Consider the following 40,843-nt stretch of genomic DNA (forward strand, 5'->3'; position numbering starts at 1 on the left):
TCGAACCGTCAGACAGTCCGAAACCTAGGCCAGGCAACGGCGTGCCCCAATCACCAACCCGACCCCAACCCACACATCGGGGCGAAGAGCCGAACGCACGTGGTTGGATCTCTTTTCGCGTGCATTCGGCCTTGATCGACGCGGATGCCCTTGATCGATGGCCTTGAGCTACGCGATCCCGCATCGCGGGTCGTGGCTGATGGCCGCGCTCGGGCGGTGCGCCGTCAGGCGCGGCCCGCCGATCGGTCTGCCCTCCTGCGCGCTGCGGCCACTCGGGCTGTGAACGGTTATTGCTGCTCTGGCAGCAATAACCGTTCACAGCCCTCGCCGGAACGGCGGCTGGCCGCGTCCTTGATCTCCGTCCTTGTCCTTCGGCCAGGCCGCGTCGCGCTGGCAGCGGCGAGGGCGAAGCCCGCGCCGCCGCGCGCTGCGCAATCTTGATGACTTATGGCGCCTAGGGCGAGCCATAAGTTCGTCAAGATCCGCGAGGTCCAGACCTCGCGAAGGGACACGGGCGCTGTAAAGCGTCCGCGCACGGTAGAGGCGGCGCTCCCCGCGGCGACGTTCGCCGATCAAGGCGATGTCGATCGATCAAGGGCGAATGCACGCGGAAAAGAGATCAAAGCACGTGCGTTTGCCCTTGATCGGCGAAAGAAGGGCCGGGCGGCGCGCCCGCGGGCGGCGGTGGGGGTGGGGTGCTCGCGGAGGGGCGGGCGCCTAGCAGGGTTACCGCCGCGGCGCCTAGCGCCGTTGCTGCCTGGAGGGACTCGGAGGGGGAACTGCCGGACAGCCAGGCGCTCAGGAGGCCGGCGGCGAAGGCGTCGCCGGCGCCGGTCGCGTCGATTACTTGTACGGGGTGGCCGGGGGCGGTCACCACGTTCGGGTCGGCCCAGACGGCGCCGCCTGCGCCGCGCTTGACCACCGCCACCCGCGCCACCTTGGCGAGGGCCTTGGCCTGGGCGGTCGGGTCGCCGGGGCCGGCCAGCACGGTGGCCTCGTCGGCGTTGGCCAGGAGCAGGTCGACACCCCGTACCCAATCGAGGAAAGCCGAGGCGCGCCGCAACGGGGCCGCGGACGCCGCGTCGACGCTCGCGGTGATACCGCGTTCGTGCGCGGCGGCCAGCGCGCGCAACCCCGCGCCGCGCGTTTCCGGGTCCAGCAACGTGTATCCGGACACGTGCACATGCCGAGCCGTTGGCGCGCCGGCCAGCGCGGCGTCGACGTCGGCGGGGGAGAGGAGCAGGTTCGCGCCGCGGTCGGTGATCATCGTGCGTTCGCCGTCGCGGGTCAGCACGATGACGGTACCGGTGGCGGCGTGCTCGTGTCCGCGTACCAGGCAATGGACTCCCGCGGAGGCCAGCTCGGCGACGCGAGCCCGGCCCGCCTCGTCGTCGCCCGCAGCCGCGACCAGGGTGACCGGCGTGCCCTGCGAGGCCAGCCACGCGGCGGTGTTGGCGGCCTGGCCGCCGCCGGTGAAGCGCACGGCGGCCCGCGTGTCCGAACCGGTGGCCAGCGGCCCGTCGAGCACCGCGACCACGTCGGTGACAAGGTCGCCGACGACGATGATCATCTGGTGGCGGCCACGGCGATGCGGGCGGCGAGTTCGGCGTTGCGGAGGATGATCCGCACGTTCACGGCGAGGCTCTCGCCGTGCGTGGCGGAGTGGAAGTGCGACAGCAGGAACGGGGTCACCGCCTTGCCCGTCACCCCCTCCCGCTCCAGCAGGGCGAGGCCGTCGGCGAGCGTGCGGTCGTGTAGGGCGGGGTCGAGCTGCTGGTCGGGCGGGAGCGGGTTGGCGACCACGGTGCCGCCGGTGTGCACCCCGTGCGCGAGACCGGCGGCGATGACGGCGGCGACCTCCTCGGGCGAATCGACCGACCAGTCCAGGTCGAAGCCCGAGTCCGTGATGAAGAACCCGGGGAACCGCCGCGTGCCGTAGCCGAGCACGGTCACGCCGAGTGACTCCAGGCGTTCGAGGGTCGCGCCGACGTCGAGGATCGACTTCACACCCGCGCAGACCACCACGATCGGCGTGCGCGCGAGGGTCACCAGGTCGGCTGATTCGTCGAACGTTTGCGACGCGTCGCGGTGCACCCCGCCCAGCCCGCCGGTCGCGAAGATCGGGATCCCGGCGGCCACGGCGACGGCGCTGGTCGCGGCCACGGTCGTGGCCCCGTCAGCGCCCGCGGCGGCGGCGACGGCGATATCGCGTACCGAGAGTTTCGCCACACCTTCGGCGCTCGCCAGGTGGGACAGCTCCGCGTCGTCGAGCCCTACGGTCAGCCGCCCGCCCACCATGCCGATCGTGGCCGGCACCGCACCGGCGGCCCGGACGGTCGCCTCGATTTCCCGCGCCACCCGCAGGTTGTCGGGCTTCGGGAGCCCATGGGAGACGATCGTGCTCTCAAGTGCGACGATTGGGCGGCGGTCGCGGCGGGCCTCGGCCACTTCGGCCCCGTATGCGATGTCGAAGTCTCTCACGATCTTTACGGTATGCCGCTGGAATGGACCCGTTGGCCGTGAGGTGGGAAACTAGAGGGCTGGAGGTGTTACTCGACGTGAGCACGCAGGTTCTCGAGCGTCCGGAGCTCAAGGATGCCGACACTGGTCCTGAGATGTTCCACTACGTTCGCAAGGAAAAGATCGCCGAGAGTGCGGTCATGGGCACGTTCGTGGTGGCCCTGTGCGGCGAGACCTTCCCGGTGACTAAAGCGGCCAAACCGGGCTCGCCGGTCTGCCCGCAGTGCAAGGAGATCTACGAGTCGATGTCGGAGTAGCGCCGGCATCATCTGACGGCACGCGGCGGTGGCTCGGTCGCCGCCGCCCGCCTTTCGCGATCCTCTGTCGGTCGCTCCGGTTATGCTGAAGGCCGCCTTCGCGTCCCGTCGCGGGGGCGCTTTCGTGTGCGAGGGGGTCGGGGTTGCGGCTGGCGTTGGACGACTTTCCACCGCTGCGGGCGTGGCAGCGCAAGGCGATGGTCGAATATCTGCGGCGCCGCACCGAAGACTTCATGGCGGTCGCTACGCCCGGTGCCGGAAAGACCACGTTCGCGTTGCGGCTCGCGGCTGAGCTGCTCGTCGACGGCACCGTCGAGGCGGTCACCGTGGTCGCGCCGACCGAGCACCTCAAGACCCAGTGGGCGACCGCGGCGGCTCGCGTGGGCATCCAGCTCGACTCGGCGTTCCGCAACGCCGACATTCACTCCTCATCGGACTTTCACGGCGCGGTCGTGACGTACGCCCAGGTGGGCATGGCGCCGCACGTGCACCGGCGGCGCACGATGACCCGGCGCACGATGGTGATCCTCGACGAGATCCACCACGCGGGTGACTCCCGGTCGTGGGGCGACGGTGTCCGAGCCGCCTTCGAGCCCGCCGTACGCCGCCTGATGCTTACGGGCACGCCGTTCCGGTCCGACGACAACCCGATCCCGTTCGTGACGTACGAGCGGGGCGATGGCGGCCTCCAGCGGTCCCGCTCCGACTCGGTCTACGGGTATTCCGACGCGCTCCGTGACGGCGTCGTGCGGCCGGTGATCTTCCTGGCGTACTCGGGTGAGACCCGGTGGCGCACCAGTGCCGGCGACGAGCTGGCCGCCCGGCTGGGTGAGCCGATGACCCAGGACCTCGTCGCGCAGGCATGGCGCACCGCACTCGACCCGGCCGGCGACTGGATGCCACAGGTACTGCGAGCGGCCGACGCGCGACTGCAGGTGCTCCGGGCCGGTGGCATGTCCGACGCGGGTGGCCTTGTCATCGCGAGCGACCAGCAGGCCGCCCGGTCGTACGCCAAACTGATCGAGCGCGTCACCGGTGAAAAGGCGGTGGTCGTCCTCTCCGACGATGCCGGCGCGTCGGCACGCATCGCCACGTTCGCCGCCTCCACCGATCGGTGGATGGTCGCGGTGCGCATGGTGTCCGAGGGCGTCGACATCCCTCGGCTGGCGGTCGGCGTGTACGCCACGAGCGCCTCCACCCCGCTGTACTTCGCTCAGGCGATCGGGCGGTTCGTACGGGCCCGGCGGCCCGGCGAGACCGCGACGGTGTTCCTGCCGAGCGTGCCGCACCTGCTGGGCTTGGCCAGCGAGATGGAAGCCGAGCGCGACCACATCCTCGGCAAGGCCAAGCGCGATGAGGAAGACCTGCTGGTCGAGCGGGCCCAGCGCACCGAAGACGCCAGCGGCGAGTTGGAGAAGCGGTTCGAGGCGCTGTCCGCGACCGCTGAGCTCGATCAGGTGATCTTCGACGGGGCGTCGTTCGGCACGGGCGCACAGGCAGGCACGCCCGAAGAGGAGGAATACCTGGGCCTGCCCGGCCTGCTGACGGCAGACCAGGTGTCGCTGCTGCTCAACAAGCGCCAGGCCGAGCAGTTGGCCGCCCAGCGGCGCAGCCGTGCCGACGCGCCCGCTCAGACAGTTCCCGCGCAGCCAGCAGGGCCGCGCACGGCGGGAGAGAAGCGGATCGCGTTGAGGCGGCAGCTGAACGCCCTCGTCAACGCCCACCACCATCGCAGCGGCCTGCCCCACGGAAAGATCCACGCCGAGCTGCGCAGGCTGTGCGGCGGACCGCCGAGCGCCCAGGCCACGATCGAGCAGCTCGAAGAGCGCATCGCCACGGTCCAAACCCTCTAGGCCCTAGGGGGTTTGGGGTAGAGAAACCGGCCGGAGGCACACCTCCTCCGGCCGGCTATCGAGTCTCTGCGGCTCTGCTCAGTTGGGGTTGGCCATCAGATCGGCGCCTCGCCAGGTGAACTCCGGGTCGGACACGAACTGTACGGTGATCTTGACAAGATCCTCGGCGTACTTGTTCGCGTGGTGTCCACAGAACACCAGCTCGCTCCCACCCGCGAGGGTGATGCGTAGCTTGCCCGCAGCGCTGCAGCGGTCGCACCGTTCATCGGCGGCTGGGGGCGCCGCCGTCTCGGGCGGCGGCATGAGAGTCGGGGTCATCGCCTTCCTCCTCTGGTCGTCACCGATGAACAAGTTCTTCGGTCGTTGCTCACCTATCGTGCAACACCTTTGCGGGGTGCCGCCTTCCCAATGTGCCCTTGGGGGACCGAGGTCACACGTGGGTACGGACAGTGTGCCGTGCGACAAGGGTGCCACGTCAACGATCAAAGTGGGCATCGAGAAGATGACCACATCCCTATATACGTGTGGTGATCAAACCGACACGTACTGTTGACGAAACGCCCTCAATCGAGGTAATCCCGCAAGACCTGGGACCGGGACGGGTGTCGCAATTTTGACATCGTCTTCGACTCGATCTGGCGAATGCGCTCGCGGGTGACCCCGTACACCTGGCCGATCTCGTCGAGGGTCCGCGGCTGCCCGTCGGTCAGGCCGAACCGGAGCCGCACCACGCCCGCCTCGCGCTCCGACAGCGTCTGGAGCACCTGCTGGAGCTGGTCCTGCAGCAGCGAGAAGCTGACGGCGTCGACGGCCACGACCGCCTCGGAGTCTTCGATGAAGTCGCCGAGCTGGCTGTCGCCCTCGTCGCCGATGGTCTGGTCGAGCGAGATGGGCTCCCGGGCGTACTGCTGGATCTCCAGCACCTTCTCCGGTGTGATGTCCATCTCCTTCGCCAGCTCCTCCGGGGTGGGCTCGCGACCCAGGTCCTGGAGCAGCTCGCGCTGGATGCGACCGAGCTTGTTGATCACTTCGACCATGTGGACGGGAATGCGGATGGTGCGTGCCTGGTCGGCCATGGCTCGGGTGATGGCCTGGCGGATCCACCAGGTGGCGTACGTGGAGAACTTGTAGCCCTTGGTGTAGTCGAACTTCTCGACCGCGCGGATGAGGCCGAGGTTGCCTTCCTGGATCAGGTCGAGGAAGGCCATGCCGCGTCCGGTGTATCGCTTGGCGAGCGACACCACGAGCCGGAGGTTGGCCTCCAGCAGGTGGTTCTTGGCGCGTTCGCCGTCGCGGGAGATCCAGCTCAGGTCGCGCCACATCTGCGTGGGGAGCTTCTCCTCGCCCTCCTCGGCGGCGCGCAGCCGCTCCGAGGCGTACAGGCCGGCCTCGATCCGCTTGGCGAGCTCGACCTCCTGCTCGGCGTTCAGCAGGGGGACCTTGCCGATCTGCTTGAGGTAAGCGCGCACCGAGTCGGCGGACGCGGTCAGCTCGGCGTCGCGCCGAGCCTGCTTGAGCGCCTCGGACTCCTCGTCGTCCCACTCGAAGTCGTTGCTGTCGGCGGTGGCGTCGGCCTGTGCCGCCTCGACCAGCTCGGTGGCCTCCTCGACCACCACGTCTTCGATCTCGGCGGCCAGCGCCTCGGGGTCGATCTCCTCGCCGCCCTCGACGCCCTCTGGCGTGCCGTCGGCCTTGGTGGCGCCCTTGGGTGCGGCCTTGGTGCTCTTCGCCGGGCCGGGCTTCGGGGCGGCCTTCGAGGGGGCCGCCTTCGGCGCGGCGGTGGCTGGCGCCTTGCCGGTGGCCTTCGCGGGCTTGGCCGGGTCGGCGGTCTCGCCACCCGAAGCCGGCGGAGCGGACGTGGCCGCGGGGGCGGCCTTCTTCAGCGGAGTCACGGTGGCCTCCTCGGGCGACGCCTGGCTGGGCGCCGCGGCCTGCTTAGCCGCCGTCTTGGTCGCCTTGGCGGTGGTCGCCTTGGAAGCGGGGGTGGCCGAGCGGGCGGCGGAGACCCGGCGGCGAGTACTGGCCGAACCGTCCACCACCACCGTGATGCCGGCTTCGGCGAGAGCGCGAAGAATCTTCTTGGCCTGGGCCGGGGTCACCTCGGCGGACTCAACAGTGCGCGCGACCTCAGCAGACGTCAGCTGACCGCCACCACGCTCGGCGTGGGCGATCAGGGTGTCGGTGATCGAGCGAACGTCGGCGCCGTTGTGGCGAGGCTCTGTCACGAATGACCTTCCGGAGGCGATGAGCGAGCGCGGCCGTACCGGTCAGCACAGCACAAAGCGATGCGTGGCCGGTGGTTTTGGGGGCCCTCGCGCCGCGTACCGGCCGGCGGTGGCGGTCCGTGTCACGTGGGCAGGCGTGAATTGTAACGCTGTCAGCGGCGATCATCCTGCCGCGCACGCCGAACAGGACCTCTGCCGGGGCCTTTCATGGGGCACAGCTGACCGATGCCGGAGGGCTTTGACAGGATGATACGGGGTTTGAGGGGGTACGGATGCACGACGCGGCGCCAACGCCGGAAGAGTTGCTTGAGATCGCAATCAAGATTGTCCGGGACGCGGCGGACACCGCCAGCCGGATGCGAGCCGAGGGAATTTCGGGGGTCACCACCAAGAGCACCGACACCGACGTGGTGACCGCGGCCGACCGGGCCGTCGAGCGCCAGGTGGTCGGCGCGCTTCGCGAGGTACGCCCCGGCGACACCGTGCTGGGCGAGGAGTACGGGGCGAGCGCCGTGGCGGGGCCCGGTGCCGTGCGGTGGATCCTCGACCCGATCGACGGCACCGTGAACTACCTGTACGGGCTGCCCCAGTACGCGGTCTCGCTGGCGGCCGAGGTCGGCGGCGAGGTGGTCGCGGGCGTCGTGCGCAACCCGGCGACGGGCGCCGAGTGGACCGCCACGCGCGGCGGCGGCGCCTACCGCGATGGCCAACTTCTGCACGGCTCCAGCCAGACCGAGCTCGGCCAGGCGCTGGTGGGCACCGGGTTCGGGTACGACGCGGCGCGGCGGGCGCACCAGGCGGCCGTGCTCGCCGGGCTGCTGCCGCAGGTGCGAGACATCCGCCGCTTCGGGGCGGCCGCGCTCGACCTGTGCGCGGTCGCCGAGGGCCGGCTCGACGCGTACTACGAGAAGGGCCTCAACCCGTGGGACCATGCCGCGGGCGGCCTGGTGGCCACCGAGGCGGGGCTTCTGGTCGGGGGCCTGTCCGGTGCACCCCCGGGGCTCGCGATGGTGGTAGCGGCGCCACCAGCGCTCTTCAAGCCGCTGCACGACCGCCTGGTCGAGCTCGACGCCGCCGGTGGCCCGTAAGCCGGCCAGCGGCCCGTAGGTCAGGCGGCGTCCGCGGCGCAGGACTGCGGCGGCAGTAGCGGGCTGCCCAGCTCGACGAGCGCCTGGTTCTTCTCGGTGGTGGTCGCGAGCTGCTTGAACTGGTCGCCGATCACCACGTCGATCACGTCGCCTTCGCGCTTCGGGTCGTACTCGGGGTCGGCCTCACGCAGGAAGTAGGCCTGCAGTACCTGAGCCGAGCCGACCCCCTTCGGCCCGTACCGGAGCACGGCCACCCCCGCGACGCCCTTCTTCGCCGGGTCGTTGCCCTTCTTCTTGACCTGGAACTTCCGGTTCGCGAAGTCGGCGCCCACGGAGTTGGCGAGGTTCGGCGTGTCGGTCGCGTTGTAGACGTTGATCTTGATGTCTTTTTCCTGACGCAACGCGAGATCGGCGCGCGCCCACCCGTCCGGGCACTTGGCGACCGGCGCCTCGCCGCGCTGGGTGTCGCGCGTCATGGCGACCACCACGAAGACCAACGCGCACACCACCAGAAGCCCGACGACGACAAGCGCCCGCACACGCGCAAAGGTCATTGGTCGTGCTCCCCGTCCAGGTGGCAGTGGTATGGCGATGAGGTTAGCGTCTGACGCCACACCGCGCGGAAAGGAGCGCAGACTACCGGCGCGTTGACGTTGTTCCCGTCACCCGGACCCCTATCTTCGTGTCGCCTGAGTCACATTGGGAACAACTTCGCGCGCGGGGGCGTACAAGCCTCCCACAGGGGCGGTATACATGCCTCGCCCCGAGGACGGTAAGGTACCGCGCTCGCAGGGGGAGTTTCCTTCCGGCGGGTGCCGCCCGGGCCGGCATGGTGATGTGCCAGATCGGACCAGGCGGGTTACCCGGCGGCCAGCCGGGAACCGAAACACTGTCGTCCGGCGTTACAACCGGGAAGCGACACATCGAAACAGGAGAGTGACATCCGATGGCCACCGACTACGACGCCCCGCGTCGCGACGAGGTAGACCTCGGCGAGGACAGCCTGGAGGAGCTCAAGGCACGGCGCGTCGACTCTCAGTCGGGCGCTGTGGACGTGGACGAGGCAGAGGTTGCCGAGAGTTTTGAACTCCCCGGGGCCGACCTCGCCGACGAGGAGCTGACCGTCAAGGTCCTTCCGATGCAGCAGGACGAGTTCCGCTGCGCCCGGTGCTTCCTCGTCCACCACCGCAGCCAGCTTGCCTTCGAGCGCAACGGCGAGCTGATCTGCCGCGAGTGCGCCTGACGGCGGACTGACCCAAGGGCGACCTCACCGACGAGGTCGCCCGCCGAGCCGACCCGTGGGGAGGTGAGGACGGCATGAGTGACCCCGAATTGAGTGCCACCGTCGCCGCCCTGGCCGACGAGGAGGTGCCGGGCGGCGAGCGCAAGCAGCTGCTGCGCCGCCTGGCCGGCCAGGTGCGGCGGGACGGGCTTGGCGGCCTGTTCCGGCCCAAGGCGATCGCTCGCCGGCTGGTCGACGTGGTCACCGAGATCGCGCCGCACATACCGGTACGCGATCTCGCGACGCTGCGACGGCACTATCCGGGGTTGGAAGGCGAGGCGCTCGCCGATCGGCTCGTGCGCAACGCGTCACGGGCCACCGGCGGCGTGGGCGCGGCCGGCGGCGGCATCGCGGCGGTCGAGTGGGCGGCGACGCCGACCCTGCTCTCGGCTCCCGTGCTGCTCGCCGCGGAAACGGTCGCGGTCGTCGCGATCGAGGTCAAGCTGATCGCGGAGCTGCACGAGGTGTACGGGGAGCCGGTGCCGGGCGCCCGCATGGAGAGAGCGATCAGCCTGCTGCAGGCGTGGGCGGGCCAGCGGGGCGTCAACCCCATGGTGCCGGGCGTCGGCGTGGCCGCCGTGCTCAGTACGGCCGCCCGCAAGGAGCTGCGCGACATGCTGCTGCGCCGCTTCGGGCGGCATCTCACCACGCTGGGGCCGCTGCTCACGGGCGCGGCGGTGGCGAGCTACCTCAACCGCCGGGCGACACAGGGACTCGGCAAGCGGGTCCGAGACGACCTGCGCCGCGCGCTCCCTCCGGCAAGCTCTGCTTGATGCCCTCGCCTCGCTCGGGGCGCGCTCGCTAGGAGCGGGCCGCTCTTCCGGCAAGCTGGGAGCGGGCCGCCAGGAGCGCCTTGGCCAGATCGTCGGGGTGCCGGGAGCTGACCACCCAGTACGGCGTGGGGTCGGCCGGGTCATCGAGTACCACCTGGACCGCGCCGCCGATCCATGGCCGCTGCACGACGAACGCCAGCGGGTCGGCGCCCACCCCCAGCACCTCGCGGCGCCCCTCGGCGTCGAGCGGGATCGCGTCGGCGACGAAGCGCACCGGCAGCCGGGCGTCGTCGACCAGCAACTCGTCATCGGCCACCCGGACCCGGATGCGGCCGAGCCACCACAGCCCGGCGGCGGCCAGCGGCAGCAACACGACGAACGGCAGCCAGGCCCGTACGCCACTGGACCCCAGCCAGATCTCGGCCGCGAGCAGGGCGGCACCGCCGAGGCCGGGCAGCCAGAGCCACCACGGTACGGTCAGTCGCTCGACATATCCCGTGGTGGGTGTAGATCCCATGGTGGTGAGGGTAGTCCGCGGACCGGATACGGCAGGATGGTGGGACCACCCCCGCATCCCGTGACACGAAGAGAGTGGAACCGTGACCGACGCTGTGTCCGTAGCCGTGCGCCGGCTGGACCCGGACCTGCCGATGCCCGCGTACGCCCACCCGGGCGACGCCGGCGCCGACCTCGTGGCGGCCGAAGATGTGGAGCTCGCGCCGGGCACCCGTGCCCTTGTGCGGACGGGCGTCGCCATCGGGCTGCCCGAGGGGTACGTCGGCCTGGTCCACCCGCGGTCGGGGCTCGCCGCCCGGCTGGGCGTAACGGTGCTGAACGCGCCCGGTACGGTCGATGCCGGCTACCGGGGAGAGATCCTCGTCAACCTGATCAACCACGATCCCGCCGCGACCGCGAAGATCGCCCGGGGCGACCGCATCGCGCAGCTCGTGGTGCAGCGAGTGGCACACGCAAACTTCCACGCCGTCGACGAGCTGTCCGACTCCGCACGGGGCACGGGCGGGCACGGGTCGACCGGCGGGCATTCGGGACTGGAGGAACGACAGTGAGGTTCTCGCGACGCCGGGAGGGCGGACGGCACGCCCGCTCCGACGACGAGTTCTTCGAGGTGGAGGAGGGCTCGGCGGCGCCACCGGCGTACGGCCCGTACGACGTTTCGGAGGCTCCGGAGGGGGTGCGCCGGCTCGACCTGGGCAGCCTCCAGATCCCGGCGATCGACGGGGTCGAGGTGCGGGTACAGGCCAACCCTGACGGCGTGGTGCAGCAGGTGGTACTGGTGCACGGCGACAACGCGTTGCAGCTCGGCGTGTTCGCGGCGCCCCGCTCGGAGGGCATCTGGGACGAGGTACGCGACGAGATCCGCAAGTCCCTCTTCGACGACGGGGTCGCCGCGGAGGAGACCGACGGCGAGTACGGAGTGGAGCTGCGCGCCCGCGTGCGCACCCCGGACGGCCTGACCGACCTGCGGTTCATCGGCGTCGACGGTCCGCGGTGGATGGTGCGCGGCGTGTTCCAGGGCCCGGCCGCTATCGACCCGAGCCGGGCGGGCTCGCTGATCGACTGCCTCCGTGGACTGGTGGTCGACCGGGGGCACGAGGCGAAGCCGGTACGCGAAGCGCTGCCGCTGCGCCTGCCGCGCGAGGTGACCGACGAGGCCAAGGCGGCGGGCGCCACCGTCTCGGAGGAGCCGCCGGCGGCTCCGGGTGTGAACGGCGAGCGTCCGGGCGGTCAGGCGCCGCCGCGCCGCAAGCCATCCCCACGCCCCCGCCGCCACTGACCCCTGTATCTCCTGCCGCCGGCATCACACCCGGCGGCGGGGGATGGCGCGTGATCGACAGGCCGACGTACGCTGAAGTTCGGGGGCTTGTCGAGGAGGGGACGCCGAGGTCATGGCGACCGACCAAAGGCCATCGTCGATGCGCAGGTTCTTCCAGCGCCTCACGGCGAGCGAAGCCGAGCTCGACGCAGAGCAGTTACAGCGGGAAAGTGTCGTTTCGGGTTGTACCCTTGCCGGACAATGCCGGCGAGGACAACTCGTCTCCGTGTCCGGCCGGCTGCGCACCGTGGTTTACACTCCACGCACCAACCTGCCGACTCTGGAGGCAGATCTGTACGACGGCAGCGACGTGATCACGTTGGTGTGGCTCGGGCGGCGGCACATCGCCGGCATCGAGCCCGGCCGGCAGCTGGTGGCGCGCGGTCGAGTGGCTGTCCGAGATGACCGAAAAGTCATCTACAACCCGTACTACGAGCTGGAAGCGTCTCGGTGAGCATGACGGAAACCCCACCTGAGGAAGACGAACGGCTCCCCAGTTTTGCCGAGCAGATGGCCGACCAGCTCGGCGGCTGGCGAGGGCTCGTCGAGTCGAGCATCCCCGTCGTCGTGTTCGTACTGGTCAACGTCGTCGCCGCCCTCAACCCCGCGCTGATCGCCTCGGTGGGCATCGCGGTCGCCATCGCGGTCATGCGGCTGGTCCAGCGCCGCCCGATCCGCCACGCCGTCAACGGCCTGGTCGGCGTCGGCATCGGTGCCGCCATCGCGTGGAACACCGGCGAGGAGAAAGACTTCTACCTGCCCGGCATCCTGTACGGGATCGCCTACGGGCTGGCGTTGCTCGGCTCGGTGGCGATCCGCCAGCCGCTGGTGGGCTGGATCTGGTCGGTGATCGTGGCCGGCGGCAAGTCCGAGTGGCGCGGCGACCCGCGGATGATCCGGATGTTCGGCTGGCTCACTATCCTGTGGGGCGTCGTGTGGCTGGCCAAGGTCGGCGTACAGGCGGCGCTCTATGTCGCTGACATGGACACCGCGCTCGGCGTGGCCCGGCTCGCACTCGGCTACCCGCCGTACCTGCTGCTGCTCGCCATCACGGTCTGGACCGTCCGGCGGACCACGCGCACGGCGGACGCCGAGGTCGCCCCGGCCTAAAGCCGCCGCCGCAACCTTGGTGATCAGGGCGTCCCTCAAGTCGTTAGAACGACTTGAGGGACGCCCTGATCACGAAGTGGGCTAGGACGGGTCGCCGAGGATCACCGCGCGCACCGCGTCTTCGACCTCGGCCGTGCACACGAAGATCAGCTCGTCGCCGCCCTCGATCGGGTCGTCGGGCGTCGGCACCAGTACCCGCTTGCCGCGCACGATCGCGACCAGCGCCGAGTCGCGGGGCAGCGGCACCGAGTGCACCGGCTTGCCCACGTGCGGCGCCGTCGGCGGCAGCGTGATCTCCACCAGGTTGGCCTCGCCCTGCCGGAACGTCATCAGCCGCACCAGGTCACCCACCGTGACCGCCTCTTCGACCAGCGCGGCCATCAGGCGCGGCTTGCTCACCGCGACGTCGACGCCCCACTGCTCGTTGAAGAGCCACTCGTTTTCCGCGCGGTTGACCCGGGCGACCACCCGCGGCACGGCGAACTCGGTCTTCGCGAGCAGCGACACCACCAGGTTGACCTTGTCGTCGCCGGTGGCGGCGACCACCACGTCACAGCCGGCCACGTCGGCCTCTTCGAGGCTCGACAGCTCGCAGGCGTCAGCCAGGATCCACTCGGCCGCCGGCACCCGCTCGGGCCGCAGCATGCTCGGCTGGCGGTCGATGAGCATCACCTGGTGACCGTTTTCGATCAACTCCTGTGCGATGGACCGCCCGACGTTGCCGGCCCCCGCGATCGCGACCCGCATGATCACTTACCTCCCTTGGGAGCCGTGCACGCGGCGGTGCTGGTCTGCCTGGCGATGTCGTCGGTGACGAGCATGAAGACCTGGTCGCCCTCCTGGAGGATGGTCTCCGGGTTGGCCAAGGTGCCGATGCCGAAGCGCATCAGGTACGCGACGCGGGTGCCGGCCGCCCTCTCCAGGGCGCTCAGCGGATGGCCGTACCAATCCTTGTGCAGCGGCACCTCGATGATCGCGACGGTGCTGGTGGGGTCGCGGAAGATCTCGACCGTGCCCTCGGGAACGAGCTGGCGCAGGATCCGGTCGGCCGTCCAGCGCACGGTGGCGACGGTGGGGATGCCCAGCCGCTCGTACACCTCGGCGCGCTTCTGGTCGTAGATCCTGGCCACCACCCGGGAAACGCCGAACGTCTCGCGGGCCAGCCGAGCGGAGATGATGTTGGAGTTGTCGCCGCTCGACACGGCGGCGAACCCGTCGGCCCGTTCGATGCCGGCCTGGCGGAGCACGTCGCGGTCGAACCCGATGCCCGTCACCGTGACGCCGCCGAACTCGGGGCTCAGCCGGCGGAACGCGTCGGAGTTCTGGTCGATGACCGCGATCGAATGGCCCCGCGACTCCAGGTTGTGGGCCAGCGTGGACCCGACCCGCCCACACCCCATGATCACGACGTGCACCAGTGGCTCCCCTCAGTGCGCCTCACACCGAAAGGGTCGCACGCCAGCGGCGCGCGTGTGGTGGCGGCTGGTGGGAGCCGTACGATCTGCGCTTGTGGTCAGTCCCACCTCGCTGCTGAAGCGGCTGCTCGTCGGCAGGCCGTTTCGATCCGACCGGCTGCAGCACACGCTGCTCCCGAAGCGGATCGCGCTGCCGGTGTTCGCGTCCGACGCGCTCTCCAGCGTCGCCTACGCCCCCGACGAGATCCTGCTCACGCTCTCCATCGCCGGAGCGGGGGCGTACGTCTACTCGCCCTGGGTGGCCCTCGCCGTCGTCGTGGTGATGCTCACGGTGGTCGCCAGCTACCGGCAGAACGTGCACGCGTACCCGTCCGGCGGCGGCGACTACGAGGTGGCCACGGTCAACCTGGGCCCCAAGTTCGGCATCGGGGTGGCGAGCGCGCTGCTGGTCGACTACGTGCTGACGGTGGCCGTGTCGGTTTCGTCCGGCGTCGCGAACCTCGGCTCGGTCATCCCGTTCGTCGCCACGCACAAGGTGGGCATCGCGGTCACCGCCGTCGTACTGCTCACCGCCATGAATCTGCGCGGTCTACGCGAGTCCGGCACCGCATTCGCGATCCCGACTTATGGGTTCATGATCGTCATTATCGGGATGCTGCTGACCGGCCTGTTCCGCATCTTCGTGATGGGCGACGACCTGAGCGCGCCCAGCGCCGGCCTGGTCATCGCCGCCGAAGAGGAGCATCTGACCGGGTTCGCGATGGCGTTCCTGCTGTTACGGACGTTCTCGTCCGGTTGCGCGGCGCTCACCGGTGTCGAGGCCATCTCCAACGGCGTACCGGCATTCAAGCAACCCAAGAGCCGCAACGCCGCGACGACCCTGCTGATGCTCGGCGTCACGGCCGTCACCATGCTCGTCGGCATCGTCTGGCTCTCGCGCCTGACGCATCTCCAGTACGTCGAGGACGCTCACCAGATCGTCGAAGGACCCGCCGGGTACGTGCAGAAGACCGTCACGACCCAGCTCGGCACGGCGGTCTTCGGCGACGGCTCGGTCCTGCTGTACATCGTCGCCGGCGCCACCGCGCTCATCCTCTTCCTGGCCGCGAACACCGCGTTCAACGGCTTTCCGGTACTCGGCTCGATCCTCGCCCAGGACCGCTACCTGCCCCGCCAGCTGCACACCCGCGGCGACCGGCTGGCGTTCTCCAACGGGATCGTCTTCCTGGCCGTCTTCGCGATCGTGCTGATCGTCGCCTTCCAGGCCGAGGTGACCAAGCTCATCCAGCTGTACATCGTGGGCGTGTTCGTATCGTTCACGCTGTCGCAGGCCGGCATGATCCGGCACTGGAACCGGCTGCTGAAACGGGAGCGCAGCCCCGAGATGCGCAACCGGATGATCCGGTCCAGGGCCATCAACACGTTCGGCATGATCCTGACCGGCGCGGTGCTCATCGTCGTACTCATCACCAAGTTCCTGCTCGGTGCCTGGATCGCGATCGCCGCCATGGCCGTGATCTACGTGATCATGCTGGGCATCCGGCGGCACTACGACACGGTCGCGCGCGAGCTCACCCCCGCCGAGGACCGGCCCGTACTGCCCGCCCGCAACCACGCCATCGTGCTGGTCAGCAAGGTGCACATGCCCACGCTGCGGGCGGTCGCCTACGCGCAGGCCACCCGTCCGGACACGCTCACCGGGCTCACCGTCAACGTCGACGAGAAGGACACGCGGGCCATCCAACAGGAGTGGGAACGCCGGCAGGTGCCCGTGCCGCTCACCGTCATCGACTCGCCCTACCGGGAGATCACCCGGCCGATCATCGAGTACGTCAAGTCGGTGCGCCGCGACGCGCCGCGCGACGTGGTGACGGTCTTCATCCCCGAGTACGTGGTGGGCAAGTGGTGGGAAAACCTGCTGCACAACCAGAGCGCCCTGCGGATCAAGGGGCGGCTGCTCTTCGAACCGGGCGTGATGGTCACCAGCGTGCCGTGGCAGCTCGCCTCCAGCGCCGGCCGCAACCTCGACCGTTTCGACCGGGACCTTTCCCGCGGCCCCGCTCGTGGCCCGCGGTCCCGCGGTTCCAACGACTCCCGCGGATCTCACAGCTCCAACGACGACAGGGCCGCCCGCTCATGATGCTGCTCGACCAGATCGAGCTCACCGTCGGCGCGGTCGCGCACGGCGGCCACTGTGTCGCCCGCATCGGCGAGCCGCCCGGCCGCGTCGTCTTCGTGCGCCACGCCCTGCCCGGCGAGCGCGTCATCGCCGAGATCACCGAGGTGCACCCCGGATACCTGCGCGCCGACGCGGTCACCATCCTCTCCGCGTCACCGGACCGCGTCGAGCCGCCCTGCCCCTTCGCCGGACCAGACCGCTGCGGGGGCTGCGACCTCCAACACGCCGCGCCCGCGGCGCAGCGAGAGTGGAAGGCCGCCGTCGTGCGCGAGCAACTCGCCCGGCTCGCCGGTCTGCCAGATTTTCCGGTACAGGTCGAAGCGTTGCCGGGCGGCCCGATGGGCGAGCTGTTGGGGTGGCGCACGCGCGTCCGGTACGCCGTGGACGCCACCGGAAGGGCCGGGCTGCTCAAGCACCGTTCGCACGAGGTGGTGCCGATCGACCGGTGCCGCATCGCGCACCCCAACATCCAGGCGCTCCCCGTGACCGACCGCTTGTGGCCGTCGACCGACTCCATCGAGACCGTCGCCCCGTCCGCCGGGGATGCCCTGGTCATCGAAAACGAGGTGCCAGTACAGGAACGCGCGCTTGGTCGTGAGTGGACACTGCCGGCGCGCGCGTTCTGGCAGGTACACCCGGCGGCACCCGACACCTTCGCCGCGGCGGTACTCGACCTGCTCAAGCCTCGGTCCGGCGAGACCGCCTGGGACCTGTACGGCGGCGCCGGCCTCTTCGCCGCGGCTCTCGCCCCAGCGGTAGGCCCCACCGGCCGCGTGACAATCGTCGAAGCCGACCCGCGCGGTGTATCCGCCGCCCGCACCGCCCTGGCCGACCTCCCCCAAATCCGCGTCGTACCGGCCAAAGTGGAGAACGCCCTCCGCGGCCGCCTGACCGGCCCAGTCGACCTGGTAGTCCTCGACCCACCCCGCACCGGAGCCGGCCGCGCCGTAACCCACGCCGTGATCGCCGCCGCCCCCCGCGCGGTGGCATACGTCGCCTGCGACCCAGCCGCACTGGCCCGCGACGTCCGCACCTTCCGCGACGCCGGCTGGCGCCTAGCCGACCTGCGCGCCTACGACGCCTTCCCCATGACCCACCACATAGAGTCCATAGCTCTCTTAACCCCCTAACTACACCCAGCCCACCCCAGCCGGTCCGCGCCCCGCATCGCCGCCCGCCCTGTGCTGTCCGCGCCCGCAGGCTTCCTCGATCAAGAAGCCTGACCCTGCGGGCCACCCCCAGGTGGTTGAAAGAGCGGCAACTCAGCCCGCGCCCGTCCCCTCCCCGACGCCCGCCGGTGACGGCGTGTCGCCACGCCCTGCGCGCCTCCCGTCTCCCGTCTCCCGCCTCCCGTCTCCCGCTTCCCGCTTCCCGTCTCCCGCTTCCCGCCGATCAAGGGCGAATGCACGTGGTTGGATCTCTTCTCCGTGCGCGTCCGCCCCCAGGCTGGCCGGGCACGGCGTGTCGCCACGCCCTGCGCGTCGATCAAGGGCGAATGCACGTGGTTGGATCTCTTTCCGCGTGCATTTGCCCTTGATCCATGCGATTGCCCTTGATCGGCGCGGTGTTCGCGGCCGGCGGGTGGGCGGGGTGGGGTGGGTGAGGAGAGGGCCAGCGCGCGGCGGCCGGGCGGATCGTGCGCCGAGCTCTGCCGGTGGCCCTTAACGCGCCGGTCCGCTGCCGGGCACGTGCCGGGCGCTCGCGGCCCGCGTCTGGCGCTCGCAAGATCAAGAGATGCGGCAACATCGGGGAAAATGCGGCATCGAGGTGCTCGGGAAAGGCCAATAACCCGGAAAATGCTGGATCCACGAACGTGGGATGGGCTTGGGTGCGCCGAGTGGTCGCCGAGGTGCGGGGCAGCGGCGTCGGCGCGGCTCGCCAGCCGCGATCAAGGGCATTCGCATCGATCAAGGGCAAATGCACGCCAAAAGAGATCCAACCGTGTGCGTTCGCCCTTGATCGGCGGAGGAAAGGCGCGGCCGGCGGAGGAAAGGCGCGGCGGGCTGGGAAAGGGCGCGGGGCGGAGAAAGGGCGCGGGCAGGAGCGGCGTCGCGGAAAGGGCACGGGCGGGCGAAGGATGCGGCGGGCGGGAGCGGCGTCGCGGTGGGCGAGGCGCCGCGGTGGGTGGGGGCGGTTAGGGGGTGCGGGCGGTTAGGCGGTGGGCGGGTTCGTGCTCGGGGGCTCGGGTGGCCAGGCGGTCGCGGAGGCGGACCCAGGCTACGAAGAGCAGCAGGAACGGGAGAAGTGGCAAGCAGACCAGCAGGATGGCGATCATCGCGAGCACCTGGCCGGTGGCGTAACCGTGTGTACGACCGGGGGGCATTTACTCAGCGTACCGACCGCCTGTGCGATCTGTCCGATTTGTCAGCCGGACGGGTGATGGTCGTGTATCGATGATGGAGGGAAGGAGTTGGCGATGTGGTGGAGGGGAGTTGGAGTGGCGCTGGCAGCCAGTGTGTTGATCGTGCCCGCGACGCCGGTGAACGCCTCCCCGCCCTCCATCAGCTGGGATGTGCCGCTCGATCACATTGACGATGACGATGTCGGCGTGACCTATCGGGAAGGCGGTCTCGTGATCGCTAGCGGGGGTGGCGAGTCGGCAAGTGTGCGTTGGGGGCGCGTGTCCGCGTACCAGATAACACGCAGGACCACGACGGCGCTGGTGAATCGGGTCTGGGCGGAGGTGGCGGCGGACGTCGCCGTCAGCGTCGAGGTGCGCGCGGAGATTGGCGCGCGGCGGTGGTCGGAGTGGAGGGCGACCCCGGCGATTCTGCCGGATACGACGGTGGTGGAGGTGCGGGTCAATCTTGACGGACCGGGCAGCGTCGCGAGGGTGCGGATGGGCGCTGGTCGGGGCGAGCGGGCTGCACGGGTGAGTGGCGGCGGCTATCGGGTTTTCGCGACGCGGGAAGGGCTCGTCGGCCGGACCACTGCCAACGGGCATGTGATCACGAAGCGTGACCACTTTGTGGCGCTGCCGTCGCGGCGTGGGCTGGCGCCGAAGGACGCCGGTGACTACACGGTGCGGGTGTGCGCGGCGTCGGGGCGGTGCGAGTGGGCGCCGGTGTGGGATGTCGGCCCGTGGAACGTCACCGACGATTACTGGAACCCGCCGTCGGTGCGGCAGTCCTGGACCGATCTGCCGCAGGGGAGGCCGGAGGCCCAGGCCGCGTACCAGGAGGGGTACAACGGTGGGAAGGACGGGTTCGGGCGGAGGGTGCTGAATCCGGCCGGCATCGACCTGGCCGACGGCACGTTCTGGGACGGGCTGTGGCTGACGACCAACGCATGGGTCGACGTCACGTATCTGTGGATGGTCGACGGGGCGCGCGGCACGGTGCGGACGGCGGATTCGACGCTGACGGTGCGTAACGGGCCGCGGGTCCGTGCGACGGCGGTGGGCATCGCGGCCAACCATGCGCGGCCGATCATCGAGTGTCAGGTGGCGGGCGACACTGTCACCGGAACGTACGGCTCGACGAACCTGTGGAACCGGCTGGCACCTGGGTACTTCGTCTCCGACGCGTACGTGAACGCCGGTCCATCACCCACCTGTTAGGTCTAATGATCTCCTGCAGCCGTGCGGGCTGCGGATAGACTCGGCGGTCATGAGTGCTGAAGTGGGTCTCGCCTCGGTTCGTGGTCCGCAGGACGTCAAGCGGATGTCACCGGAGGAGTTGGCGTTGCTGGCCACCGAGATCCGCGACTTCCTGGTGGCGAAGGTGTCGCGGACGGGCGGCCACCTCGGACCAAACCTGGGCGTCGTCGAGCTGACCCTCGCCATGCACCGGGTATTCGACTCGCCGAGCGACCGCTTCCTATTCGATACCGGACATCAGGCATATGTCCACAAAATCGTGACCGGGCGTCAGGAAGGCTTCGACCAGCTTCGCCAGCGTGGCGGCCTCTCCGGCTACCCGAGCCAGGCGGAGAGCGAGCACGACCTCATCGAAAACTCGCACGCTTCCACGGCGCTGTCGTACGCGGACGGGCTCGCCAAGGCGTATGCCCTGCGGGGCGAGGCGCGGCACGTGGTCGCCGTGGTCGGCGACGGCGCGCTCACCGGCGGCATGTGTTGGGAGGCGCTCAACAACATCGCCACCGCCCGCAACCCGCTCGTGATCATTGTCAACGACAACGGCCGCTCGTACGCGCCGACCATCGGCGGCCTCGCCGACCACCTCTCCACGCTGCGGCTCAACCCCGGCTACGAGAAGGTGCTCGACCTGGTCAAGGACGCGCTGGGCGCGACGCCGCTCGTCGGCAGGCCGATGTACGAGGTGCTGCACGCGGTCAAGACCGGCATCAAGGACGCGGTCGCGCCGCAGGCCATGTTCGAGGACCTGGGCATCAAGTACGTCGGGCCGATCGACGGCCACGACATTCCGGCCGTCGAATCGGCGTTGCGTCGTGCGAAGGGCTTCGGGGGGCCGGTCATCGTCCATGCGGTGACACGCAAGGGGTACGGGTACCAGCCGGCCGAGGAAGACGAAGCCGACTGCCTGCACTCGCCCAGCGCGTTCGACGTCGAGACCGGCAAGCTGCTCGCCGCGAAGTCGGTGAAGTGGACGCAGGTGTTCGCCGACGAGCTCGTCACGATCGCCGACGAGCGGCCCGACGTGGTCGGCATCACCGCCGCCATGGCCGAGCCGACGGGGATCGCGACGCTCGCTCGCAAGTACCCGTCGCGGGTCTACGACGTGGGCATCGCCGAGCAGCACGCGGCCACCTCGGCCGCCGGCCTGGCGCTCGGGGGGCTCCACCCGGTGGTGGCGGTGTACGCGACGTTCCTGAACCGGGCGTTCGACCAGGTACTGCTCGACGTCGCCATGCACAAGCTGCCGGTGACGTTCGTGCTCGACCGGGCCGGGATCACCGGGCCCGACGGGCCGAGCCACTACGGCATCTGGGACATGTCAGTCTTCGGCGTGGTGCCGGGCCTGCGTATCGCGGCGCCACGCGACGCCGCCACGCTCCGCGAGGAACTGCGCGAGGCGGTCGCCGTCGACGAGGGGCCGACGCTGGTGCGCTTCCCGACCGGTTCGGTGGCGGCTGACCTGCCCGCGATCCGGCGCCTGGGCCCCGTCGACGTACTGGTCGAGTCCGGCGCGCGTGACGTGCTGCTGGTGGCGGTGGGCGCGTTCGGGCAGCTGGGCGTCGACGCGGCCGCTCGGGTGGCCGAGCACGGGTACGGAGTGACCGTGGTCGACCCACGCTGGGTCCGGCCGGTGCCCGATGAGCTGGTCGAGCTGGCTCGCGACCACCGGCTCGTCGTGACGGTGGAGGACGGCGTACGTGCCGGAGGCGTGGGTGACGCGCTGGCGAAGGCGCTGCGCGACGCTGACGTGAGCGTGCCGTTGCGCGACATCGGCGTACCGGCCGAGTGGCACCCGCACGGCACCCGGGCGCAGATTCTGGCTGATCTGGGGCTGACGGCTCAGGATGTCGCGCGTGACGTGACCGGGTGGGTGTCCCGCTTGGACGAAGCCGTCGACCCGACCCACATCTCCATCTAGGCTCCACTTCCGACCGGCGTCCTCGGCCGCCCGCCCGCGGGAGGCGTGCGCTGGCGCCTCTCCGCGCGGTCGCGGCCTCTTCGCGCCGTCGTGCGGCGCGGTCGCGCGGCGCGGCCTCTTCGCGGTCGTGCGGCGGCTTTGCGCCTCCCTTGCGTCGATCAAGGGCGAATGCACGTGGTTGGATCTCTTTTTCGCGTGCGTTTGCCCTTGATCCACGCGTCTGCCCTTGATCGCGGCGCCGTTGGGTGGGGGTGGGCCGGTCTTAGGGCGATGGGTTTGTGACGGATCGGGATGATTTGGCGGCGGCTCCGCGCGCCAAGGCTGAGATTGTGGGGACGCGGAGGGTGAGGCTGCGGGAGCGACGGTATGGACCGCGGCGGACGTCGCGGTAGCTCGCAAATTCTTTCTTGACGGGGTGGTAAGTAGCGGCTTACCGTAAGTGTGCACTTACCAAGGAGGCGGTCGTGGACGGCCTGGCTACCCTTGCCGACGCCACCCGGCGGGCGATCTTCGAGCACCTCGTGCGGCGCGGCCCGCTCGCGGTCGGCGAGATCGCCGGGGCGTTTCCCGTCAGCCGGCCCGCCGTCTCGCAGCATCTCAAGGCGCTGGTCGACGCCGGGCTGGTCACGGCCAGTTCGGCGGGCACCCGGCGGGTCTACTCCGTCAACCCCGAAGGCGTTTCCGCGCTGCATCGCTGGATCGACGCCCGCTGGCAGCAGGTGATCGACACTTTTGAGCGAGCGGCACGAACCGAAGGAGCCGTCATGTCCGTTTCAGCGATCCCCGCGGTGCGCAAGACCCGTACCGTGCCGCTAGGTGTGGAGGCGGCGTTCGACCTGTTCACCGCTCGTGTGGGCGAGTGGTGGCCGACCGCGACCCACTCGATCCACGAGGAGGACGTCAAGGAGGTCCGGCTCGAGGGTCGGGTTGGCGGGCGGATGGTCGAGGTGACGACCGATGGCCGAGAGTACAGCTGGGCTGACGTGCTCGCGTGGAACCCGCCGCAGCGCTTCGTGCTCTCCTGGCATCCCAACCTGGAGCCGGAGGCCGCGTCTCGCTTGGAAGTCACGTTCCGTGCGGTCGAGGGCGGGACGGAGGTTGTGCTCGTGCACAGTGGGTGGGAAGAGTTCGGCGAGCGTGGGGTGGTCCTTCGGGACAACTACGAGGGCGGCTGGGAGTCGGTCTTGTCTCGGTACACGGCGGCGGTGTAGCGCTGCTCGCATGGGTCGGAGGACCTCTCGCGCTGCTCGTTTCGCTTCGTTCGCCGATCAAGGGCGAACGCGCGTGATTGGATCTTTTTTGGCGTGCATTTGCCCTTGATCGTTGGGAATGCCCTTGATCGTCGCGGTTGGCGGTGGCTTGGCGCTATGCCGGGACGGCATCGCGAATGAGGCGGCGTTGTTTGCGGCGCAGGGCGTAGGTCCCGTGCGTGGAGAGGCAGATCTTGAAGTTGAGGGCGCGGGCCAGGTGTCGCGGTCGCCGTTCCACGGCGAGCTGTGAACGTTTATGGCTGCTGGGGCAGCCATAAACGTTCACAGCTCGAGAGATCCGCTACGCGGATCGGGACAATCCGGTCGGTGGCCGCGCCTAGTGGCGCCGGGGTCGGCCGCGGTGGACGGGCTTGACGCGGCGCCAGAGCCCTTGGCTCGACGGTGCCGATCAAGGGCTATCGCATGGATCAAGGGCGAATGCACGCGGAAAAGCGATCCAACCGCGTGCATTCGCCCTTGATCGACGAGACGGGGAGGGCGGAGCGGGCGGGAGGGGAGTGACGGGAGGGGGCTGTGGGGAAGGCGTGGCAGAGTTGTCGGCGTGGTTATTGAGCTCGGCTATGAGCGGGAGGCTTCGGGCGGGCGGCTGCGGGATGCTTGGCGGTCGCTTCGGGGAGTGCGGCCGTTCGCGCAGGTTTTGTGTGCGGGGCTGCTGCTCGCCGTCGCTGGGTCGGCGCCCGCGCCGGCGGCTGCGCTGACGGAGGTGGCGAGCCATCCGCTGGCCGAGGAGGCTGACTTCGCGGTGCTCGGCGACCGGCTCTTCGTAGCGGCGTCACCGGCAGCGGGCTCCGAAAAGCCGGCCGCGGGCTCGGAAAAAAGCGAACAGGCGGCGCCGGCAGCGGGCTCTGACAAGGGAGTGAGTGGGCGAGCGACGCTGACCGCGTACGAGTTGCCTGGTGGGCGGAGGTTGTGGCGGGCGCCGTACGAGTCCAGTGTGGAGCAGTTTGTCACCGTCCAGCGGGGCGACGGGGTCGTACTGGTCACCGGGCTCCTGCAAGGGGAGCGGTACGGCACGCCGACCACGGTCCTGGACGCGGCCACCGGTCAGGTCAAGTGGACGACGCCGCTGCGGCTCACTGTCTCGGACGATGGGCGTACCGGGTTTGTCGGTGGTGCGACGGTGCGTGCGCTCGACCTGGCGACCGGGCGTGATCTGTGGTCGGCGGCGTTTCCGGCAGACGCGGCTGTGCGCAGTGTGACGTCGGGGCGAGCGCTGGTCCTGACCAGTACCGGTGAGGGACAGCTGCGGGATGGCCGCACCGGAGCCGTGCTGCGTACCGGGGCGATGCTGCCCGCCGGCGTGACTCCGAACCTGTCGACCGCTATCGACGGCGCGATCATGGTCGGGTACGAGGACGCGGCGGGGAGCCGGCGGGTGGCCGGGTTTGCGGCCGACACGCTGGAGCGGCGCTGGGAGCGGACGCTGTCTGACGATGACGCGCCCCGGTTCGGCGCGTGCGGGCGGCTGGTGTGTACGGCGCGGCCGGGCGGTGTCGTGGCGGTCGACCCGGCTACCGGGGCGCAGCGATGGGACGTACCGGGTGCGGACACGGTGTTCGAGACCGGCGGCGTGGTGGTGGCCGCCCGTTGGCCGGATCGGTTGGCGGCGATCGACCCCGCGAGCGGCCGGACGCTGGTCGAGCTCGACGACTGGGACACGGCCATGAGCGGGCGCGACGACGCACCCCTCATAGGCGTCTACTCGAAAGAGAGAGGCTCGAAGGAGAAAGACTCGGAAGAGAAAGTCAGCGAAACCACGAGCTGGCTCGCCCTCATCGAGCCGCGCGGCAGCGCACTGCGGCACCTCGGTTCGGTACCGCATCGGGTTTGGGACTGCGTGGCCGGAACGCGGAGCGTAGTGTGTCGCGCACCGGGTGGCCAGGTGCGCGTCTGGACGTACCAGGAATAAAGCGCACCGAATAAATGCGGAACCACCCGGGTGACCGGGGGATTACAACCGTATGGTGATCGACCTGGGGGAGGTGCGGGAGGCGCCGGTAGGCGACGACCGGCCGCCGCCCTGGACGCCGCGACAGCGCCGGGCGGTTCGTGTCGTGGCCGCGCTTGTCGTGGCCCTGCTCGCGGCGGGCGCCGCGCCGGTGCGGCCGGCGTTGGTCATGCTGGATATCCCGGCGGCGATCGGTGACCGGTTCGTGGTTTCGGACAGCACCGACTCGGTCTACCTGCTGAGCCCCAGCCTCGACGCGCTCGGTCAGGGCGAGCGGGAGATCGTCAAATATCGCCTGCCTGCCGGGCAGGAGGCGTGGCGCACGAGGGTGGCGACGGCCGGGCCGTTACGCACGGCGGTCTCGGAGGGCGGCATCCTCTACGCGCTGGCCGAAGCGTATGCACCGGAGACGATCGCGTTCGACGCGGACACCGGAAAGGTGCTGTGGCGGCGCGCCGGATGGCTCGGCGACACCAGCGCCGAGCAGGTGTTCCTGTCGCACGACCCGCGCGACGACGGGACGTCGTTGTTCATGGCGCTCGACCCGCGTACGGGTGTGGAGCGATGGTCGCTCGAGGTGCCGAGAGAGGAGATGGTGCTCTACAACCGGGACCGGATCGTGCGGTGGCGCGGTGACGGCGCCGTGGAGGTGCGCGATCGCCGCACCGGCGGACTGGTGATCCGCGGCCAGGTGCCTCCCCCTGTGATCAACCCGCTGGCCGACAGCAACCCTGGTGTGCAGCTCGTCGGAGGGCTGCTGCTGGTCGCCGGGCCGCCCGAGCGGGTCGTCACCACCGCGTACGACCTTGACCGGCTCCAGCCCGTCTGGCAGGCGGAGATCGACCTGATGAACGAGTACGTGACCGACGAATGCGCCAGCGGCACCCTGTGCGTCGGAGGGGACGGGCCGGGCATGCGGGTCATCGCCCGCGCGACGGGCCGCACCCGATGGGTCAGCGACCGGTGGAGCTGGATGTGGCGGGTCGGGTCGGCACTACTCGCGTTCGGCACCGAATCCGAGCCGATGCGGGTCGCCGTCATAGACCCCGCGGACGGCCACGAGATCGCCGACCTGGGACGCTGGTCGACGCGGCCGGCGGCGATCAACCCCGCTGGGCGCATGTACGCGGCGCGGACCGATCCCGGCACCGGCCGTTCCTGGATCGCCGAGTTGGATCCGGTTGCCCGGAGCATCCACGTGCTCGGCGCGGTGCCCGATTCGTTCGCCTGCGAGGCCGGCCAACTCGTCGTCACGTGCACGCGCACGGGCGGAGCTGTCGCGGTGTGGTATCCGCGGCGCAAACTGGACGAGTGACCGGCACTGGCGTCATCGAGCTGGGAGAGGTGCGGCACGAGCCGCCCGAGCCCACGCCCGAGCCCGGCTGGTCGCCGGCCGCGCGGCGGTGGTTCGCGGCTCTCGTTGGGTTGGCCACGCTGGGCGTGACTCTCGGTGCCGCGGCGCCCCTGCCGCACCCGCTCGCCGAGGCCACGATTCCCGCCGCACTGGGTGATCTGGCCTTCGGCGAAGGCGACACGTACTACGTGATCGATGGCAGCCACGGCCGGCCCGCCGGGACGCGCACGATCGCCGCGTACGCGTTGCCGGACGCGCGGCTGCGGTGGCGTGCCCCGCTGCCGATCACCGGTGCGGTGCGGGGCGTCGGAGCGGCCGAGGGCCAGATGCTGGTGAGCACCCATCCCAACCTGCTGGAGTCGGTCGAGACCATCGCCGTCGGCGAAGACACGGGGCGGGTGATGTGGCGGCGCCGGGCTCAGTTCGAGGGCGTCACCCCGGAACGCGGCAACGTCTTGCTCTGGACCGCGCCGAACGGCGTACCCGCCGCCGGCACGGGGCGCGAGGCGCTCGAGGCCGTCGAGCCGGGCACGGCCGCTGTCCGCTGGTCCTATCGGGTACCGGTGGGAGGCTGGCTGGCATACCGGTACCACAACCAGCGTCCGGTGCGCGTCGTGACGCTCCTGCCGTCCGGGCGGGTCGAGGTGCGGGAGCTGGAGCACGGCCACCTGATCGCGGCCGCGGATGGCCTGTTGCCGCCCCGCCGCCCGGCCGAGCCCTCCCGGTACGTGCAGCTCGCCGGTGACCTGCTCCTGGTGCGCCAGGACCGCAAGGTGGTCACCGCGTACGGGCTGGGACGCCTGGAGCGGCGGTGGAGCGCCGAGGTCGACCCGTCGACCGAGTTCGTGTCGACCGACTGTGGCGCGACGCTGTGCGTACTGTCCCGCCTCGGCGGCCTGCGCGTGCTCGACCCGGCCACCGGCCAGACCCGCTGGCTGAAACCGGGCTGGTCCAACCCGCGCCGCGTGGGCGACCGCCTGGTGGTCAACCAGACCGACCGCCGGCCCGGCCGGGGCCCGCTCGTGGTCGCCGACCCCGCCACGGGGCGCCAGTTGGGCGTACTCGGTGAGTGGTTGCCGCTCGGGCCGGCGCGGCCAGACGGCCGGTTGCCCGGCGTGCGCATCGATCTGAGCACGCTGCGGGCCTGGTTCGCGTGGCTGGACCCGGTCACGCTCTCGGTGCGGGTCATCCAGGCGGCGGCCGACATCATCGGCGACTGCGAGGCGCGGGCCGACGCGATCCTGTGTCGCAGGCTGGATGCCTCCGTGGGCGTGTGGCGGCTGACCTAGCGTTCTGGTTCAAGAGAAATTCCGGGCGTAGCCCAGATCCTGATTTGGATCAGATCCCTTGGTATGCAGGCCCTAGCCTTTGTCTCACGCGGGCTTAACAGCTTCAAGCGGAGGCTGTCACGGGAGGTGGACCGGGGATGCGGGTTCTGGTGGTCGAAGACGAGCGAAATCTGGCCGACGCGATCGCGCGGGGCCTGCGGCGGCAGGGCATGGCGGTCGACGTCGCGTACGACGGCTCGGCCGGCCACGAGATGGCGTTCGTCACCCGGTACGACGTGGTGGTGCTCGACCGCGACCTGCCGGGCGTGCACGGCGACCAGATCTGCGCCGACCTGGTCTCGTCGGGGGCGCTGACCCGGGTACTGATGCTGACCGCGAGCGGCACCGTCGCCGACCGGGTCGAAGGGCTTCAGCTGGGTGCCGACGACTACCTGCCGAAGCCGTTCGCGTTCGACGAGCTCGTGGCCAGGGTGCAGGCGCTCGGCCGCCGAGCCACACCGGCGGCGCCACCGGTGCTCGCGGTCGCCGACCTTCTGCTCGACCCGGCCAAGCGCGTGGTCACCCGCGCCGGCATCCCGGTCGACCTGACCCGCAAGGAGTTCGGCGTACTGGAGGAACTGCTCAAGGCGCGCGGTGGCGTGGTGTCGAGCGAGGAGCTGCTGGAGCGGGTCTGGGACGCGAACACCGACCCGTTCACCACCACCGTCCGGGTGACGGTGATGACCCTCCGGAAGAAGATCGGCGACCCACCGTTGATCGAGACGGTAGTGGGCGCCGGATATCGGGTGACCGCATGACCGTCTACTCTGGACGGCCGGGGCGGCACCGGCTCAGACCTACGCTCCGGCTTCGGCTCACGCTGCTCAACGGCGTACTGCTGGTCGGCGCCGGCGCGATCCTGGTGATGCTCGCCTGGCTGCTGGTCGGCGACGCGTTGCGCCCGGCCGACCAGTTACGCGACGGCACCACCGTCGAGCTGGCCGACGGCCGGTCGCTCGACGCCCGCGACTGGCAGGAGCAGGTCGTCGACGCGGCGTCCCAGGAACTGCTCGCCAAGGGCCTCGTCGCCCTCCTGGCGATCAGCGTGGTCGGTGTCGCTGGGGCGTACGCGGTGGCGGGCCGGGCGCTGCGCCCGCTGCACCAGGTCACCTCGATGGCGCAGCGGCTGTCGGAGGAGACGCTCGACCAGCGCATCCGGTACTCCGGTGCGGACGACGAGGTGGCCGAACTGGCGGGCACGTTCGACGCGATGCTCGACCGGTTGGGCGAGTCCTTCGAGGCGCAGAAACGGTTCGTCGCCAACGCGTCGCACGAGCTGCGTACCCCGCTCGCCGTCATGCGCACCGAGATCGACGTGACGCTGGCCGACGACGAGGCGGACGTAGCCGAGTTCCGGCGGATGGCCACCGTCGTGCGAGACGCGTCCGAGCGGGCCAACGGGCTCGTCGATGCCCTGCTGGTACTGGCACGCAGCGAAGCGCAGTCCGGACGGCGGCTGGTGCGCAAGGTACCGACCGACATGTCGACCGCCGCGACCAACGCGCTGTCAGCGGTACGCGGTGAGGCCGACCGCCTCAAGCTCACCGTCACCACGTCGCTGAAGCCCGCTCCCGTCGTCGGCGACCCGAGCCTGCTCGACCGGCTCGCGGGCAACCTCATCGAAAACGCGATCCGCTACAACCACCTGCATGGCAAGGTGTGGGCGCGCACGGGCTCCGACGCGGCGGCCGCCTGGCTGGTGGTGGGCAACACGGGTTTCGAGGTCGACCAGGCGGACGTGCCGGGCCTCTTCGAGCCGTTCCGGCGCGGCGGCCGGGAACGCACCGGAGCGCGCGGCTCAGGGCTCGGGCTGTCGATCGTGCGGGCGGTGTGCGACGCGCACGGCGGCACCGTGACGGCCGCCGCCCAGCCGGGCGGCGGCCTGGAGGTCACCGTCACGCTTCCCGCCGGCCACACCACCCCCGTAGTGGCCGCGACAGCGAGCGTCCGACCCTCCGCATGATCAGGGCGTCCCCCAAGTCGCTCTAACGACTTGAGGGACGCCCTGATCACTTAGCTGAGGTAGCCGGTTCGCTTTAGGTACGGGGTGATGCCGCCCAGGTGGAACGGCCAGCCGGCGCCCAGGATCAGGCACAGGTCGATGTCGGCGGCCTCGGCGACCACACCCTCGTCGAGCATGAGCCGGATCTCCACCGCCAGCGCTTCGAGCGCCCGCTCGCGTACCTGCTCAGGCGTCGACGGCTTGTCGCCCACCTCCAGCAGGCCGGCGACCTCCTGGTCGACCTCGTTGTCGACCAGGAGTGGCCGGCCCGAGTCAGCGATGCGCTTGAGGTTTTCGCTGACCGGGAAGCGGTCGGGGAACGCACCGTGCAGGACGCCGCCCACGTGGTACGCCACGGCCGGGCCGACGAGCTGCAGCAACGGCAGCGGCCGCATCGGCAGGCCCAGCGGGTCGAGCGCCTCGTTGGCGACGTCGAGCGGGGTGCCCTCGTCGACGGCCGCGAAGATCTCGCCCAGGAAGCGGGTCAGCAGGCGGTTCACCACGAAGGCGGGCGCGTCCTTGACCAGTACACAGGACTTCTTCAGCGCCTTGCCCACCGCGAACGCGGTGGCCAGCGTGGCGTCGTCGGTGTGCTCGCCCCGGATGATCTCCAGCAGCGGCATGACCGCGACCGGGTTGAAGAAGTGGAACCCGACCAGCCGCTCGGGGTGCTCCAGGTCGGCGGCCTGCGCGCTGATCGACAGCGACGAGGTGTTGGTCGCCAGCACCGCCTCCGGCGAGACGACCTTCTCGACCTCGGCCCAGACCTGCTTCTTCACGGCCAGGTCTTCGAAGACGGCCTCCACGACCAGGTCGGCGTCGGCGAACGCGCCCTTGTCGACCGAGCCGCTGATCAGCCCGCGCAGCTTGGCGGCCTTGCCCTCGGCCAGCCGGCCCTTGCTGACCAGCTTGTCGATCTCGCCCTGCACGTAGGCGACACCCTTGTCGACCCGCGTCTGGTCGAGGTCGGTCAGCACGACCGGTACCTCCAGCCGCCGGGCGAACAGCAGGGCGATCTGGCCCGCCATCAAGCCGGCGCCCACCAGGCCAACCTTGGTGATGTCGCGGGCGAGGGCCGGCGACGGCGCACCGGCGGGACGCTTGGCGCGCCGCTGCACGAGGTCGAACGCGTACAGGCCGCTGCGCAGCTCCTCGCTCAGCGCGAGGTCGGCGAGCGCCTCGTCCTCGGCGGCGGTCCCGTCCGCGAAGGGCGCGTCCTTGGCGAGGGCGAGCAACTCCAGCGCCTTGTACGCCGACGGCACCGCGCCGTGCAGCCGGTCGTCGAGCGTCTTGCGGGCGAAGAACAGCACCCCGTCCCACATGTCCCGGTCGATCTCCGGCCGGGTGACGGTGACGTCGCCGCGCACCACGCCGGCCGCCCACTCCAGCGACCGCTCCAGGAAGTCCGCCGGCTCCAGCAGGATGTCCGCGATGCCCATCTCGGCCGCCTGGGCGGGCTTGAGCATCTTGTTCTGCATCAGCGGGTTCTGGATGATCACCTGCGCGGCGGGCGCGATGCCGATCAGGTTCGGCAGCAGCTGCGTGCCGCCCCAGCCGGGAATCAGACCCAGCAGGACCTCGGGGAGGGCGAGCGCCGCCGCACCGCCGGACAGCGTGCGGTAGTGGCAGTGCAGCGCCAGTTCGAGGCCGCCGCCCATGGCGGCGCCGTTCACGAACGCGAAGGTGGGGACGGCGCTGTCGCGCAGCCGCGCGTACACCTTGTGTCCGAGCCGGCCGACCTCCAGCGCCTGCTCGCGGTCGCTGAGCGACGTGAGGCCGGTGATGTCCGCGCCGACGCAGAAGATGTACGGCTTACCGGTGACCGCGATGAACGCCGGGTCCTTGCTCAGCGCCTCGGTGATGGCGGTGTCGAGGCTCGCGAGCCCTTCCGGGCCGAACGTGTTGGGCTTCTTGTGGTCGAAGCCATTGTCCAATGTGATCAGTGCGGCTTTTTTGTCGAGCCCCGGTACGTCGATGAGGCGCAGCAACGCCTTCGTGACGACTTCCTGATATGCCATCAGCGCTGCCCCTCCCAGTGTGGGTTCTCCCAGATGACCGTGCCGCCCATGCCGATGCCGATACACATGGCGGTCACGCCGTACCGCACCTCGGGGTGCTCGGCGAACTGGCGGGACAGCTGCGTCATCAGCCGCACCCCGGACGACGCCAGCGGGTGCCCGATCGCGATCGCGCCGCCCCACGCGTTGACCCGCGGGTCGTCGTCGGCGATGCCAAAGTGGTCGAGGAACGCCAGTACCTGCACCGCGAACGCCTCGTTCAGCTCGAAGAGCCCGATGTCCTCGATGGACAGTCCAGCGATGCGCAGCGCCTTCTCCGTCGACGGGATCGGCCCGTACCCCATGACCTCCGGCTCCACACCCACGAAGCCGTACGACACGAGGCGCATCCCGACCGGCAGGCCCAACTCGCGGGCCACGTCTTCGGCGGCGAGGACGCTGGCGGTGGCGCCGTCGTTGAGGCCCGCCGAGTTGCCCGCGGTCACCCGGCCGTGCGGGCGGAACGGCGTCTTCAGCGTGGCGAGCTTCTCAAGGCTGGTGTCGCGGGGCGCCTCGTCGACCGTGGCAAGGCCCCAGCCTGTCTCCGGGTCGCGCACAGCCACCGGTACCAGATCCTGCTGCAGCTTGCCGTCGGCGTACGCCTTGGCGGTCTTCTCCTGCGAGGCCAGGCCGAACGCGTCCGCGCGCTCCTTGGTGATGTGCGGCAGGCGGTCGTGCAGGTTCTCCGCGGTCTGGCCCATGACCAGCGCCGAGGGGTCGACCAGCTTTTCGGTGAGGATCCGCGGGTTCGGGTCGACACCCTCGCCCATCGGGTGGCGGCCCATATGCTCGACACCACCGGCGATCGCGATGTCGTACGCGCCGATGGCGATGCCTCCGGCGACGGTGGTGACCGCGGTCATGGCGCCCGCGCACATCCGGTCGATCGCGTACCCAGGCACCGTCTTGGGCAGGCCGGAAAGCAGCGCGGCCGTCCGCCCGATCGTCAGGCCCTGGTCGCCGATCTGGGTAGTGGCGGCGATCGCCACCTCGTCGACGCGCTCCGGCGGAAGCTGGGGATTGCGGCGCAGCAGCTCGCGGATGCAGCGGATCACCAGATCGTCGGCGCGGGTGTTCGCGTACATCCCCCCGGCCTTGCCGAACGGGGTGCGGACGCCGTCGACAAAGACGACGTCCCGGACTTCACGGGGCACGGCTGGCCTCCTCGTGGGGTTAGGCTGTCCCTCGGATGCTACTCGTCAGTAACCAGCGCGCGGGAGGCGCCCCGCTGTGGCCCACATCACGGTGATCAGGGCGTCCCCCACGTCGCTCTAACGACTTGAGGGACGCCCTGATCACTCGGAGGTCAGGGCTGCGGCCAGGTTGTCGGCGATCAACGCGACCTGCCAGGCGCGCGCGCCGTAGCCGCGGAGTGTCGCCGCCACCGTCTCCGGGGTGATCTCCTCGGGTGGGGTCCAGGCCAGGCGGCGGATCGAGTCCGGCGTGATCAGGTTTTCTGGGGGGAGCGTGTGCGCGGACGCCGTCTCGGTGACCACCGCGCGGCAGCGGGCCAGGCGGGCGGCTGCGACCGGGTCGCGTTCGGCCCAGCGGTGTGGTGGGGGAGGGCCGTCGAGGGGCGGGGTCACGGGCAGGGCGTCGTCGGGCAGGGCGCGGGCCTCCGCGAGGGCGTCGATCCAGGTACGCGCCAGCCGGCGCACCGAGCGGCCGCCGAACCCGGGCAGGGTCAGCAGGGTGCGCTCGTCCTTGGGGTCGAGTTCGGCGGCGGCGATGATCGCGGCGTCGGGCAGTACCCGGCCCGGTGCCGAGTCGCGCCGTGCGGCGATGGCGTCGCGGGCGTACCACATCGCCCGGACGCGGGCCTGAGCCCGAGCGCCGCGTATGCGGTGTATGCCCGATGTGCGCCGCCACGGGTCGGGGCGCTGCCGGGGCGGCTGAGCACCCCACGCCACCAGCGCCGCGAACTCCTCAGCAGCCCACTCGGCCTTGTCCTGGGCGACCAGCTCGGTGGCCAGTACGTCCCGGAGATCGACGAGGAGCTCGACGTCGAGAGCGGCGTACGTCAGCCAGGACTCGGGGAGCGGCCGGCTCGACCAGTCGGCTGCCGAGTGGTGCTTCTCAAGGGTGTACCCGAGCAGCTGTTCGGTCAGCGCGGCCAAGCCGACCCGCTCGAATCCGGCCAGCCGAGCGGCCAATTCGGTATCGAAAAGTCGACGCGGCCGCAAGCCAAGATCAGCCAGGCAGGGCAGGTCCTGGCTGGCCGCGTGCAGCACCCATTCGGCGTCGGCGATGGCCTCGTCGAGCGTGCGCAGGTCACCCAGCGGCAGCGGGTCGATCAAGGTCGTACCAGCGCCCGCCCGGCGGAGTTGTACCAGGTAGGCGCGCTGCGTGTAGCGGTAGCCGGACGCGCGTTCGGCGTCGATGGCCACCGGTCCCGTGCCGGCGGCGAACCGCCCGACCAACTCGGCGAGCTGGTCAGGCGTTTCCGCAGGCGCGGGGGTGCCCTCGCGGGGTGCGGTCAGCGGAACGGGCCCGTCAGGCAATGGGTCGGGACCCACCTCTCCCGGCGCCGGCGGCTTTCGGTTGTGTGGTCCGTCCCCTGCTTGGCGTTGCGCGGCCCGACGGCGCAGGGGTGGTTCGTCGGTCACCCGACAACCGTAGTGGGACCGCGCGCCAGCAACGAGCAGCCGGGTCCCGGCGCGTCGAATCGGCGGGGGAGGAGACTGGTTTCGGTGCGGTACGGTCCACCTGCTGATGATCTGTGCGGGCGGGTTGTCCGGCAATGCGACTGTGGAGTTGGCGTCCTAGGGGAGGGGGCGAGGATCTCGCCATGAGCACTGGGTACGACCCGCCGGCAGAACCGTCCGGGTCCGCACTGCCCGGCCCGCGACACTCGATCGACGACGAGATGGCCCGTCCAGGCGGCCCACCCGTCGACACCGACTCGCTGTACCGGCGCCCTGGCGGCCGGCCGGAGGCGGCGGGATTCGGCTCGCCGGTCGGTCCGCCGCCCGGCCCCGAGCCTTCGAGCGCGCCACCCGGGTACCAGCCCGCGGCCTACGCCGCGCCGCCGTACCCCCTCTCCGCGCCGCCGATGTCGGCGGTGCCGATGGCTATGGCCGACCCGATGGTCTTCGGCACGGCGCGGCCGCCGCGCCGGATGGCCTGGCCCGGCATCGTGGCGCTCACCCTGGTCGTGGCCCTCGCCGGTCTGGCCGGCTTCCAGGCGTACCAGATCCGTGACCTGCAGAGCCGCGTCGTCGAGGCCGACCAGAGGCTCGCCGCGGAGCAGGCGGAGGACGACAGCCGGTTCAACGGCATCGAGGAGCGCACCGGCTCGCTCGAATCCGAGGCGGGCAAGGCGTTCAACCCCGAGGCGATCTCGGACCAGGTGCTGCCCAGCGTGTTCCGGGTGGCGGCGGGACAGTTCACGGGCACCGCGTTCGCGGTCGGCAAGCCGGCGAACGGCGGCGGCACCAACCTCTTCACGAACTACCACGTGGTCGAGTCGGTCTGGGAGGCCGGTGACCGCGAGGTCTTCATCGAGCGCCGCGACCAGCGGTGGCCGGCCACGATCGTCAAGGTCGACGAGGGCAACGACGTGGCGCAGCTCCGCACGACCAGCAAGTTCACGGGCCTCACCATGGCCGGTGCGGCCGCCAAGTCGGGCCAGCAGATCGTGGTTGTCGGCGCACCCCTCGGCCTCGAAGACACGGTGACCACGGGCGTGATCAGCGCGATCCGGAAGAACGAAGACGGCGCCGGCACGGTGATCCAGTTCGACGCGCCCATCAACCCGGGCAACTCCGGCGGCCCGGTCATCAACGCCGCCAAGCAGGTGGTCGGCATCGCGACCGCGAAAGCGCGCGACGCCGAGGGGATCGGTCTGGCAGTACCGATCAAGACCGCCTGTGACGTGTTCAAGATCTGTTGATACGCGCGCCGACGCGGCGCACACCAGGAGGAACGATGTCCCACCCCCCAGGCTCTCCGTACCAGCCGGGAGACGTACCACCACCTCCGCCGGTGCCCTCCGGTAACGAGCCGGCGTACACGATCCCGACCGGGTCGGTGCCGGCTGGTTCGGCGTACCCACCGCCGGACCCCGGAGCCGCGCCCCAGCCACCGCCCGCACCGCAGCCAGCGCCCTACGCGCCCGGCTCGGCAGCCGTCCCGCCGCCCGCCCCCTACCCCGCGCAGCCGGCCTCCGGCGCGCCGTACGCCGCTCCGCCTGCTGCGGGGGCGCCTTACGCCGCTCCGCCCGCTTCGGGTGCGCCCTATGCGGCACCGCCCGCTTCCGGTGCTCCGTACGCCGCGCCGCCTGCTTCTGGGGCACCGTACGCGCCGCCCGCTTCCGCCGGGGAGTACACGCCCACCGCGGAGTACGCGCAGCCCGCGGCTGGCGCCTATGCCGCGCCGCCGTCGGGTGCGCCCTACGTGCCGCCGGGCCAGCCGACCGGCTACGAGGCCGGGCAGGTGCCGGCCTACGCGGCGGCACCCGGATACGACCCCGCGTCCGGCATCCCCGCCTCGGGCCCGCCGCCGATGTCCGGCCCACCGCTGTCCGGAGCGCCGTACTCGGCCGCGCCCTACGGTGCCCCGTACGGCGCGCCCGCCGGCCCGGCCGGTCCCCAGCGCAACCCGACCGTGCTGGTACTGGCGATCGTGGCCGGGCTGCTGTTCATCCTCGGCGGCGTGATGACCGCGCTGTACGTCGGCAAGTCCGGTGACCTCGACCGCACCGAGAAAAACCTCAACGCGCAGGTCGCCAGCCGCGACGAGCAGCTCACGGCGAAGGGCACCGAGCTCGACACGCTCAAGCGCGACCTGGAGGCGGCCAACGCGAAGCTGTCCACCGCTGAGCAGGACCTGGCCGGCACCAAGAACGCGAAGGACCAGACCGAGAAGGAGAAGGCGGCCATCGCCAAGTGCCTGAACCTGGTCAACACGTTCCTGACCGAGCTGGCCGACGGCGACACCGCCGGAGCACAGAAGGCGGCGGACGCCCTGGCAGCGCCGTGCCGCGAGGCCGACAAGTACCTCTAGCAAACCCCATGATCAGGGCGTCCCTCAAGTAGTCCTAACGACTTGAGGGACGCCCTGATCACGTAACAGACGGGGTTATGCGGTTAAGCGGCGGTCGTGTAGCGCGGTTACTCCCGGAGGGGGGAGGCCGGCCGTCGAGGACAGTAGGGCGCACCAGGCCCTCAGGTGTGCGCCGAGGTCTTCGCCCACCGGGGTCCACGAGGCGCGGATCTCGATGTCGGCGGCGGGCGGCGGACCGGCCAGGTTGCCGAAGCGGCTCGACATGGTCTGCGTCACGGTGCCGCCGATCGCGACGTGCGTGGCCTCCTCGGCCTCCAGCGCGTCGGTGAGCCACGTCCAGCCCACGTCGGGCAGTAGCGGGTCGGCGGCGAGTTCCGGTTCCATCTCGGCCGTCACATACGTGACCAGCCGCATCGTGCCCTCCCACGCCTCGTGACCGGCGGGGTCGTAGAGCAGGATGAGCCGCCCGGTGGCGAACTCTTCCTCGTCGCGCTGGACCGTGCCCATCAGCGCGTACGCGTACGGCGCGAGCCGCTGCGGCGCGGCCACCTCTTCCAGGAGGATCTCGGGGCGCGGCTTCACCGCCTTGAGCCCGGCCACGGCGCGCGCGAACGTCTCCGGTTCTGTGGGCGCCATGCTCGCAGCCTAAGCCCGCGTACGGCTCCCGCGCGGGCCGCCGCGCCGTCGGTGGGGAGCGGCGTGGCACGATGGGCGCGATGACTGCACACGACTCCGCGTTCGTCCTGGCGTGTCTGGGGAAGCCGGTCCCGCACACACCGGTGTGGTTCATGCGACAGGCGGGGCGTTCGTTGCCGGAGTACCGGAAGGTGCGAGCCGGCATCCCGATGCTCGAGTCGTGCCGCCGCCCCGAGTTGGTGGCTGAGATCACACTCCAGCCGGTGCGACGGTACGGGGTGGACGCCGCGATCCTCTACAGCGACATCGTCGTGCCGCTGGCGGCGGCCGGTGTCGACCTCGACATCGTGCCGGGCACGGGTCCGGTGATCGCCGAGCCCGTCCGCACCGAGTCCGACGTCGCCGCGATCCGCCCGCTCACGCCCGATGATGTGTCCTATGTGGACGAGGCGGTCCGGCTGCTGGTCGCCGAGCTGGGCGCGACGCCGCTGATCGGCTTCGCGGGTGCGCCGTTCACGCTGGCCAGCTACCTGGTCGAGGGCGGTCCGTCGCGCACGCACGCGAAGACCAAGGCGATGATGTACGGCCAGCCGGACACCTGGCACGCGCTGTGCACCCGGCTCGCCGACATCACGCTGGAGTTCCTGCGGGTACAGATCGCGGCGGGCGTTTCGGCGGTGCAACTGTTCGACTCGTGGGTCGGTGCGCTGTCCGAGGCCGACTACCGGCGTTACGTGATGCCGCACTCGGCGCGCGTCCTCCAGCAGCTGGAAGGCGTACCGCGCATCCATTTCGGCGTCGGCACCGCCGAGTTGCTGCCCGCGATGGGCGAGGCGGGCGCCGACGTGGTGGGTGTCGACTGGCGCACACCGCTCGACGTGGCGACCGCGCGGATCGGACCGGACAAGGCGGTGCAGGGCAACCTGGACCCGTGCGTGCTGTTCGCGCCGTGGCCGGTGGTCGAGGCCGAGGTGCGCCGCGTACTGGCCGAGGGCAGGGCCGCGCCGGGGCACGTGTTCAACCTGGGGCACGGGGTACTGCCCGAGATCGACCCGGACGTGCTGGCGAGGGTCGTCGAGGTCGTACACGAAACCGCGGGCCACCAGTGAAGGTCGCCGTCGTCGGTGGCGGGATCAGCGGGCTGGCGGCCGCGCTGCGGATCAGGGAGCGCGCGCCCGCGGGTACGGCGGTGACGGTGTACGAGCAGGCGCCCTGGCTGGGCGGAAAGCTGCGCACCGGCACGGTGGCGGGGTCGACCGTCGAGCTGGGCGCCGAGGCGTTCCTGGTGCGAGACACCACGGGTGGCGACTCGGCGGCGATGTCCCTGGCGCGCCGGGTGGGGCTCGGCGACGACCTCGTGCACCCGGCGGTCCAGCGGGCGGGGTTGGCGCACGGTGGGAGGCTCGTGCCACTGCCGGGCGGGACGCTGGTGGGCGTACCAAGTGATCTTGAAAGCGTGAAGGCGGTGGCTGAGCCAGCGGCGGACCTCGACACCGACGAAGGCCGGCCGCTTCTGGGGCCCGATGACGACGTCGCCGTCGGCGCGTTGGTGCGGCGGCGGCTGGGCGACGAGGTGGTCGACCGGCTGGTCGACCCGATGCTGGGCGGCGTGTACGCCGGGCGGGCCGACGAGCTGTCGCTGGCCGCCACGATGCCCGGTCTCGCCGCCGCGGCGCGTACCGAGCACACGCTGACCGGCGCGGTGAAGGCCGCGCTGGCCGCGGCGCCGCGCCCCCCTGGAACGCCGGTGTTCGCGACCGTGCAGGGCGGGCTGAGCCGGCTGGTGCGTGCGGTGGCCGCGGCCACCGACGCGCGTATCCGGCTGGGTACGGCGGTGCGCGAGCTGCGGCGGGTGGCGAAGGGCTGGGAGCTGCTGGCCGGCACCGAGCGGGTGCACGCCGACGCGGTCGTGCTCGCGGTGCCCGCGCGGCACGCGGCCCGGTTGCTGCACACCGAGGCGGTCGTCGACTACGCGAGCGTCGCGCTCGTCACGCTCGCGCTGCCCGGCGCGCGGCTGCCCGCCCTGTCCGGCTTTCTGGTGCCGGCGGAGGAGGGCACGCTCATGAAGGCGGCGACGTTCTTCACGACGAAGTGGGCGCACCTGACCCGCCCCGACGGGGTGGCGATCGTGCGAGGCTCGGTGGGACGGTACGGCGAGGAGCCGCTGCTGCACCGCTCGGACACCGATCTGGCCGCCCACGTGCACCGCGAACTCTCCACACTGGTCGGTGCCGCCCTGCCGCCCCCGGTCGGCACGCACGTGCGGCGGTGGGGCGGTTCGCTGCCGCAGTACGCGCCGGGGCATCTCGACCGGGTGGCCGAGGCGCGGGGCGCGCTGCCGCCGACGCTCGCCCTGGCCGGCGCCGGTTACGACGGCGTGGGCATCCCGGCGTGCGTGCGTTCCGGCGAGGCGGCCGCCGACCAGGTTCTGAAAGGATTGTCACCATGAGTGAGCAGAGCAACGCCGCGCGGTTGCGGGAGCTGAACGCGTCGATCAGGTACACGATGTGGTCGGTGTTCCGGGTCGCGGATCCGTTGCCGGCGCTGCGTGATCCGCTGGTGAGCGAGGTCGAGGCGCTCTTCGAGCAGCTGGGCGCGAAAGACGTGGTGGTGCGCGGCGGATATGACGTGTCCGGGCTCCGGGCCGACGCCGACCTGATGATCTGGTGGCACGCGCCGTCGGCCGACGCGCTCCAGGAGGCGTACGGGCTGCTGCGCCGCACCGCGCTCGGCCGGCACCTGGCCCCGGTGTGGTCGCAGATGGCGCTGCACCGGCCCGCGGAGTTCAACAAGAGCCACGTGCCGGCGTTTCTCGCGGGTGAAGAGGCGCGGGCTTACGTGTGCGTGTATCCGTTCGTACGCTCGTACGAGTGGTACCTGCTGCCGGACGAGGAGCGCCGGGACATGCTCGCGGAGCATGGGCGGATGGCTCGGGGCTATCCGGACGTGCGGGCCAACACGGTGTCGTCGTTCGCGTTGGGTGATTACGAGTGGATGCTCGCCTTCGAGGCGGATGAACTGCACCGGATCGTTGATTTGATGCGGGATCTGAGGGGTTCGCGGGCTCGGCGGCATGTGCGGGAAGAGGTGCCGTTCTTTACTGGGCGTCGGCGGTCGGTGGCTGAGTTGGTTGCTTCGTTGCCGTAGGCGTGGGGTTCAGGTGGGGGGTTCGGGCGGGTGGGTGACCCACG

At 70.7% G+C, this 40,843-nt stretch carries 36 protein-coding genes and 1 pseudogene; 24 read left to right on the plus strand and 13 right to left on the minus strand.

Annotation, left to right across the window (positions count from 1 at the left end; translation table 11 throughout):
• Positions 1–619: 619 nt before the first annotated feature.
• Both QMG73_RS39975 and QMG73_RS39980 read right to left on the minus strand, forming a co-directional pair.
• Positions 620–1,570, minus strand: a complete 951-nt coding sequence (locus tag QMG73_RS39975) for a carbohydrate kinase family protein (protein ID WP_281904418.1) — start codon at positions 1,568–1,570, stop codon at positions 620–622.
• The gene (locus tag QMG73_RS39980) at positions 1,567–2,481 is read right to left on the minus strand and encodes a pseudouridine-5'-phosphate glycosidase (RefSeq protein ID WP_281904420.1); all 915 of its coding nucleotides are present in this window, start codon (positions 2,479–2,481) and stop codon (positions 1,567–1,569) included. Before QMG73_RS39980 ends, QMG73_RS39975 begins: the two co-directional genes overlap by 4 nt.
• Before the next feature lie 23 nt (positions 2,482–2,504).
• On the opposite strand from QMG73_RS39980, the gene QMG73_RS39985 reads away from it, so the two are divergent.
• Both QMG73_RS39985 and QMG73_RS39990 read left to right on the plus strand, forming a co-directional pair.
• Entirely contained in the window at positions 2,505–2,777 is a 273-nt protein-coding gene (locus QMG73_RS39985) for a DUF3039 domain-containing protein (protein WP_281904421.1), read from the plus strand.
• A gap of 197 nt (positions 2,778–2,974) precedes the next feature.
• Positions 2,975–4,630, plus strand: coding sequence for a DEAD/DEAH box helicase (locus tag QMG73_RS39990; protein WP_407676922.1), 1,656 nt, complete (start codon positions 2,975–2,977; stop codon positions 4,628–4,630).
• A 78-nt stretch (positions 4,631–4,708) separates the two neighbouring features.
• Here QMG73_RS39990 and QMG73_RS39995 read toward each other — a convergent pair whose 3' ends face one another.
• Together QMG73_RS39995 and QMG73_RS40000 are read right to left on the minus strand one after the other, a co-directional pair.
• Positions 4,709–4,948: a DUF7455 domain-containing protein gene (locus tag QMG73_RS39995; protein ID WP_281904425.1), complete on the minus strand. Its 240-nt coding sequence runs from the start codon at positions 4,946–4,948 to the stop codon at positions 4,709–4,711.
• 245 nt (positions 4,949–5,193) lie between these two features.
• Positions 5,194–6,855 (minus strand): RNA polymerase sigma factor, encoded by a 1,662-nt coding sequence (locus tag QMG73_RS40000; RefSeq protein WP_281904427.1) that lies wholly within the window; start codon positions 6,853–6,855, stop codon positions 5,194–5,196.
• A gap of 272 nt (positions 6,856–7,127) precedes the next feature.
• Here QMG73_RS40000 and QMG73_RS40005 point away from each other — a divergent pair, with 272 nt between their 5' ends.
• The gene (locus QMG73_RS40005) at positions 7,128–7,943 is read left to right on the plus strand and encodes an inositol monophosphatase family protein (RefSeq protein WP_281904429.1); all 816 of its coding nucleotides are present in this window, start codon (positions 7,128–7,130) and stop codon (positions 7,941–7,943) included.
• 20 nt (positions 7,944–7,963) lie between these two features.
• On the opposite strand, the gene QMG73_RS40010 is transcribed toward QMG73_RS40005, so the two are convergent.
• Complete coding sequence (locus QMG73_RS40010) at positions 7,964–8,497, minus strand: LytR C-terminal domain-containing protein (protein ID WP_281904431.1); 534 nt, start codon at positions 8,495–8,497, stop codon at positions 7,964–7,966.
• Between the two features lie 392 nt (positions 8,498–8,889).
• Here QMG73_RS40010 and QMG73_RS40015 point away from each other — a divergent pair, with 392 nt between their 5' ends.
• Together QMG73_RS40015 and QMG73_RS40020 are read left to right on the plus strand one after the other, a co-directional pair.
• Entirely contained in the window at positions 8,890–9,186 is a 297-nt protein-coding gene (locus tag QMG73_RS40015) for a DUF4193 domain-containing protein (RefSeq protein WP_265253575.1), read from the plus strand.
• A gap of 74 nt (positions 9,187–9,260) precedes the next feature.
• On the plus strand, positions 9,261–9,998 hold the full coding sequence (locus QMG73_RS40020; protein ID WP_281904433.1) for a hypothetical protein: 738 nt from the start codon (positions 9,261–9,263) through the stop codon (positions 9,996–9,998).
• A gap of 28 nt (positions 9,999–10,026) precedes the next feature.
• Here QMG73_RS40020 and QMG73_RS40025 read toward each other — a convergent pair whose 3' ends face one another.
• Positions 10,027–10,515, minus strand: a complete 489-nt coding sequence (locus QMG73_RS40025) for a DUF3093 domain-containing protein (protein ID WP_281904434.1) — start codon at positions 10,513–10,515, stop codon at positions 10,027–10,029.
• 82 nt (positions 10,516–10,597) lie between these two features.
• On the opposite strand from QMG73_RS40025, the gene dut reads away from it, so the two are divergent.
• From dut to QMG73_RS40045, 4 genes are all read left to right on the plus strand, one after another.
• On the plus strand, positions 10,598–11,065 hold the full coding sequence (gene dut / locus QMG73_RS40030; RefSeq protein ID WP_281904435.1) for a dUTP diphosphatase: 468 nt from the start codon (positions 10,598–10,600) through the stop codon (positions 11,063–11,065).
• A complete protein-coding gene (locus QMG73_RS40035) occupies positions 11,062–11,793 on the plus strand; it encodes a DUF3710 domain-containing protein (RefSeq protein ID WP_281904437.1) in 732 nt (243 codons plus the stop codon). Before dut ends, QMG73_RS40035 begins: the two co-directional genes overlap by 4 nt.
• A gap of 112 nt (positions 11,794–11,905) precedes the next feature.
• Complete coding sequence (locus QMG73_RS40040; protein WP_281904439.1) at positions 11,906–12,286, plus strand: OB-fold nucleic acid binding domain-containing protein; 381 nt, start codon at positions 11,906–11,908, stop codon at positions 12,284–12,286.
• 2 nt (positions 12,287–12,288) lie between these two features.
• Positions 12,289–12,942 (plus strand): DUF3159 domain-containing protein, encoded by a 654-nt coding sequence (locus QMG73_RS40045; protein WP_281904545.1) that lies wholly within the window; start codon positions 12,289–12,291, stop codon positions 12,940–12,942.
• Positions 12,943–13,023: 81 nt separating this feature from the next.
• Here the strand turns inward: QMG73_RS40045 and QMG73_RS40050 are convergent, their stop codons facing one another.
• Together QMG73_RS40050 and QMG73_RS40055 are read right to left on the minus strand one after the other, a co-directional pair.
• A complete protein-coding gene (locus QMG73_RS40050; RefSeq protein ID WP_281904440.1) occupies positions 13,024–13,695 on the minus strand; it encodes a potassium channel family protein in 672 nt (223 codons plus the stop codon).
• Entirely contained in the window at positions 13,692–14,357 is a 666-nt protein-coding gene (locus QMG73_RS40055; RefSeq protein WP_281904441.1) for a potassium channel family protein, read from the minus strand. The genes QMG73_RS40050 and QMG73_RS40055 overlap by 4 nt, the downstream gene beginning before the upstream one ends.
• 94 nt (positions 14,358–14,451) lie before the next feature.
• On the opposite strand from QMG73_RS40055, the gene QMG73_RS40060 reads away from it, so the two are divergent.
• Together QMG73_RS40060 and QMG73_RS40065 are read left to right on the plus strand one after the other, a co-directional pair.
• A complete protein-coding gene (locus QMG73_RS40060; protein ID WP_281904443.1) occupies positions 14,452–16,497 on the plus strand; it encodes an APC family permease in 2,046 nt (681 codons plus the stop codon).
• Positions 16,494–17,666, plus strand: coding sequence for a class I SAM-dependent RNA methyltransferase (locus tag QMG73_RS40065; protein ID WP_281904446.1), 1,173 nt, complete (start codon positions 16,494–16,496; stop codon positions 17,664–17,666). The genes QMG73_RS40060 and QMG73_RS40065 overlap by 4 nt, the downstream gene beginning before the upstream one ends.
• Before the next feature lie 1,004 nt (positions 17,667–18,670).
• Here QMG73_RS40065 and QMG73_RS40070 read toward each other — a convergent pair.
• Complete coding sequence (locus QMG73_RS40070; RefSeq protein WP_281904448.1) at positions 18,671–18,859, minus strand: hypothetical protein; 189 nt, start codon at positions 18,857–18,859, stop codon at positions 18,671–18,673.
• 339 nt (positions 18,860–19,198) lie between these two features.
• Here QMG73_RS40070 and QMG73_RS40075 point away from each other — a divergent pair, with 339 nt between their 5' ends.
• The 8 genes and pseudogenes from QMG73_RS40075 (at position 19,199) to QMG73_RS40110 (ending at position 29,916) form a co-directional block, all read left to right on the plus strand.
• Positions 19,199–20,095 carry a hypothetical protein gene (locus QMG73_RS40075; RefSeq protein ID WP_281904449.1) on the plus strand — a complete coding sequence of 299 codons (897 nt, stop codon included), beginning with the start codon at positions 19,199–19,201 and terminating at the stop codon, positions 20,093–20,095.
• Positions 20,096–20,144: 49 nt separating this feature from the next.
• Positions 20,145–22,104 (plus strand): annotated as a pseudogene (gene dxs, locus QMG73_RS40080) (1-deoxy-D-xylulose-5-phosphate synthase); the annotation flags it as partial.
• Between the two features lie 412 nt (positions 22,105–22,516).
• Positions 22,517–23,263: an ArsR/SmtB family transcription factor gene (locus tag QMG73_RS46280; RefSeq protein WP_281904452.1), complete on the plus strand. Its 747-nt coding sequence runs from the start codon at positions 22,517–22,519 to the stop codon at positions 23,261–23,263.
• A 601-nt stretch (positions 23,264–23,864) separates the two neighbouring features.
• Positions 23,865–25,232: an outer membrane protein assembly factor BamB family protein gene (locus QMG73_RS40090; RefSeq protein ID WP_281904454.1), complete on the plus strand. Its 1,368-nt coding sequence runs from the start codon at positions 23,865–23,867 to the stop codon at positions 25,230–25,232.
• A gap of 52 nt (positions 25,233–25,284) precedes the next feature.
• A complete protein-coding gene (locus QMG73_RS40095) occupies positions 25,285–26,586 on the plus strand; it encodes an outer membrane protein assembly factor BamB family protein (RefSeq protein WP_281904456.1) in 1,302 nt (433 codons plus the stop codon).
• Complete coding sequence (locus tag QMG73_RS40100) at positions 26,583–27,914, plus strand: outer membrane protein assembly factor BamB family protein (protein ID WP_281904458.1); 1,332 nt, start codon at positions 26,583–26,585, stop codon at positions 27,912–27,914. The genes QMG73_RS40095 and QMG73_RS40100 overlap by 4 nt, the downstream gene beginning before the upstream one ends.
• Positions 27,915–28,051: 137 nt before the next feature.
• Positions 28,052–28,711 carry a response regulator transcription factor gene (locus tag QMG73_RS40105; RefSeq protein ID WP_281904461.1) on the plus strand — a complete coding sequence of 220 codons (660 nt, stop codon included), beginning with the start codon at positions 28,052–28,054 and terminating at the stop codon, positions 28,709–28,711.
• The gene (locus tag QMG73_RS40110; RefSeq protein ID WP_281904463.1) at positions 28,708–29,916 is read left to right on the plus strand and encodes a sensor histidine kinase; all 1,209 of its coding nucleotides are present in this window, start codon (positions 28,708–28,710) and stop codon (positions 29,914–29,916) included. Before QMG73_RS40105 ends, QMG73_RS40110 begins: the two co-directional genes overlap by 4 nt.
• A 50-nt stretch (positions 29,917–29,966) precedes the next feature.
• On the opposite strand, the gene QMG73_RS40115 is transcribed toward QMG73_RS40110, so the two are convergent.
• From QMG73_RS40115 to QMG73_RS40125, 3 genes are all read right to left on the minus strand, one after another.
• The gene (locus tag QMG73_RS40115) at positions 29,967–31,973 is read right to left on the minus strand and encodes a 3-hydroxyacyl-CoA dehydrogenase NAD-binding domain-containing protein (protein WP_281904465.1); all 2,007 of its coding nucleotides are present in this window, start codon (positions 31,971–31,973) and stop codon (positions 29,967–29,969) included.
• On the minus strand, positions 31,973–33,166 hold the full coding sequence (locus QMG73_RS40120; protein WP_281904467.1) for a thiolase family protein: 1,194 nt from the start codon (positions 33,164–33,166) through the stop codon (positions 31,973–31,975). Before QMG73_RS40120 ends, QMG73_RS40115 begins: the two co-directional genes overlap by 1 nt.
• A 141-nt stretch (positions 33,167–33,307) precedes the next feature.
• A complete protein-coding gene (locus QMG73_RS40125; protein WP_281904468.1) occupies positions 33,308–34,618 on the minus strand; it encodes an HRDC domain-containing protein in 1,311 nt (436 codons plus the stop codon).
• Positions 34,619–34,800: 182 nt separating this feature from the next.
• Between QMG73_RS40125 and QMG73_RS40130 the strand changes: the two genes are divergently transcribed.
• Positions 34,801–35,904 carry a S1C family serine protease gene (locus QMG73_RS40130; RefSeq protein ID WP_281904471.1) on the plus strand — a complete coding sequence of 368 codons (1,104 nt, stop codon included), beginning with the start codon at positions 34,801–34,803 and terminating at the stop codon, positions 35,902–35,904.
• 35 nt (positions 35,905–35,939) lie between these two features.
• Complete coding sequence (locus QMG73_RS40135; protein WP_281904472.1) at positions 35,940–37,016, plus strand: hypothetical protein; 1,077 nt, start codon at positions 35,940–35,942, stop codon at positions 37,014–37,016.
• Between the two features lie 75 nt (positions 37,017–37,091).
• On the opposite strand, the gene QMG73_RS40140 is transcribed toward QMG73_RS40135, so the two are convergent.
• A complete protein-coding gene (locus QMG73_RS40140; protein WP_281904473.1) occupies positions 37,092–37,652 on the minus strand; it encodes a DUF3000 domain-containing protein in 561 nt (186 codons plus the stop codon).
• Positions 37,653–37,723: 71 nt separating this feature from the next.
• Between QMG73_RS40140 and hemE the strand changes: the two genes are divergently transcribed.
• The 3 genes from hemE to hemQ are packed head-to-tail and all read left to right on the plus strand — an operon-like array spanning position 37,724 to position 40,799.
• Positions 37,724–38,761 (plus strand): uroporphyrinogen decarboxylase, encoded by a 1,038-nt coding sequence (gene hemE / locus QMG73_RS40145; protein WP_407676920.1) that lies wholly within the window; start codon positions 37,724–37,726, stop codon positions 38,759–38,761.
• On the plus strand, positions 38,758–40,101 hold the full coding sequence (gene hemG, locus QMG73_RS40150) for a protoporphyrinogen oxidase (protein WP_281904477.1): 1,344 nt from the start codon (positions 38,758–38,760) through the stop codon (positions 40,099–40,101). The genes hemE and hemG overlap by 4 nt, the downstream gene beginning before the upstream one ends.
• Positions 40,098–40,799, plus strand: a complete 702-nt coding sequence (gene hemQ / locus QMG73_RS40155; RefSeq protein WP_281904479.1) for a hydrogen peroxide-dependent heme synthase — start codon at positions 40,098–40,100, stop codon at positions 40,797–40,799. Before hemG ends, hemQ begins: the two co-directional genes overlap by 4 nt.
• The last annotated feature ends 44 nt before the right edge of the window (positions 40,800–40,843 follow it).

This window comes from Phytohabitans aurantiacus (genome assembly GCF_027923225.1).
Taxonomy (GTDB): Bacteria; Actinomycetota; Actinomycetes; order Mycobacteriales; family Micromonosporaceae; genus Phytohabitans; species Phytohabitans aurantiacus.

Bases quoted from the DNA above. Each gene is read 5' to 3' on its own strand.
- QMG73_RS40095 (WP_281904456.1), top strand. From the start codon at position 25,285: ATGGTGATCGACCTGGGGGAGGTGCGGGAGGCGCCGGTAGGCGACGAC.
- QMG73_RS40005 (WP_281904429.1), top strand. From the start codon at position 7,128: ATGCACGACGCGGCGCCAACGCCGGAAGAGTTGCTTGAGATCGCAATC.
- QMG73_RS39985 (WP_281904421.1), top strand. From the start codon at position 2,505: ATGGACCCGTTGGCCGTGAGGTGGGAAACTAGAGGGCTGGAGGTGTTA.
- QMG73_RS39975 (WP_281904418.1), bottom strand. From the start codon at position 1,570: ATGATCATCGTCGTCGGCGACCTTGTCACCGACGTGGTCGCGGTGCTC.
- hemQ (WP_281904479.1), top strand. From the start codon at position 40,098: ATGAGTGAGCAGAGCAACGCCGCGCGGTTGCGGGAGCTGAACGCGTCG.
- QMG73_RS40070 (WP_281904448.1), bottom strand. From the start codon at position 18,859: ATGCCCCCCGGTCGTACACACGGTTACGCCACCGGCCAGGTGCTCGCG.
- QMG73_RS40045 (WP_281904545.1), top strand. From the start codon at position 12,289: ATGACGGAAACCCCACCTGAGGAAGACGAACGGCTCCCCAGTTTTGCC.
- QMG73_RS40140 (WP_281904473.1), bottom strand. From the start codon at position 37,652: ATGGCGCCCACAGAACCGGAGACGTTCGCGCGCGCCGTGGCCGGGCTC.
- hemE (WP_407676920.1), top strand. From the start codon at position 37,724: ATGGGCGCGATGACTGCACACGACTCCGCGTTCGTCCTGGCGTGTCTG.
- QMG73_RS40025 (WP_281904434.1), bottom strand. From the start codon at position 10,515: ATGGGATCTACACCCACCACGGGATATGTCGAGCGACTGACCGTACCG.
- QMG73_RS39995 (WP_281904425.1), bottom strand. From the start codon at position 4,948: ATGACCCCGACTCTCATGCCGCCGCCCGAGACGGCGGCGCCCCCAGCC.
- QMG73_RS40015 (WP_265253575.1), top strand. From the start codon at position 8,890: ATGGCCACCGACTACGACGCCCCGCGTCGCGACGAGGTAGACCTCGGC.
- QMG73_RS40110 (WP_281904463.1), top strand. From the start codon at position 28,708: ATGACCGTCTACTCTGGACGGCCGGGGCGGCACCGGCTCAGACCTACG.
- QMG73_RS40065 (WP_281904446.1), top strand. From the start codon at position 16,494: ATGATGCTGCTCGACCAGATCGAGCTCACCGTCGGCGCGGTCGCGCAC.
- QMG73_RS40010 (WP_281904431.1), bottom strand. From the start codon at position 8,497: ATGACCTTTGCGCGTGTGCGGGCGCTTGTCGTCGTCGGGCTTCTGGTG.
- QMG73_RS40020 (WP_281904433.1), top strand. From the start codon at position 9,261: ATGAGTGACCCCGAATTGAGTGCCACCGTCGCCGCCCTGGCCGACGAG.
- QMG73_RS40040 (WP_281904439.1), top strand. From the start codon at position 11,906: ATGGCGACCGACCAAAGGCCATCGTCGATGCGCAGGTTCTTCCAGCGC.
- QMG73_RS40130 (WP_281904471.1), top strand. From the start codon at position 34,801: ATGAGCACTGGGTACGACCCGCCGGCAGAACCGTCCGGGTCCGCACTG.
- QMG73_RS40105 (WP_281904461.1), top strand. From the start codon at position 28,052: ATGCGGGTTCTGGTGGTCGAAGACGAGCGAAATCTGGCCGACGCGATC.
- QMG73_RS40115 (WP_281904465.1), bottom strand. From the start codon at position 31,973: ATGGCATATCAGGAAGTCGTCACGAAGGCGTTGCTGCGCCTCATCGAC.
- QMG73_RS40135 (WP_281904472.1), top strand. From the start codon at position 35,940: ATGTCCCACCCCCCAGGCTCTCCGTACCAGCCGGGAGACGTACCACCA.
- QMG73_RS39990 (WP_407676922.1), top strand. From the start codon at position 2,975: ATGGTCGAATATCTGCGGCGCCGCACCGAAGACTTCATGGCGGTCGCT.